Below are 56,468 nucleotides of genomic sequence, written 5' to 3' on the forward strand. Positions count from 1 at the left end.
CGCTCGCCGCGGCGCCAACTACCTTTCCGGCGGTGCGCCGCAGTTCAGCAAAACGGCCGCCGAGATTACGCGGTGTCGTCCGGGGAATCGCTTCTTGGACCGTCGGTAGGATCGTCCAGCACGCTGACGGCGATGCCGTAGGGCAGGAAGCGCACTTTGCGCTTGGGGTCGGTGTTGTTCTTGTGGGCGCGCAGCGCGTCGAGTTCGTTCGCGTACACCTGCTCAACCCGGGCACTGCCGTCGGCGTCCACCGTGTAGATGGCCCATACGCCGTCGCCCGCCTCGCCGGCGGTTTCCGGCTCGGGGCGGCTGCGGCGGGAAAGATCATCGAAGAGCAACGACCAACCTGACCGGCCGCCGGGCGAGCCGACAAACCTGCTGATCCGCTCGAACGCGTCGCGCAAGCCTTCGGTGCCCTCCCGGATCACCCGATCGAGATCCTCGGGATCGAACCCGAAGCCGCCGCCCGATCCACCTTTGTCGCTCATACTGCCCAGTCTGCGCTCAAGCCGGCCGATCCGCTACGGACCGGGCTCCGCGGGCGGGGGCGGCGGGGGTGGGGGGTTGATCGGGATCGGGATCGAGACGAACGGCAGGTGCAGATACATGGTCATGATCGGGGTCGGCGGTGCCGCGGGGGCCGGCGCGGCCGGCGGGGGCGCCGCCGGTGCCGGCGCCGGTGGGGGAGCCTGTTGCACCGGAGTCTGCACAGGTGGGGCCGCTTGCTGGGTCGGTTGCCGACGCGGCTGCGGCGCGAGGTACGCCGGGGCCTGTGCCGGCCGGGTCACCGTCTGCGGCGGTGCCTGCACCACGACCGGCGCCGGCGCCGGCGCCGGCGCGGGCGGGGCGGGCGGGGCGGCCACCTCCACCGAAGGAGTCGCCGGCGCCGCGCTGGGGACCGGCAACAACACCTGCGCCGGTAATTCCGTGGCGGGTGCCGCCTGCGCAGGCGTCTCGACCCTGTCGCGCGAATTGTTCTGCTGCGCCGCAGTCGGGCGCACGTCGGAAGCCAAAGATACGATCAGCACCCCGGCCACCACCGCGGCGACACCCGCGATAGCGCCGCCGACCAGGGCCAACGGCCTGCGCCCGGTATCAGTCAAAGATTGCACGGGGTTAGCGGCTTCATCGTCCACCGCGCTGTAGGCCAGCGACCCCTCGCCGACCCCGGCCATGGCGCAGACGTCGAGGTAACTCGGGGTGAGCGCACGGGGGTTCACCTCACCGGTGCCCGGATCCAGAGCGTAGGCCAGCGCGGACGTCGACGACGCGAACAACGGCGCATTCGCCGATGCCAGCGCGGCGCCACGGGCCAACGCCATCTCGGGTTCCTCCGGCGCGCTGACCACCAACGACGTCGCCGCCTCCAGCGCGGGCTTGATGCCAACGATGTCCACACCGCATCCGATGAGGAACACGCCCTGGGCGCGTGCACCCGGCGCGTCGAGGCCGGCGACCATCGTCACCAGTGCGGCGGTCAGGGATGCGTCCTGCACGGCCTGCCGATGCAGGTCGACGATCGAGCCGTCGGCCACCTCGACAACCGCCAGTGTCGCGTGGTCGGCTTCGACGAACAACATCGCGATGTGCTCGTAGTCCAGGGCGGAGCCCACCGTCTGCGCCAACGCGGCCGCGGCAAGTAGCGGCGACACCAGCATGACGCTGCCCACGTCGCGGGCGGCGAGTTCCAGGCGAAGCGCGGCAACCTCGGTGGGGTCCGTCCAGGTGACCCCGGTGGACGTGAGCTGGTATCCCCCCTCGGTCGCGCCCTCACGGGTACCGATCAGCGCTGCGATCACCTGATCGGTGGCCGCATCACCACCGTCATCGGCCGCGACTTCGATACTTTCTTCCTCGACGGTCGCGCCGTCGGCGCTTGTCCCCTCGATCAACACCATTCGGACTACCGAGGGCTCCATCGATACCCCAAGCACGATGTCCATAACCCCTCCAAGCCATGTGCGAGCTGGTCACGGGGTCTAGGCGACCGGCGCACTACGCGGGGGCCGCCATCGACATGATCTTCCGCCCCACTGCTGGAGCAACCGATTCAGCTGGCCTGTATGCAGTTTGCCAGCTCAAACCCTACTCGCGCACATGGAGGCAGGGAGCAATTCCTAGGAAGCTCAAATGAGGTCGCCGGTTCAGGGCCCGCCGGGTGAGGAGAAGGGGTTCTGCGGGTTCGCGTTCTGCGGCGCCTGGTTGGCCGGCGCCTGGTTGGCCGGCGCCTGGTTGGCCGGCACCTGGATCGGGATCGGAAGCGGGATCAGTGGGACGTGTAGCCACTGGGTGGTCATCTTCACCGACGGCGCGTCCGAGGTGGCCGGCGACTCCGCCGCACTCGGCGCCTCCGCCGCGCTCGGCGCCTCCGCCGGCTCGGTGGTCGACGGCGGCGCAGATGTCAGCGGAGTCGTGGTGACGGGCGGTCGTGTGGTGGTCACCGGAGCCGGGCGGGTCATCGTCGGCGTCGGGGGCGGGGGTGGCGGGGGCGGGGGCGTCTCGACGCTGGTGGGTGCCGCCGCACTCGGAGCCATCGCCTCACTCGGCGGCAGCGGGCTGGGCGCCGGCGGACCGGTCAAAATCGGGTCTGACAACGTGGCGCTGGGCGACACCCGCGGCGGTGCGACGGTGGGCACGATCGGGGCCGGACGCGGGGTGTGACGCGCTTCGACGGCGGTCAACGTGATCGCCACCCCGCCGACAGCAGTCATCGCCACCGCGGCACACACACCGATCAACACCTGCGACACCCGCATACGGCGGCGCGGCGCCTTGGGCGGGTCGATGATGTTGAGCCGCATGGAAAAGCACGGACCGTCTTCGTTGTAGGAGTCCCCCTGGAACCGGGTGGGCACCTCCGGGAATTCGGTCTGCGACCACGCCAGCTCACGGTCGGTCAAGGCGTCCTGATCGATCACCAGCACGTCCCCGGCCGGCAGATCGATCACCCCGGTAGGCGCGGCACCGGCCCCCTGGGAGACGCCGGCCATCAACCCGATCGAGGTCCTGGTCCGCAGGTCGACGAGTTCCTTGCGGGTCGCCAGCAGCAGGGCACCCTTCGCCGCTGCGGCGACCGGATCCGAGGCGGTCAGCACCGGCAACCGTGTATGGAACGAAAGTCGTTGACCGACAAGAGGAATGTTGGCGCCGCCGCCGACGGTGACGACCGCGGCAAGATCGGCGAAGCTCGAATTGTTGCGGGCCAGCATGTCGTCGAAGGCGTAGATGAAACCGGTCAACCGGTCGGCGATCAGGTCGTCGAACTTCTCGCGGGAAAACTCGATACCCGCGCTGGCACCCGAGAGCTCTACCGCCAGTTCCGTGACGGCATCGGTCGACAGCCGCTCCTTGGCCTCCCGGCACTGTTCTCGCAGCCGACTGAGTTGGCCCAGGGCGGTGGTGCTGGCCGCGTCGACGTCGCCGCGGCCGAGTTCGTCGATGACGTGTAGCAACAACGCCTGGTCGATCTGGTTACCCGAAAAATCCTCGTAACGCATTGTGGCGCTTACTGGTTCGAACTCTTCTTTGGTCTCGATCAGGGTGACGCAGGTACCGGAGCCGCCGAAGTCGACCAGCCCCACCATGCCGCCGGTGGGAACGCCCACCTCAGCGTTCACCGCCGTCAACGCCGCGATGGCGTCAGGCACCAGCCGCGGCGCCATCCCGCTGCGGACGAAACCGACGTGCGTTCGCAGGGCGTTGCGCAACGCCTGAACGGTGCCCGGTTTCCAGTGCGCGGGAACGGCGATCGCGATCTCCGATGAACTTGCGTCGGCGCCGGCGGCAACCACCATCGCATCCAGCGCCTCGACCGTCAGCAGATCGGGGTCGTGCGCGGATCCGTCCGGAGAGATCAGCGCCACGGAGTCGCCGATTCGTTCCACGAATGCACTCATCAGAGTGCCGGGCTCGGCCGAATTCTCGCCGAAAACACCAAATTTCGGGGCGCAGTGCGGATACAGGGTGAGCACGGCGCGACGGATGACCGGAGAACCTCCGCTCGCCGCCGCAACCAAGTTCATGGTCCCGATCGACAACCCCAGCGGGTCGTACATATAGCCATGCCTTCGTCGATAGGGGTCGGTAGCCAGCGTTAACCATAACCGCGGTGGTCGAATGTGGTTCAGCGGCAACCTCATTGGTATCCGGTCGATGCCGTGTCGTCACCGAAAAGGTATCGTCGCCAGCATTGACAAAGCGCTTCTGATCGCGTCCTATCCCCGCCCTGTAGCACCACGGCCGCCGCGATGTGCTGCAATGACCCGGTGAGCCTCTCCGAATACTCCGTGGCCGACATCGAAGCGATCAAGCAGGTCAAGTACCGCTACCTGCGCGCGATGGATACCAAGCACTGGGACGAATTCGCCGAGACGATGACCGAGGACATCGTCGGCGCCTACGGCTCCTCGCTGGGTAAGGAACTGCACTTCGACAACCGCAAGGACCTGGTGGAGTATCTGAGCTCAGCCATGGGCCCCGGTGTGGTCACCGAGCACCGGGTGACGCATCCGGAGATCACCGTCACCGGTGACACCGCTTCGGCCATCTGGTATCTGCAGGACCGGGTCATCGTGGCCGAGTTCAACTTCATGCTGATCGGCGCCGCCTTCTACCGCGACCAATACCGACGCACCCCGGACGGTTGGCGGATCAGCGCCACCGGCTACGACCGCACCTACGAAGCGACGATGTCGGTGGCCGACCTCAAGTTCAATGTCAGGCCTGGCCGCGCGCGGGCAGACGTCAGCGAGTAGCAACCGCTCACTTGGCGATCGCGATGACCGCCCCGGGCCGCAGCCACTTGATGATCGACACCAACGTGGCGTCGTCGATGGCAACACAGCCCTCGGTGGGCCCGCCGTCGGTGGTGTGAAAGAAGAACGCTGCACCGCCGCCGGGCACCTTGTTCTTGTTGACGCCCATCACCACCGCATGCTTGTACTGGGGGATCTGCAGGTTCTCGCTCTCAGCAGTATTGAAGGGACACTGGGCTTTCTGGCACACCTGCATGCTGTTGAAGGTGGGACTGTGATCGTCGCCGCTCCACCAGTGGTTGGGTCCGACCTGCGTATAGGGCAGTCCCCCACCGGGATTCGGCGCCGTCCCGAACGCCGAGTCCAGACTGTACACACCCATCGGAGTAGCCGGGTAGCCGCTCTTGGCCTGCGGGGCCATGCCCGCGGAGCCGACATGGGTGGGGATCCCGGTCTTCAACGGTTGCCAGCCGGCCGCGGTGCGCTGATAGATGTCCATCTTCGCGTTCGACCCACCGGTCGAAACCACCGAAACCACTTGCGTCGCATTGCCGACCGAGTTCGCAAACCACGGATTGCCGGCTGCCCCGGCAACCGGGGCGAACAGCCATGCCATGGCGAACGCACACACGGCAGCACAAAGCTGAGCTGGCAGTCGGCGCACCGTTCAATCGTCGGACCGCCCGCGGCTGAGGGTCAAGTAAAGGTTAAGACCCGGTTGGGTCACGGGGCAGTGACTCGGGCCGCAACACCCACAGTGACACCATGAAATACACGTACCCCAGCGCCCAGCCGGCGATCACGTCCGAGGGGTGGTGCACGTTGAGCGCGACTCGCGCTACGCCCACGGTGAAGATGCCGAGGGCGGCCAGCACTACGGCGGCGATCCGCGCCCGTTGGTTGTGCATCACCGGCAGCAGCAAGATCAGCAGCGCACACAGACTGCACGTCGCCTCGAGTGCGTGCCCGGACGGAAACGACGTCTCGGTCGCGTGCACCAGGGCGGTGGCCGGTCGCGGGCGCCCGGCCAGATCCTTGGCGATCAGCGTGATGAACCCGTTCAGTGGTCCGCAGACCATCAGCAGCAGGCCCATCCGCACCCGTCGTCGCACGAACGCGTACGCCATCGCTGCCAGACTCAACGACCGCAGTGGAATCGGGCCCAGCACGAAGGACACGACCACCCAGAACCGTACCCACCCCGCGTGCTTGATGCCGATGTCGTGCGCCGGGTTCAGCAGCGCCCAGTCGAGATCATGCAGCGGCTCCCAGTGCTGCCGGTGCCCCACCCACAGCACCGCGTAGAGCAGCAGGGCCGTTGCCACCAGCCAGACAGACCACGGCCGTCGAGCGGCGATTGGTGGGCCGGTCATCGGCTACATCGATACCAGCGTCGATGCATTGCCCGCCGAACCGCCCCATACTGGCGTCATGGCGGTGATTCTTCGTAGGTTGTTCGGCGTCGGCAAGTTGCCCGCGGATCTGCACGCTCAGGTGGAGGCGGAGGGCCTGATCCATCTCGCCGAGTTCGTCGCGGTCACCAGACGGTTCAGCGGTTCCATCCCGGGGCTGCGGTCCCAGGGCAGCATCGCCAGCTATGTGGGTTCACTGGCGCTTACTGAGCAGCGGGTGCTGGCGACGATGTCGGTGGTGCCCAAGCTGGCCGGGCGTGTCGTGGATGTGCGCTGGGACGAGGCCCAGGGCGGTGCGGCGACCGCAGAGATTTCCGCAACGGGATTGCAGGTCGATCTGGACACCGCCGCCGTGGACGAGAGGTTCCACGGTCATCTGTCCCTGCATTTCAAGGACACCATCGACGAGGATGTGCTGGCCCGCCTGCCGCGGCGATCGCTGGCGTTCGATGTGCCACCCGAGTACGTTTTCCGGGCGGTGGGCGTCTCTTACAGCCCATGAACGCCACGTTTCTACGATGACCGGGTGACCCACCACGGCTACACCGCGGCTGAGCGCCGCGCCGTCTACCGCGTGATCGCGGAGCGACGGGACATGCGCCGCTTCGTGCCGGGCGCCCGCGTGCCAGAGGAGGTGCTGACACGGCTACTACACGCCGCGCACGCCGCGCCCAGTGTGGGTCTGATGCAGCCCTGGCGCTTCATCCGCATCACCGACCAGAACCTTCGACGGGACATTCACGCGCTCGTCGACGCCGAGCGCGCGCTGACCGGGGCGGCTCTGGGCGCACGGGAGGCCGAATTTCTGGCACTGAAGGTCGAGGGCGTCCTGGAGTGTGCGGAGCTGTTGGTGGTGGCGCTGTGCGACGACCGGGAGCCTCATGTCTTCGGCCGGCGCACTCTGCCGCAGATGGATCTCGCCTCGGTGTCATGTGCCATCCAGAACTTGTGGTTGGCTGCGCGGTGCGAGGGTCTGGGCGTGGGCTGGGTGTCGCTGTTCGATCCGCATCGATTGGCGGCCCTGTTGGGAATGCCCGGCGGCGCCGAACCGGTCGCGATCTTGTGTGTGGGGCCGGTGCCCGATTTCCCGGACCGTCCGGCGCTGGAACTCGACGGTTGGACCTCGGCGCGGCCGTTGCCCGACTTCATCTCGGTGAACCAATGGAAGACTCTCGACAACGAAAGGACGGTGTGACCGACGGTGGGTGAGACGGGAGCGGCTGCCCAGAATGTCCTGCTTGTGCACTGGCACGATCTGGGGCGCTATCTCGGTGTCTACGGCCATCCGGACGTGTCAAGCCCGCGACTGGACCGCTTGGCCACCGAGGGTATCGTGTTCACCCGCGCGCACGCCACCGCGCCATTGTGCTCGCCCTCGCGAGGTTCGCTGTTCACCGGACGCTATCCGCAGAGCAACGGCCTGCTCGGGCTGGCCCACCACGGCTGGGAATATCGCAACGACGTCCGCACGCTGCCCCAGCTGCTGTCTGAATCGGGTTGGTATTCGGCTCTTTTCGGCATGCAACACGAGACGTCCTATCCCAGGCGGCTGGGCTTCGATGAGTTCGACGTGTCGAACTCGTACTGCGAATACGTGGTCGAGAAGGTCCGGGAATGGCTGCAGGACAGCCCCGCCGACCTGTCCGGGCAACCGTTCCTCCTGACCGCCGGGTTCTTCGAAACCCACCGGCCCTATCCACACGACCGCTACGAACCGGCCGACAGCGGCACCGTGCAGGTGCCGGACTATCTTCCCGACACCCCTGCGGTACGCGGTGACCTCGCCGACTTCTACGGTTCCATCACCACCGCGGACGCCGCAGTGGGCCAGATCCTGGACACGCTTTGCCAGACCGGACTGGACACCAGCACCTGGGTGGTGTTCTTCACCGATCACGGCCCGGCCTTCCCGCGGGCCAAGTCCACGCTGTACGACGCGGGGACCGGCATCGCACTGATCATCCGGCCCCCCACCGGTCTCGGTCTGGCGCCACGGGTCTACGACGAGTTGTTCAGCGGCGTCGACCTGTTGCCGACGTTGCTGGGTCTGCTGGGCCTTGACGTGCCGGCCGACATCGAGGGCGTCTCGCACGCAGACGCGCTGTTGGCACCAGAGGAGATCGCTCCGGTGCGCGACCACGTATACACGACGAAGACCTACCACGACTCCTTCGACCCCATCCGGGCGATCCGCACCAAGGACTACAGCTACATCGAGAACTACGTGCCACGTCCGCTGCTGGACCTGCCCTGGGACATCGAGGAAAGCCCTTCCGGACTGGCCGTAGCGCCGTTCGCCACGGCACCCCGGCCGCAACGCGAACTCTACGATCTGCGCGCTGACCCGACGGAGACCACGAATCTACTGATCGGTGACTCCACCGGAGAATCCGATGCCGTCGCGGCGGATCTCGCGGTGCGCCTGCATGATTGGCGCCAGCGTACCGGAGACGTCATCCCTTCGGAATTCGCCGGCACCCGTATCTCGTTGCGCTACACCGAAACCTATCTGCAGATCCATCGGTCGACACCGACCAGCCGCTCGGCGATCGCGGTGGACCGCGGTGTCGAAGAGGAGATCGAACCCGGCTTAACCAGCTGAGCGGCGCCCGCCCACCTGCGCCACGACGAACAACCGCCGGAACGGGAAAATGGTGGTGCCGTCGGCACGTGGCGGGTAGGCGTCGTCCAGCAGCGGGATCAGCTCCCGGCGGAACTGAGCGAAGCCGTCGTCCTCCAAGCGCTCGCGCACCGGCACCAGCGCGGTGCCGGTGATCCATTCCAGCACCGGGTGCTCGCCGGTCAGCTGGTGCAGATAGGTGGTCTCCCATGCGTCGACCCGGCAGCCGGCGTCCATCAGCAGGTCTGCGTAATGGGCGGGCGGATGCACCGCGGCGCCCACCCGAAATGGTATGTCGCGCATGATCTTTGCATAGGGTTCCCGACGCGCCAGCGCCCGGACCGCGGCATGCGACGGTGTGTCGAAGTTGCCCGGGATCTGCACGGCGATCCAGGATCCGTTGGGAAGTTGACCGACCCACTTGAGCAGCAGGTCGGAATGCTCGGGCACCCAGTGCAGGGCCGCATTGCTGACCACCACGTCGGTGTCCGGCCGGGGCTTCCAGTTGCGCAGGTCGCCGGTGACGGCGTCGATCCCGCGTTCGCGGGCCGCCGCGACCATCTCGGGTGAGCTGTCGATGGCCTCGATCACCGCTTCCGGCCAGCGCTTGGCCAGGTACCGGGTCAAGTGGCCGGGCCCGCAACCCAGATCGACCACCCGGCGTGCCCGTTCGGCACCGACCCGCGACAACAGGTCATAGAACGGACGGCTGCGATGATCGGCAAAAGCCAGGTAGACGTCGGGATCCCACATATCGGTCCTCCTGATCGGTACCGGCCATGTTCGAGGGTGTCACCAACTAAACCGTATTACCGGACGGCCTCGTAATGTGCGTCCGCGGGGTGGAAAATATTGACGAGCCTGTCGAAACTCGCGGCATTCGTCACAATCAGCGGGTTACGATCACCGTGATGTCTGAATTTTCGGACCTTTCGGACACCGATCCGATCAGTCCTCCGCTGCCGATTCCCGACGTACCCGGCGGCGACGTCGGCGTCGAGGGGCTGCCCGCCCACTCCGCGCTGTCACCGCGGCAGCGCCTGGTGGTGCAAGCCTCCGCGATCAGCGATGTCGCACTGCGCACCACCGCATCGGCCCTGCTGGCCACGACGGTGGCCCCGGTGGTGGTCGGCGCCAATCTGCGCAGGGGCGATTCCGGCAGCGAGCGCGACAAGCTGAAGTTCTATGCCGAACTCGGTGCCGAGCGTGATCCTCTCGTGTCGTTTCCGGCGCCCCCGGAGCCGCCGAAAGATGTGTCCCGCCATGCCAGTCCGCTCGCCCAGCGGGTGGCGCTGGCGACCATTGACAACATCGCCTTCCCCAGCAGCTTCCGCGCCGTCAATCCCGCCATGCGCAGGCGGTGGAGTGCGCTGACCACCAACAACGTCGTGCGAGCCCAACATTGGCGACACGACGACGGCCCGCGACCGACGCTGTGCGTAATCCACGGCTTCATGGGCTCCTCCTATCTGTTCAACGGTTTGTTCTTCTCGTTGCCGTGGTACTTCCGCTCGGGCTACGACGTGCTGTTGTACACGTTGCCGTTTCACGGCAAGCGGGCCGAAAGATGGTCGCCATTCAGCGGTTTCGGATTCTTCTCCAGCGGGCTGAGCGGGTTTGCCGAGGCGATGGCCCAGGCCGTGCACGATTTCCGCTCCGTGGTGGACTATCTGCAGAGCACCGGCGTGGAACGGATTGCGCTGACCGGTCTTTCGCTCGGCGGGTACACCTCGGCCCTGATCGCGTCGGTCGATGACCGGCTCGAAGCCGTCATTCCCAACTGTCCGGTCATCACCCCCGGCGACCTGTTCGACGAGTGGTTCCCGGCGAACACACTCATCAAGTTCGGCCGCTGGTTGACCAGTATCAGCGACGAGGAGCTGCGGGCCGCGCTGGCCTACCACGGGCCGCTGAATTACCAGCCCCTGCTGTCCCAGGATCGCCGGATGATCATCACCGGGCTGGGCGATCGGATGGCGCCGCCGGAGCATGCGGTAGCCCTGTGGGAGCACTGGGACCGGTGCGCGCTGCACTGGTTTCCCGGCAGCCACGTGCTGCATGTGAGCCAGCTGGACTACCTGCGGCGGATGACACCGTTCCTGCATCGGTTCATGTACGACTGAGGGCCTCTGACGGGCCTTGCGCAGTCGGCCAGTCCAGCCGCTCGAGCAGGCCGGCAGCAGCCTCGGCATGCCCGGCCAGGCGGCGGGTCGACAGCGGATCGAGGGCCTGCAGCGCCGGGCGCTGATTTCCCCGTTCCAGAGTCAGGCCGGCCACCGGCGCGACGCTGCCCGGCGCGGCGTCGGTCCGCAACGCGCAGGCCGCGGCAACGGTCAGACGGGCTCCCGAGCCCGCGATCTCCAGCGCCGTCCAGGTCTCGCGTGCCTGTTGCGCGCGCACCGCGGCGAGGGTTTCCGGTAGCCCGGAATCGGACCTGATGTGGTATGCCGCAACATAATCCGAGCTACCTAGCTGCACCGCGCGCCACGTTTCGCGGCCGGTCTTGTCGGACTCGAGCGCCAGAACCTCCGGAACATCCTCGGCGGCAACAGTATTGGTGTCGAAGCCGATCTCCCGCAGGTGATCGGCGAGCCGGCGGGCGGCGACCTCTGCCGTCTCGCGCAACGGGATCCGGGCCGAGCGGGCCTGCAGCGCGGCCAGGTTGTCGACGGCCGACACCGTCAGACCGATCCAGGTGTCGGTTGCCCCGGATGCGGTGTCGCGACTGGTGATTCGCACACTATCGGCCCGGATCCCGTAGCAGTTCAGGTATCGCGCGATCAGCGGCAACGGCGGTGCCCCGGTGGCCGACGACGCCGGCCCCAGCCGCAGCAGAGCGGTGGTTCGGGTGTTGGCGTCCGGCTCGGCCACCGGGCGTCCGCCCCGGCGGAGGATGGCCAGCCGCCGCTGCAGAATCGTGGTGAAGTACAGACCCCGCCACCAGCCGAACAGCAGGAGCACCGCGACGGCGGCGATGCCGAGCAGCCAGTAGGCGCGGGTCGACTGCCACGGATAGGCCATCGCGGCCGGCACCAGAGCCAGTAGCGCCAGGGTGATCCGTGCGACCCCCGGTTTCGGAATCGATCCCAGCATCGAACGGCTCACGGGGTGGGCTCCTTCCGGCGGCGCGCAACCGCCACCGTCGTTGCGGTGATGACGACAAACAATGCCAGCACACCGGCTCCGGTCAGAGCGACGTCGCGCGGCTTGGTGTCCTCGGGCGCCGGTGCCGGCGGAACGGTGACCGGCTTCACCGACGGCGCGACCGGCGCGCCACCGGCGGGGGGCAGTTGCCAGGTCAATGCCGCGACGGCGTCGACGGTGCCCGCTCCCACCACGTTGGACGGATCGCGTGGACCGTTCTGCGCGGTGGCGGTGAGTCGGCGCACCACCTCCGCGGCCGGCAGGTCCGGGTACTTGGCGCGTACCAGCGCCGCCACCCCGGAGACGTAACCGGCGGCATAGCTGGTCCCGCTGAGCGGGATCAGCTGCTGGTGATCGTCGGGCAAGCCGTTGGCCAGGCCGCCGCCGTCGGCGTTGCTCACCGAAGCGATGTTCTCGCCGGGCGCCGCGATGCCCACCCACGGACCGGCCATGGTGAACTTCGACGGCCGGCCTTCTGACGACACGGAGGCCACCGACAGCACGTAGGGCTGCCACCAGGACGGGACCGACACCGACGTGACACCACTCCAGTTGCGCGGATCGGACGGGCGGCTCAGGTCGGTGAGCGGGTTGGAGTCACACGATGCGCCGCCGGCCACCGACCCGGTCGCGCCACTGTTGCCCGCGGCGGCGACGATCACCACGTCCTTGTCCACCGCGGCATACCTCATCGCCGCGCCCAGTGCGGCCTGGTCGACGCTGCGGTCGGCCGGCAGGCAGGTGATCGCCGAGATGTTGATCACCCGCGCCCCGCGATCGGCCGCGTGCACGACGGCCCGGGCGAGCGCCTCGATGTCGACGGCGGCCCGCGCCAGCGTCGGGTCGCCGCCCGGGCTGCGCGGCGAATACTTGGCCGAGGTCACCCGCAGCGACAGCAACCTCGCGGCGGGCGCGACCCCGGAGAATCCGTCGTCTCCGGGCTGCCCGGCGACGACTCCGGCCACCAGGGTGCCGTGCCCGTCGCAGTCGGTCAGCCCGTCGGTGGACTCTACGAAGTCACCGCCGGCATCGACGTTGTTCAACCGCGGGCCCGGCCGCACCCCGGTGTCGATTATCGCCACCAGCTGGCCCTCACCGCGGGAAAATTGCCATGCCGCAGGGAGATTCAACATGGACTGGCTCGCTGTCGGGACGCCCGCGTCGCTGCCCGCAATCACTCCCGCGACACTGCACGGGCTGCGCTGCTCCATCGCCTGCACGGGTCCCGGCGTGCCGCCGGGCGGTTGCGCCGCGGCGTCCACCACCGGCGGGCTGATCGCCGCCGCAGGCGGCGACGCCATCATCGCCGGAGCCTGCAGCAGCGCCAGAAACGCTGCGCAGCAACCCACTCCAGCAGCGCGTCTCATCGATTGAGCACCCACGCGAACAGGCCGACCAGCAAGGCCATCACCGGGATCAGCGATGCATCCAGACCGGCTGCGGCGAAGCCGAGCAACCGGCGCAGTGGCAGTGAGTAGCTGTCCGGCGCGGCGATCGACGGGTTCAGCGCTACCACGATCCAGGCCACTACGAGCACCGCCAGCACCAGCACCGCGCCGAAGGCGGCGGCAAACCGTCCGGTGGCCGTATAGAACACCAGCAGCACTCCGGCCACCAGGAACGGCTGGGCCAGCAGCCAGGCCTTGCATGCGGCCGAATCCCATACCCGTGCCCGCAGCGTGGCCGCTGCCGACACCGCTACAACCACGTACCAGCCGGCGACGCCCAAGGTCTCCGGCCGCACTGCGATGGCCACCGATCCCAGAACACTGAGCAGCACGGAGGCGGCGATGAACCCGTTCTGGTGGGCGTCGCTGACGCGCACCCGGCGCGGTAGATCCTCAAGTACCCGCAAAGACGGCGCGGACGGGGTGGGATCCCCCGGTGCGGGAATGACGGGCAGCGGGAACCGCGCCCACAACGCCGACAGTTGAGGCGCTTGAATGGTGATCAACAGCGCGGCAACGATCAGCCCGCAGCCCACAACCAACAACGCCGGCCGCCACAGCAATTCCGCGCCGGCCGCCAGCGCGACGGTCAGCCCCAGCACCGCCGAAGCGGTGAAGAAACCGACCGCGCGTTCCCGTTCGGCGCTGGGAACGATCAACGAGATCAGTGACCACGCGGCGACACCGGCCGCGGCCAGCAGCACCTGCGCGGCCCCGAACCTGCCGGGCACCCCCAGCGTCAGGGCCGCCGCGATCGGCACCAGCGCGGTGACCGACAAGGCGATCCCGGTGCGCGGGGACCGGAGGCTGCTCAACAGCGCGGCGATCGCGACCACGGCCGCCAGCGCACTGACAGCGACCAGTCCGGCCATCGCGCCGGTGGCAACCCGGTGAGCGACCGCCAACCCGCTCGCCACCAGCACCACACCGATCGCGGCGGCCACCGCGCCACGCTGAATGTGCTTGCTGCCCCAAGGATTACGCCGCGACGACGAGAAGATCATCGCGGCGTCGGCGATGTCCTCCACGATGCCGGGGGCGGCGGGGCCCGTCGGCACCGGCTGCAGTGCGAGCAGGTCTCCGTCGACCACACCGACGGTGTCCAGGCTGGCATCCAGGCTGAACGGCGCTCCGCCGATCGGCGCCAGGCTCAGGTAGGCGGCGGCATCGAGTGCGCTTGCGTCACCGTGCTCACCGTTGCGGGTCGCGGGAATCAACAGACGCTGTACCGCAGGCAGGATTTCACGCAGCGGCAACTCGGCGGGCAATGCCATCTCCGTCAACCGGCTGTCCGCGAGTATGGCGACGCGGACGATCGGCATGACGGTACCGGACGTCACTGAACCCACCAAATTTGGTGGGGCCGTTGCTGAAACATCGTGCTCTCTTTCTGCTTGCTAGGCACTCTGGGTGGAGAAGTCTCGCGACAACCGGTGACCGGGGAACCAGTCCCCGTCCGGCAAGAAGGACGTGAGTCGTTCGATAGCGACGGCTGTGGCGAACGATGTGCCGGGACTGAACGTCGACACCCATTCGCCGTCGAAGGCCCGGGAGGGGCTGACCAGCACCCGTCCCGCGGTGGTGTCGACGATGCTGAGCCCGACCTCGGTGGTGGTGTATGTGCCTTCGCGATTGCATCCGGCGACGATCTCGACGTAACTGCGCGGGCCGGAGAACACCGATTCGACCACCGGACGCGCCGAAGCCGGCATGCCCAGGTATTCAAGAACTTCGGCGAGTGGCGCGCCGGACCGCAGTCGCTCATCGGCCCGGGCGCCCACCCGGGTCGGCATGCTGAACTCCTGGAATCGGGCCGGCGGCCGTTGCATCAGGCCCACGCCCAGCACCGGAACCAGCGCGCGCGGATCGTCGATGTCCATCGCGGTGAACGTCACCAGTTGGGCGCTGCGCAGCGCGACCACGGTCGCACCGGCCCGCCGCGCCACGACGCCGCGCAACATGTCGCCGGCGTCTGCTCCCGACCCGGGGCCCAGGTAACGCAGGTCGAGCCAACGCTCCGGGAAGCACACCACTTTGATCCAGTCGGCGATCGCCGGATCGACCGCCCCGTCGGAGCCCATCACACCCATGCTGGTCAGCTCATCCGTCTGACGTTCGACGAACGCACTGCGTTGCGCGGCATCGCTATAGGGCATGGTGATGGCGAGCACCCATGGGAAGTTGCCCGCCCCAACCATTTCCGCGATGAACCACGCCTGATCAACCGTCAGCTCAACGGCATTGGGCGAAGCGTTCATCTATCCGGGGGCTAGCCGCCCCACTTGGCGGCTTCGGCCGCGTCGCGGGCCATCATCGACATCGTGTTGGCTTCGTGGGTGCTGGCCATCGCCTGGTAGGCGCGCACCAGATCCTCCATCGCCTGATTCCACTGCACCTGCCAGGCTTGGTAGGTGACCCCCGTGTCACCCTGCCAGGCGTTCTGCAGGGCGGCCTGCTCGGCCGAGATGTCGGCGCCCAGGCCCTGCAACGTGCCCGCGTAACCCGACATGTCCCCGGCGTGGGCGAGCATGGCCGGGTAGTTGTACATGATTTGCGACATGACGATTCCTCTCAGAAGCTGGTGTAGGACGAGGCGGCCGCGGCGTCGGCTGCCACGTACGTGCCGGCAGCCTCGCCGAGGTTGGCCTGCGCGATGTCCAACAGCGTGTTCACCCGGGCCGCCACCTCGACGAAACGGGCGTGTGCGGCCTGAAACGCCGCGGAGGACTCACCCTGGTGAAACGCCTGCGCCGACATGGCAGCCTGCTCGGCCTGACCGATGGTGTGCCGCATCAGCCCCGCCTTGGCGGCGAACGCCGACTGCGAGGACACCAACTGCGGAATATGAGCGTCCAACAAACTCATGACTTTTCCTCTCCTGGATGTGCATCAAAACGTGTTGCCCGACAGATCATTTCGCTGACTGCGCTCCCCTTCCCCAATCAGCCACCTGCCATCCCGTAGGTAGCGGCGGCCGCAGCGTCCCCGGCGAGGTAGCTGGCGCCGGCTTCGCCGACTCCGACTCCGGCCCGCCCCAACTCCTCGACACCTTGGGCCGCGACGGCCGCGTGCTCCTGGCCCTGCGCGCTGAACGCGGCCGCGGTCTGCAGCGAAACCGGGTCCGCCGCCGGTGGCACCTCCGCGGTGATCAACGGCGCCGCACTGGCATGCGCGGCAGCCAATCTCGCCGTCAGCGCCTCCACCGCGGCGCTGGCGGCCGCGAGTCCCTCCGGAACCACTCGCAACGTCATGACTGACTTCCCTCCTGTTGCGTATCACCTAAGAGCGCGGCCGCCCCGACCATCGGATTGACCAGTTGCACGTAAGTGGGAGTGTCGCTGTCGGACAGCAGGATTCCACGACCGGCGGGTAGGCGGCCGAATCGCTGACCGCGAATCTTCCCGCTGTCCTGCGGGTTGCCCGCCAACATCAACGTGGTGGCCTGCAGATCGTTGAACCTGCGCAGCAGCGGGTTGGTCATCAGTCCGTGCGCCGATCCCGACGCACGCCCTGTCACGATCACCCGCAGCCCCAGATCGCCTGCCTGACTGAGCAATCCGATCAGCGGGGTCCAGGGGCGCTGCCCGACGTAGGGGCCACCGGTGGCCGCCGAGTCCGGAACCTGGTCGACGTCGTCGATGATCAGGTAGTGGGTGTGTCCCTGGTAGCCCCAGCTTGCCAGCTCCGCAGGCGAGAGCCCCGCGGGCGGGCGCCGTGACTCGATGATGTTGGCAAGTCCGATCATCGCCGGGGTGATGCGGTCGATGTTGGCCGTGTACTCGTTGTCCGGGAAGAGCGGCTCGTCGACCAGATGCAGCCGGCGGTCCAGCACGGTGAACGCCACCGTGTCGGGGGTGGAGTTCTCCCGCACGGTGCGAATGATGTGGCGCAACAGGGTGGTCTTGCCCGACTTGTTGTCGCCGAACACCATCAGCAGCGGGTTCTCGGCGAAGTCGTGCACCACCGGCGCCAGGTCCTGCTCGCGCTGCCCGATCACAATCTGCTCCGGGCCGCGGTACACCGCACCGACCGCTGCCGGCGCCAGATTCGTCGGCAGCAGCCGCACCGGCGGAGCCGTCTGGCCCGGGTAACGCGCGTTGATCGCCGGAATCTGGCCCAATTCCGGCTGGGCGAACAAGAAGTGCTGGGCGGCCATGGTCAGCCCGCGGCCCGGCTGGTGATGCGGGACGGCGTCGGCCGGACGGTGTAGCGCTCCCACCACGCGTACGTTGCTGTCGCGGGCGTCGTGCAACTTGAGTTCCAGGCGCAGCCCGAGACCGTCACGCATCGCCAACGGCACTTCCAGCCAGCTCGGCGTGGTGACCACGACGTGGATGCCGTAGGCGAGACCGACGTTGATCAACTCAGTTACTTTGGTCAGCAGGGGGTTTCGGGTGTTGAACTGGTCGACGTTGTCGCGGCCGAAGCCGTACAGATTGTCGATGACCAGGAAAACCTCACCGAAGCCATCGGACACAGCGGAGTCGGCGGCCGACGAGCCGTTTGCCGGCCGGTCCCGGAACGCCTCTCGCCGCTGGCGGGACAGCAGCAGCTGCTCCAGCTCGCCGAAGGTTCGGCGGATGCGTTCGGGTTCCAGCGCGGTCGCGACGCTGCCGACGTGGGCCAGCCCGTCGAGCGCCCGCAGTTGCCCGCCACCGTAGTCCAGGCAGTAGAAGGTGACCTCACGCGGCGAGTGCAGGCTGGAAGCGGACAGGATGAAGGTCTGCAGCGCGGTCGATTTCCCGGATTTGGGGCCGCCGTGGATCACCATGTTGCCGGCCGAGGACGTCGCGTCGAACACCAGCGGATCACGGCGCATCTCGAACGGCTTGTCGACCTCGCCGAGCGGCCAACGCCATTGCCGGGCCGGCACACCGGCGCGGGCCAGCGCCGCGGTCAGCGGAATCGGCTCATCCAGCGGCGGCAGCCACAGCTGAGGTGCCCGCGGCCCGTAGCCGGCCAGTTGATCGCCGATGGTCGCGATCAGCTTGCGCGGCGGTTCGATGATCTCGTCCTCGTCGGAGCCGGAGATCACGGTACCGGGATCCGGCTCCACCATTCCCGCGGAGAACAGCTTGGGCTCCGGAACCGATTCCACCACCACTTTTTTCGCAGTCTGCGGTGGTTCGTAGATGCCGTCGACGTAGGTGGACCGGAACTTGATGGGGGCCGCACCCGGCGCGGGCACCAGGAATCCGATGCCCTTGTGCTCCTTGCCCGACTCGATGTGATAGGCGTCCTCCACACCGATGATCTGCCGGGACACACTGGGGCTGGCCACCTTCAGACCGATCCGGTACGAGGTGTTCTTGTCGATGTCCTTGATCTTGCCGACATCGAGCGTCTGCGACGCGAACAAAATGTGGATCCGGAACGAGCGGCCCTTGCGCGCCACGTAGTCGAACAGCTCCGCATACTCCGGGTGGTCGGACAGCATCAGGGTGAACTCGTCGGCCACCACGAAAAGTGTGGGAATGGGCGCTAATTCGTGTCCATTCGCGATCGCGGCCTCGTACTCGGTGACCGAGTTGAATGCGCTGCCCTGCACCCTGCGGCCGGCCTCGCGCAGCAGCATCTCACGCCGGGCCACCTCGCCGCGCAGCGTGTCGGCGAACCGGTCGGCCAGCGACTTCTTCTCCGCCATGTTCGAGATCACCGCAACGACCTGCGGGAAGTTGCGGAAGCTGTCGGCACCGGCCTCGCCCTTGAAGTCGGCGTAGATGACGATCAGCCGGTCCGCGGAGTGAGTGGTCAACAGCGACAACAGAATCGACATCAGGGTCTGCGACTTGCCGGACCCCGTCATGCCGATCATCAGGCCGTGCGGACCCATCCCGCCCTCGGCCTCGTCCTTCAGGTCGAACATCAGCGGCTCACCCGTGGCCGTGACGCCGATCGGAACGCGCAGCTCGTCTTCCCGGCGGCGCGGCGCCCACAGCGCGGGCACATCGAGGCGGGAAGCATCCGAGATACCCAGCAGTGTCGTGAAATTGGCACCGCGGGTGGCCGCCGATCGCAGGCCGGTGTGAGTCGGATTGGAGTCCCAGCGCGACAACCGCCGCGCCAGGTGCGAGGCCTCATGCGCGCCGAGCCGGTCGGCGGCGTCGATGTAGGGTTGCCAGCCGCCGGTCTGCCACCGTTCGATGGCGCCGTCCACGACCCGCAGGATCGGCCGCTCGGGGTCCGAGTACTGCTCCCGGTGCGGCGCGGTGCGCGAGAAGTACACGACGGTCACGCCCGCACGTCCCACCGCGAGCGGCGAGGCGGCCAGGTCATAGTCGGGGTCGTCCACCAGAATCAGCAAGTGCCGCAACGCGTCGACCGGGCGTCCGGTGAACGCCGGACGGTCTTGCAGCGCGGGCCCGAGCAGATCGGCCAGCCGGTCGGCATCGGTGGTCAGGTAGCGGGCCGGACCGACACCGTCGATCTGGCCAGGGATGTCGACGTGCGGCAACCACTTCAGCCACGACCAGTCGTCGTCCTCCAGATCGCGGGCGGCCAGCGCCACGCCCAGCACGGTCGGGTCGTGCCACGTCACCGCCTGAGCTACCCAGGCACGCACCGCTGCCCGGGCCTGCGCGGTCTCCCCCAACACCGTGATTCGGGAGACCTTGGTCACGTCGATACCGGTTGGAACGTCGCGAACCGTGCGCTGGGTGTCCAGCAGGCTGCGTAACGCGCTGTGCGACACCGGTTCCAGATCGATCTCGTCAGCGGTGTCGTTGACCCGCAGCGTCGCGGACAGGGGGGCCGAGTGCCGGCCGGCCCGCAACACCAGAAAGTCGGGGTCGTCGGGGTCGCGCTCCCACTGACGACGGGACCCCGGCACCGCGGCCAGAGTTTCCGGCTCCGGGTGCGACCACTGCGCCGCCGCGCGCTGCCCGGCCGCCTGCGCCCTGATGTTGTCCCGCACCACCGACAGGTAACGCAGGTAGTCGGCCCGCTCGGCGTCGACCTCCTCGGTGCGCATCTTGTTGTCATTGCCGCGGTAGAGCGCGGTGGCGGCCAACAGCAACACGAACGGGAAGAACAGCGTCTGCGGGGAGATCACCTTCATGCCGGTGGCGAACAACGCCACGATCATGCCGACGATCAGGATGCCGATCAGGTACGGCATCGCGCGCCGGAACAGCGACGGCGGAATCGCCCGCTGCAGTTCCGGCGGCGCCTCGATGGTGATGGTGCCCTTACGGGCGCTAGGCGGCGTCAGCCGCCGACGGGCCTCGAAGATCAGTCTGCTCATCGGGGCTCCCCTTCGGCGGATGCCGGGTGTCCGGGCCGGCTGTCGGGCGGCAGGCCGTCATGCGCCAACAACGCATCGGCGCGCGACAGGGTCGGACCGGGTGCGAACAAGGACAGGATGGACCACGGGATGCCTACCGGGGGCGACTGCAGGCCAAGGGCCTCAACCGCTTTGCTGCGGCCGCCCGGTCCGTCGTCGGTTTCGTTGTCGATGCCGTAGCGCACCCCGGTGTCGGATACCCAGAACAACGAGCCGGTCGGCGGTGCGGCCGCCCCGCCGCCCACGGTCTGGGTGAAGTATCCGGAGCCGGGTGTGATCGCGACTTTGGCTCCGCCACCCACCAATTCGACCGTCCGCAGGCCCTCGGGCACCGGTAGCGCAGACCCCGACAGCAGGCTCAGGGAGCTGGTGGCGGCTCCGGCCGGCTTGCTCCAGAACGCGCAGGTGATCGGGTTGCTGGCCGCGTTGACCGGGGTCACCGGCTGGGCCGGGTAACGAGCGGTGTCCAGCATCCGCGAGACCGGCAGCTTCGCGACGTCGTCTGCGGCCAGTCGGGGCGGCTGCTGCAGCCCATGGGAATTGGTGTTACGCAGGATCGCCGCCAGCACCGGTGAGACGGGCTGCAGCCCGTCCGGCAGCACGGCGTAGTAGGTGACGGTGTCCGATGCGCTGCGGTCCACCGCGTAGGACACCACCACCGCACCGATCGGCGCGGGAACGGCGAAGCCGGCCGGGGCACCGGCATCGGGAATCGACGGTGCGGCCAGCGGGGGCGATTCCGGGATCGCGTTGAACAGTCCCGCCGCGACTGGCCGCGGCGCGGGCACCTCGGTACCCAGGCCCAGCGCGTTGGTGACGGCGTGGTCGGCCAGGTCGATCCGGCTGCGTTTGCCGTCCCACAGCATCCAGGTCCCGTTACCTCCGGACGGGGCGGCGTCGACCAGGATCACCTGGCTGGACTTGATCGCGGCGGCGCGGGCGCCGTCGCTGTGCGGCTGCCCGGCGATCACGGTCACGCCGGTGCTGCGGGCGCCGCGGCCGGGCTGCCCACTGATGCCGTCGCACACCGTCCAGTCGGCGTCGCGGCCGCTGCTCTGCACCATGCGCTCCGGCGCGCCGGGGATGCCGATCAGATTGCCGCGCGCAAAACGGTCCAGCTCAGCACTTTTCACGGTGGTGGGGTTGACCGGCTGCCCTGCGATGAGGCGGGCCGAGGTGAGGTTGAGCACCGGGTGCAACTGGTCGCCGACGCGCACGTACAGCGCGGCGGTGGACCGGTCGGCCAGCACGGTGTTGCTGCCCACCTGCCCGTTGGGCCGGATCAACGAGAACACGAAGCAGCCGAGCAGTCCGGTGATCAGCAGCAGCGCACCCATCAGCACGGCACGCGACTGGGTACGCAGCGGCTCGACCAGCATCCGGGTGTCGTGCAGGGCGATTCCGGAGGCAATGCGGCGCATCACGAACCGCCATCCCGTCACCTGATGGCGGGTGACGAAGCCGCGGCGGTAGTGGACCTGGTCGGGGTTTTCGTTGACCGGGGTACGCGAAGCGAAGGAACGCCGTGCCTCGTCCCGCTCGTCGTCATACTCGCCCTTGCTCATGCCGGCACCGACAGCCCTAGACCACGCAGCAGCGGGCCGACCGTGTTGCCCACGTCTTGTGCGGTGATCGTCATCAAGTCCTCGTCGGTGAATTCACCCGTACCGGCCTGTTCGGAATGATCAAGCCGGAATTCGCGCTCTTCCTCGGACCGCTCGACCACGTTGCGGACGAACCGGCCGTTGCCGGCGATGTCGAGGTTGCGGCGGGAAATACCGTTGCTGTCCGGCGACGACGTCTCGGCAAGGTGGGTGAACAGCCGCTGCATGTCTTCGAGCGCGGCCGGCTCGAAGACGCTGTCGCGTTGCTGCGCCATCAGATTCGCGATCTCGGTCAGCTCACAGGGCTGGTAGGACGGGAAGTCGATACTGCGGGTGAACCGGGACCGCAGGCCCTCGTTGGTGTCGAGGAACTTGTCCAGGTCGGCGCGATAGCCGGCGATGATGACCACCAGGCGGTCGCGGTCGTTCTCCATGCGCGCGAGCAATGTGTCGATGGCCACCAGCCCGAAGTCGTTTTTCGCCCCGGTGGCCACCAGCGCGTAAGCCTCGTCCAGGAACAGCACGCCGTCCAGGGCGCTGTCGATGATGGCGTTCGTCTTGGCCTCGGTCTCCCCGATGTGCTGGCCGATGAGGTCCGCGCGGTGGACCTCCCGGATGTTCTCCCGCTTCAGCAGACCCAACCCGCAGTAGATCTTCGCGACGACCCGGGCGATGGTGGTCTTACCCGTCCCGGGCGGGCCGGCGAACACCAGATGGTGGGTGCGCTGGGCGACGGCAAGGCCGCGCTGCTGACGCAGCACGGCCATCGCGACGGAACTTTTCAGCCGGGACACCTGATTCTTGACCTCGTCCAGACCGATGAACTCGTTCAGCTGGACCTCGGCTTCGGCCAGCAAGGCGGCCTTGCGCTCGCGGGCACCCGGGTCGACGAAGTCGGCGTCGCTGGGTTCGGTTTCGGGGTCCCACGGGTCGATTCGCGCATCGATGCGGGCCGCGGTGGTGGTGACCATCCCGAAACTCGGGTCCGACAGCGCCTGTTCGATCTGTTCGTTCTCCGGGTTGGCCGCATAGAGCTCGTGCAGCACCTCGCTCGCCGCTTCCTCGTCGACGTGCGCGCGCAGCGCGAGGGCCTTCGCCAGCGCGCCGTCGACGGCGGCGACCGCGATGGGACCCTCGGGCTCCTCCAGATAGGACAACGCCGGGGCGAACATGCCCAGCCGGGCCAGCGCAGTGCCCAGGGTGATCCGCACGGCGTGCGCGAAGGCCTCGTCGAGATCGCCGTCGTTGACGATCGGAGTCAGCAGCTTGACGACGTCCGACCAGCGCTCGGCGCGGTAGTTGATCACCACCGAGATCCAGCGGGCCTGACGCGACTTGGGCCGGCGCTCGCTGATGGCGCGAACTATCTCATCCGCGACCGCGAACTGACGTTCCGAAGCCAGCGCGGCAGCGTAGGCGAGGTGGAAGTCGTCGGAAGTGCTGGCACGGAATTGCAGATAGAGGCCGGTGTCGTAGCGGAAGCCGAGGGCTCCGGGCACGAGCTCCACCCGCCGTTGCAGCACCCCGGCTGTGGCGGCGGTCCGCGATGCCTGTTCCAGCACGTGCTTGGACGTGTCACCGGCAGCGGCGAGACCGGTCCACGCATCGCACTGCTCGTGCGCGATTCGGGTGAGTGCCGTGAAGCCTGACCGGGCCGCACTCAGGTCCGCGGGACGCTGTCGCTCGTAGACCGCGATGCCCAGAGCGCGGCAGCAGGTGGCAAACCGGCTGACGACGTCGCTGTCCACCCTGCCGTCTGCCTTCGATGCACGCGGTTGAGCCGTCAGCATGCCCGCAACATTGCCGTCACCGCGTTCCACGCCCCCGCCGTCTCCTGTAGCCAAGGTCACCATCGGCACATTCCGCCTGATATCAGCCACCCGAAGTTAGCATTCCCTAAGCTAACTGTCGAGGCGTCCCATGCCCCGCGATTCAGCACTCCCACTCCTGTCCCAATGCCGTTGACCAGCAAATCTTTCACGCCTGCAGAAAATGCGGACTCGGCCATCGAAGCTTACTGAATATGATTTTCATTAACAACTCCGGGGTCGGGTGCTTGGCGATCCGGCTCCCAGTTACGAGGGAGCACCGGCGCTCGCCTGGGTCGGGTCTCCGCCGTCGTTGTCGATGATCCCGTCGCTGTTGTCGGCTTCGTCGCTGCGTCATGGGCCCCGGCCCGCACCGCTGCCAGCAGACCGACGAGTTCGCCGGCGGCGGCGTCGTGGACCGCGATCGACCGCCAGGCCTGAGCCGCCGCCACCAGCCCGAGGGTCCCGGGCCGCTACTGAGCTGGGCCGAGTGAATCTCGGGCGGGAATGCCATCCATGGCACGAGCGGCACGGAAAGGTAGTCGTACGCGCGCCCTGAAAGTTCCAGGCACAGTCGACTTCTTTTGCAACTCACATACACGTCGACGGCTGCGCTACGGCTTGGTGGCACTCACCAGTGTGTTACGGGCGAACATCGGTGCCGCCACGGAGCCGGGCTCGGGCACCGGCCGACCCACCTCCTGCAAGTAGTCGTTCAGAGACGTGCCGATCGCCGTCCACCCGTGCTGACCGAACCATTCGGTGGCCGGTGCACAGCGTTCGTTGTACACCAGCTGGAAAAACGGCCGTTCGTCGGCGGCGGCACGCTCTTCTTCGACCTTGGCCTGGAATTCGTCCGGCGGCATCGGAGCACCGTCCTCGACGGCCACATGGCTGCCGAGGCTCGCCAGCGCGTCAATACCCGTGAACAACTGCTCCTGCGCGGCGGCCGGCAAGTAGATCAACAACCCCTCGGCGATCCAGGCGGAAAACTGGGTGGGGTCAAAGCCGTTGTCCTGCAGGGCCGATGACCAGTCGTCGCGGAGATCGACGGCAATCTCGCGCCGCTGGGCACGCGGTTGCACACCATGCTCAGCAAGCACTTGGCGCTTGAACTGCAGGACCTGCGGTTGATCCAGCTCGTAAACCGTGGTTCCGTCCGGCCACGGCAACCGGTAGGCACGCGAGTCGAGTCCCGCGGCCAGAATCACCACCTGCCGCGCCCCGGCTGCCGCGGCACGCTGAAAATACGCGTCGAAGTACTTGGTGCGGGCGGCCTGGTAATTGACGAAGTGCCGGCCGAAGTCGTCGCTGAGTAGCTCGTGGCCGGGGGCGTCGCCGTCAAGGACGTCGGCCCAGGAACCGCCGACCGCCCGACAGAACAGTTCCGCATACGGGTCGACGACCAGCGGGTCGGGTTTGTTGGCTTCCAGTGCCCGCGCGGTCGCGACGAACAACGCCGTCGATCCGACACTCGTGGTGATGTCCCAGCTGTCGCGTTCGCTCCGCACGAAACCGACCCTACGCGGGCCGACCACTTCCGGCCCGCAAGCGCGGCGCGGACGGGCACCGCTTGTGCCGCTGGCCTTTCGGGGCGCCGGGGCGCCTATGATCAAGCGCGGTCGGGATCCCAGGTGCCGGGTAGCATCGGCTCCCGCGGACCGCCGCCGAATTCGTCGTCGGCCAAGGTGGCCATCCCCGCAGCGTCGCGGCCGGCTTCTCTGCGCACGGTGCCGGTGAAGCCGAAAGCCCCGGCGCCGACGTCGGATGCCGCGGCCGCCATCGCCGGCTCACGGTCGCCGGGTGTGTTCCACTCCGGCTCGACGTCGACGTTCATGTCGGCGAACTCGTCGCCGTGGCCGCGTGCCGCCGCACGACGCCGGCGACGGTCGCGCGCCTGCTCACGCGCGGCCGCCGCTGCGGCGGCCGCCGCCGAGTCGGGCTGGGAAGCCTTTCGACTGGCACTGGCCGACGCACTCATGCCCGAGCCAAAGCCGACGCCCGGGCCACCGCCCACCAGGAACGGATAGCTGAAGCCGGCAGCGGGTCCACCGGCCGGCGGGGCGGTGCCCGAGCCGACGACCGTGGTGGTCGCGGGTGCCGACGCCGGCGCCGGGGCCGCGGGCGCGGCGGAGGCCACGATGCTGGGCGCGGATCCGGCGACGGAGACCAGGGGTGTGGCCGATGCGACCGGCGGCGAAATCGCCGCGACCGCCGCCGGAGGTATCCCGCCGAGCCCGGCGAGCCCGGCCAACCCGCTCACCGCGCCCAGATTGGCGACCGCGCCACCCATCGCAAAGGACAACAACTGCGGGGATTGCAGCACGGGCACCAGTTGAGCCAGGTGAGTAGGCCAGTCGAACTCAGCCAGTTGCACCACGTACTCCAGAGCCCCAACCGGATTGGTGAACAACTGCTGGACAAACGTTTCGAACTGTTGGCCGAATTCCAGCGACCGCGCTACCCACCATATGGGTTGTGTGGCATCGGTGATGTCGTGCATGTGGATCCCATTGAGGGTTCCCTCGAGGGGATCCCAGTCGATCTGGCCTCCGGTGAGCGTGCGCAGAACGTCTGCGACGACGTAGTCCAGTGCGGTCGGGTCCCCATGGTCGTGGTCCTCGTGGTCGTCATGCCCGTGATCGTCTTCGGTCACCACGATCTCGGGGGCCGGAGCGGTTTCCGGCGTCGACGCGACCGCTGTACCCGCCACCGCGTCGTAGGTCGCCATCGTGGTCGCCGCCTGGATCCACATCCGCACGTAGTCGGCCTCATTCACCGCTATCGGGATGGTGTTGACGCCGAAGAAGTTGGTCGCCACCAGTACCCCGTGCACCGCGTGGTTAGCGGCCAACTCGACCATGGTCGGCATTGCCGCCAGGGCAGTGGTGTAGGCGGCGGCCGCCGCTTGGTGCTGGGCGGCGGCCTCAGCGCTGCGCGCACCGACCTGGCTCAGCCACGCCAGATAGGGCTGATGTGCGGCAACATACTGCGTGGCGCTCGGACCTTCCCACGCTCCGCCTTGCACCGCGGCCAACAGCGCCAGCAACTCATCAGCCACTTGCGTGTATTCGGCGCTCAGCGCCGACCACGCCGCGCCAGCCGCCAGCAGAGGCCCCGGTCCGGGACCGCTGACGAGCAGGGTCGAATGCACCTCAGGCGGCGACGCCATCCACATCGTGGCCATCAGTACGCCCCTCCGTTCGGCAAACACCGACCTCAGAGATTACTGATTTTGATAATCGTTTTCAATACGAGAGGCTCGCTGCCCTCCGTCCGCACCGCGATGGCGGTCGTTTGACAACTTCTTGGCTAAGTCAGGGTCTAGCCCAGGCCATGCCCCCGATACTTTGAGCGTGACCCACGGCATTCTTAGTGACGAACAGATCGAGGCGCTGAGCCCCGAGCAGCGGCGCGAGCTGATCAGCAGGCTGGAAAGGCCGCTGAGCGAACTGGAAGACCCGGAGGTGCTGGCCCGGATGCGGCGCATCCGGCTCGGTCTGATCGTCTGCGGCTTGATTGTGATGATCCCGTGGATCGGCTACCTATCGGTCACGCTGCCGCAGAAGTACGTGGCCCACAACTGGCCCGCGACGTGGATCGGTTTCGACATCCTGCTGCTGGGGTTCATGGCGGCCACGGCGGTGCTGGGATTCCTGCGCCGGCAGTTGATCGTGCTTACCGGGTTCACCACCGGCGTGCTGCTGATCTGCGACGGGTGGTTTGACCTGATGACCGCCAAACCCGAGGACGCCGCGGTGTCGGTGGTCACCGCGATGCTGATCCAGGCGCCGATGGCCTATCTGCTGATCTCCGGCTCACTGCGAATTGTGCGTCTGACATGGCTGCGTCTGTGGCTGCACCCGGACATGCGGCCCTGGCAGATACCGCTGATGCCCTAGCCGGACGGTACAGGCTGGGTTCGGTCAGCTCGACCAGCAGCGATGCCAGGTGATCGGCGAGTTCGTCGGCGGTCATCTGCACGTCGCCGCTGAGCCATGCGCTCAGCGTCTGCCCGACGCCGCCGACGGCGAAATGCGCGGCCGCCTTGACGTGCTCGTTGGCCGGTGCGCGCAGCGTGTCCACGGCGTGCCGGCCGGAGAGCAACGCGAAGAGCGCGCTGGACTCGGCGCGCTTTCGCATCACCACCGCGTTGGCCAGTTGCGTGCTGAACAGCAGACGCCCGATGCGGGCGTCTCCGGCGACTGTCCGCACCACGTTGCCCATGCTGGCGCGGGGCTGCTCATCAGGAGGTACTGCGGCCACCGCTGCCTGCGTGGTGGCGGCCAGTTCGGCGATCACCCAGTCATAGACGCGCTCGACGAAGTCATCCTTATCGCTGAAGCTTTCATAGAAATACCGGGCGGAAAGCCCGGCGCGCTGACAGACGCTGCGGACTGTCAGCTCCGGCTCATCGGGCGAGCCGAGTAGATCCAGGCCCGCTTTCAACAGTTGGTTGCGGCGTGCTCCCAGCCGTTGAGCCGCCTCGATGCCGCGGTACGGCCGCGCGCTCGGGGAGGTCATGAAATCCATCTTGACATCGGCGTGCAGCAGCAGCCACTATCAGGAAACGCGCGTTATCAGATTAGGGCGCGACTGCCGGGAGTCGATGATGACTATTGAACAGACCGTGCGCCGGCGCGTTAACGCGTGGTGGTCGACCTGCTGAGTCGTGCCCAGCCCCCAACCTCCACGAATCGGTCCTATCTTCTGCCTGGCCTGCGCGCTCGAATTGTCGCGCGAGCGAGCGTCACAGGGTGGCTGAGTACGGTGGTGAGCTTGCCAGCTCGCGTATCGGGGTCCCGGGCGACACCGAGCTGGACAAACAGAGTGAGGCGGTCCCAATAGACACGCTCGCAGAGTAGGTCGGGACCGTCGAACTCGAAGATCGCTCCCGCAACCGTTGTGAAATCACCGAGGAAGGTCGGGAAGCGCTACGGGAATGGCTCGGGAAGCCCAGCAGCCCGCCACGGATCGAACTAGAGCCCCGCTTACGAATTCTGTTCGCCGACCAGGGTGATCACCAGAATGCACTGCGAGCGATCGCGGTCTTACGTATCTGGGCGCAGGATCACATAGACAGCGAAATCGAGCTCTTTCGCCAATATCAGGCGGGTGAGGCTCCGTTCCCAGATCGGCTGCACATCGCTGCGCTCGGCGCACGGTTTATCTCCGACTTTTTCCATGCCATCGCCGCATTCGCCGACTTCGCCGATGCGGAGATCAAGATGTGGCCGCTTACTGATCGACCCGGTCTCTCACGTCGCAGCAAAGAAATTCTCGACGAACTGATCAAACGTGACGATCCCGTCGATACCCCAACGGTGCGGCCGAATGCAGTGGCTGACCGGCATCGCACACCGTCCACTGCCCTCACCTTCGGACGCCCAATACGATGCGATCGGACAGGCAGGCTTACCGGTACATTGCGAAATCGGCTGATGCACAAGGATAATGGGCTTCTGCTACCATCACGGGGTCGTATCGGCCAGTAACTCGGCCCGCGACGCCGTCGCGTGGCGGTCCGCCTCGGTTCCATCGCCGCCACTCGCGGCGCGGCAACGCCGTCGTCACGCGAGGGTGGCTCACATCGGGGTGCGGGTGCGCGGCGAGCGGCACGAACCGGGCCAACCGGAGACCTAACCCGATTATCGGCTAATTAACAGGCCATATCCAGGCTATAATTCAGGCTATAATGCTGGGCATGAAACAGGTACCGCTGTCGGAGGCCAAAGACAAACTGTCGGCCCTGGTCGATGAGGCTGACACCACGCACGAGATTATTCAGATCACGCGACACGGCCGGGTGGCCGCGGTCATCATGTCCGCTGACGACTTGGAGTCTCTCAACGAGACGCTTCATGCGCTACAAACCCCCGGTCTCGCCGACGAACTAACGCAGGCCGATGTCGATTACGCAGCGGGTAATACGATCAGCGGCAACGAGATTCGTCGTCGCTACGGTCTGCGGTGACCGAACACGACGATACCTGGTCGGTCCAACTGTCACCTTCGACGGCCCGAGCTCTCGAGCGGCTACCGCACAAAGTCGCCGCTGCCATTGCCGAGTTCATCACGGTCGCGCTGCCAGCCGATCCCTACCGGGTGTCCAAGCCACTGCGCTTCCAGTTCGAAGGTTGGCGGGTGGCGCGGCGCGGCGACTACCGGGTGACCTTCCGAGTCCTCGCCGACGACAGCGTGCTCTATGTCGGACGAATCGAGCACCGCGCGCACGTGTACCGCCGATGACCCGTGGTCCAAGGACATGGGCGGCCCAGCCACTTAGCAACGGGCGAAACAGCATCGGCGCCATATGCCCACCGCGATGCCGACTCACCGCTCCGCTTGACCCTTGCCGCCAGTTCCGGCACCTACGTCGGCGCGCCGACCGGCGGGCGGCGATCGGCCGCCGTCCTGGGTACCGCCGGGGTGTCGACTTCGGTGAATTCCCTTACCCAGCAGGCAAATTCCAGCATGATGCCGTCAGGGTCCTGGAAGTAGAAGGAGCGTACGTACACGCCGGGGTGCACCGTAGCCGACACCTGCATCGGGCTCTCGTCGTGGTTGAGCACCGGACCGACCCGCACGCCCTTGTCCTTCAGCCGCTGCCGGTAGGCGTCGAATTTGTCGGCCGGTACGTGAAAGGCCAGGTGGTTCATGGTGCTCACCGCGCTGGTGATGTCCCCGAGGCCCGGCAGCGCCGTGGGCGACGAGATGCCCGGCACCCGGTCGGCCGCGTCGGCAAACCAGAAGAACGCGACGCAGTCACCGTTGCCCGCGTCGAAGAAGAAGTGCTGGCCGGCGCCACCCGGGAGGTCGAGCGACTTGATCAGCGGCATGCCGAGAATGTTGCTGTAGAAGTCCACGGTGCGTTCCATGTCCGAGCACACCAGCGCCACGTGGTTGATTCCGCCGAGGTCGAACTCGCTGTTGGTGTTGTGCGGCTTGATCATGGCGCTACTCCCCTGGTTTATGATCCGTACCTGAATCTAACATCAGATTCAGATTCCGGAGGTGCAGGTGACCGCGGCAGAACGAGCGGGTCCCCGGTTCCCCACTCACCGCGGCCGGCGAACCCAGGCCGCGATCGACGCCGCCGCCCGAACGGTGATCTCGCGCAAAGGCATTCTGGCGACGACCATCGCGGACATCACGACCGAGGCAGGCCGCTCGGCCGCCTCGTTCTACAACTACTACGACTCCAAAGAAGCCATGGTGCGCCAGTGGGCACTGCGATTCCGTGACGAGGCCAACCAGCGCGCGCTCTCGGTGACCGAACACGGCCTGTCCGAACGTGAACGCGCGCACCAGGCCGCCGCGGCCCACTGGCACACCTATCGACACCGGCTCGCGGAGATGATCAGCGTGTCGCAACTGGCGATGGTCAGCACGGACTTCGCTCAGCACTGGGACGAGATGTGTTCCATTCCAATATCTTTCATTGCGGACTAAGTCCGGCGTGCTCAGCAACGGGGCTACTGTCGCGACGACGACCCGCAGTTGCTGGCTGAGGCGATAGTCGCGATGTTCAATCAGTTCTGCTACATCCAGCTCACCCGCCGGGATCCACCGGACGATCAGGCTTGTATCCGGACGCTGGCCAACATCTACTACCGAACCATCTACGGCGAGGAGCATCGTCGGTGACCGAGATCCTCCGCGAGTTCATCGGCCTGCCCTCGCCTACCGCCGGGCGCGCCGGCGCGGGCGGCCACCCCTGCCAGGGTCTGTATCACCACGCGGCGGGACACCGGCCCAAGGTGGCGGTGATCGCCACGCATTATCAGATCGACTTCTCCGAGCATTACATCGGCGGCTACCTCGCCGCCCGCGGCATCGGATTCCTGGGCTGGAACACCCGCTTCCGCGGCTTCGAAAGCAGTTTCCTGCTCGATCACGCGCTGGTGGACATCGGCGAGGGGGTACGTTGGCTGCGCGACGTGACTGGCGTGGAAACCGTTGTGCTTCTGGGTAATTCGGGCGGCGGATCGTTGATGTCGGCCTACCAGTCGCAGGCGGAGGAGCCGAATGTAACGCCGTTGGAAGGCATGCGGCCCGCCGCCGGTATCACCGAGTTGCCGGCCGCCGACGCCTATGTCGCCACCGCCGCCCATCCCGGGCGACCCGACGTGCTCACCGCCTGGATGGACGGCGCCGTCGTCGACGAGAACGATCCTGTCGCAACCGATCCCGCGCTGGACCTATTCGACGAGATGAACGGTCCGCCGTATACACCGGAGTTCGTGCAGCGCTATCGTGCGGCACAGGTGGCACGCAATCACGCCATCACCGACTGGGCCGAAGCCGAACTCGCACGCGTTCGGGCCGCCGGCTTCTCCGATCGGCCGTTCACCGTGATGCGCACCTGGGCCGATCCGCGGATGGTCGACCCGGCCATCGAACCCACCAAGCGCCAACCCAATTCGTGTTATGCGGGCCAGCCGGTCAAGGCCAACCGTTCCGCGCACGGGATCGCCGCGGCCTGCACGCTGCGCAACTGGCTGGGTATGTGGAGCCTGCGCGTGGCACAGACGCGGGCCGAGCCGCACCTGAACCGCATCACCTGCCCGGCCCTGGTGATCAATGCCGAAGCCGATACCGGCGTCTTCCCGTCCGACGCCCGCCGCATCTTCGACGCTCTGGCCAGTAGCGACAAATCGCAGGCCGGCATCGACACCGATCACTACTTCACCACCCCCGGCGCCCGCGACCAGCAGGCCGACATGATCGCCGAGTGGATCGGGCAGCGGTGGCCGTGACCCAGAACCGCTGTCGTCAACCCACCCACTGGTTGTTAGCTTGGAAAGTGCCCGGCCGAAACGGACCTCAAATCCATGGGAAGGCGACCAATGCCGATCGCGATCACCCCCGAACATCAAGACCTGGCCGATTCGGTGCGGTCCTTCGTGGCGCGGGTAGCGCCGTCCGAAGTGCTGCACGCGGCGCTCGAAACCCCGGTGGGGAATCCGCCGCCCTACTGGCAGGCGGCCTCGGACCAGGGCCTGCAAGGCGTCCACCTGGCCGAATCCGTTGGCGGCCAGGGATTCGGCATCCTCGAGCTGGCCATCGTGCTGGCGGAGTTCGGTCACGGCGCGGTGCCCGGGCCGTTCGTCCCGTCCGCGATCGCCAGCGCGCTCATCGCCGCGCACGACCCGGAGGCCAAGGTGCTCGCCGAGCTGGCATCCGGCGCGGCCATCGGCGCCTACGCGCTGGACTCCGGCCTGACGGCCACCCGCCAGGGCGACGTGCTGGTGATTCGCGGCGAAGTCCGCGCCGTCCCGGCCGCCGCCCAGGCGGCCATCCTGGTGCTGCCGGTCGCGATAGACAGCGGTGAAGAGTGGGTGGTGCTGCGTTCGGAACAACTCGAGGTCGAGCCGGTGGGCAGCCTGGACCCGCTGCGCCCTATCGCCCACGTGCGTGCCAACGCCGTCGAGGTCGGGGATGACGTGGTGCTCGACAACCTCAGCATGGTCAAGGCCCACGCGCTGATGACGACGCTGTTGTCGGCCGAAGCAATAGGGGTGGCGCGCTGGGCCACCGATGCCGCATCGGCCTACGCCAAGATCCGCGAGCAGTTCGGCCGCCCGATCGGGCAGTTCCAGGCAATCAAGCACAAGTGCGCCGAAATGGTCGCGGACACCGAGCGCGCGACCGCCGCGGTGTGGGATGCGGCGCGGGCCCTGGACGAAGACAGCGAGCACCTGGAATTCGCCGCGGCGGTGGCGGCGACGCTGGCGCCCACCGCGGCGCAGCGCTGCACGCAGGACTGCATCCAGGTGCACGGCGGCATCGGCTTCACCTGGGAACACGACACCAACGTGTACTACCGCCGGGCCCTGATGCTGGCCGCCTGCTTCGGCCGCGCCTCGGAATACCCCCAGCGGGTGGTGGACACCGCAACCACCACCGGGACGCGCGCAGTGGACATCGACCTGGACCCCGAAACCCAGGCACTGCGGGCCGAGATCCGCGCGGAAGTGGCGGCCTTCAAGGCGATGGACCGGGAGGCACGCACCGTCGCGATCGCCGAAGCCGGCTGGGTACTCCCTCACCTTCCCAAACCGTGGGGCCGCGCGTCCAGCCCGGTCGAGCAGGTCATCATCGCCCAGGAGTTCACCGCCGGGCGGGTCAAACGGCCGCAAGTGGGCATCGCGGCATGGATCATCCCGTCCATCGTCGCGTTCGGCACCGAGGAACAGCAGCAGCGTTTCCTGCCGCCGACCTTCCGCGGCGAAATGATCTGGTGCCAGCTGTTTTCCGAGCCCGGCGCCGGATCCGACCTGGCCGGCCTGTCCACCAAGGCGACTCGGGTCGACGGCGGCTGGCGCATCACCGGCCAGAAGATCTGGACCACTGCCGCACAGTATTCGCAGTGGGGCGCGCTGCTGGCGAGAACCGACCCGAACGCTCCAAAGCATCAGGGCATCACCTACTTCCTGCTGGACATGAAGAGTGAAGGTGTGACGGTCAAGCCGCTGCGGGAGCTCACCGGGCAGGAGTTCTTCAACACCGTCTACATCGACGACGTGTTCGTGCCGGATGAATACGTGCTCGGCGAGGTGAACCGGGGCTGGGAGGTCAGCCGCAACACCCTTACCGCCGAACGGGTTTCGATCGGCGGCAGCGACCAGAACTTCCTGGCCAGCCTGCCGCAATTCGTCGACTTCGTGCGGGACGGCCATTTCGATCAGGTCGCCCGGCACCGCGCCGGCCAGTTGATCGCCGAGGGTCACGCCGCCAAGGTGCTGAACCTGCGTTCGACGCTGCTGACCCTGGCCGGCGGCGACGCGATGCCCTCAGCTGCGATCTCCAAGCTGCTGTCGATGCGCACCGGCCAGGGCTACGCCGAATTCGCGGTGTCGTCGTTCGGCGCGGACGCCGTCATCAGCGACCCGAAAACCGTGCAGGGCATGTGGGGTGAGTATCTGTTGTCCAGCCGGGCCACCACGATCTACGGCGGCACCTCGGAGGTGCAGCTCAACATCATCGCCGAGCGGCTGCTGGGGCTGCCCCGCGACCCGTAGTCCGGGGCGCACCCCCAGTGGCGCGAGCAGACACAAAATCGCGCGAATTCGGCACGAATAGCGCGATTTTCTGTCTGCTCGCGCGGCTTAGTCGCCCTTGTCTTCGACGTTCCACTCGCGCAATTCGCGCTTGAGGATCTTGCCGGTAGGGTTGCGCGGCAGCTCGTCGAGGAAGATGACCTCGCGCGGCACCTTGTAGCGCGCCAGCTCCTCTTTCACGTGCTTCTTGAGTGTGTCCTCGTCGACATCGGAGCCGTCCTTCTTGACGACGAACGCCCGCAGCCGGTGACCCCAGTCCTTGTCCTCCACCCCGATGGCGGTGGCCTCAACGACGTCGGGATGTCCGCTGAGGCAGTCCTCGACCTCGGCCGGGAACACGTTCTCGCCTCCCGAGACGATCATCTCGTCGTCGCGGCCGCTGACGTAGAGCAGGCCGTCCTCGTCGAAGTAACCTACGTCGCCCGAAGACATCAAACCGTCGATGATCTGCTTGTGACCGCCGCCGGTGTAGCCCTCGAACGGGAAGGCGTTGCCGACAAAGATCCGCCCGACCTCGCCCTGCGGCTTCTCCTTGCCGTTGTCGTCGAGGATCTTGACCTTGACGCCCTTGACCACCGGACCGACGGTGGCCGGATTCTTTTCGAGGTCTTTGGGCCCGGCGATGGTGGCGAACGCGATCTCGGTGGAGCCGTACATGTTGTAGATGACCGGGCCGAAGTCCTTGAGTGCACGCTGCGCCAACTCGGCACCCAGCTGTGAGCCGGACACGAAGATGATCTTCAGGTGCGACAGGTCGGGCTTCTTGTCCATCTTCTCGATCGCATCGAGCAGGCGGGACAGCATCACCGGCACCACGACCATGGCGGTCACCTTGTGCTTCTCCAGGTCTTCGAGGACCAGCGGTGGCTTGAACTTGCGGCGCAACACCAGCGTGGAGCCCAGGAACATCGCGATGGTGGCATGCAGGTAGCCCAGAGCGTGGAACATCGGCGCAGGCAGCGAGGTGATCTCGTTGGCCTTGAACGGCACGTGCGACAGTATCCCGCCGACCGGCGCCAGCGTGGGCGGGGTGCTGCGGTTGGCGCCCTTGGGCGTTCCAGTGGTTCCGCTGGTCAGGATGATGATCGACGCATGCTTGCTGGCCTTGGGCGCGGGTTCTTTGCTGCTGCGCTTGATCAGGTCGGCCAGCGTCTCGTCCGTGCTGCCCGAATCCTCGTCGCTGTCCGGGTTGGTGCCCAGTGCCCGCAACTTGCCCAGCTCCGGCTCAGCCTTGCTGACCGTCTTGGTGTACTCGTCGTCGTAGATGATCACCTTCGCGCCTTCGCGCTCGGCGACCTCCTTGACCTGCGGGCCCGAGAACTCGCTGTTGAGCAGGATGATGCGCGCGCCGGCCCGGGCCGCCCCGTAGTTGGCGATGACGAACCATCGGGTGTTGCGGGCCAGGATGGCCACCCCGTCCCCGCCCTTGACGCCCATCTCGATCAGGCCGTTGGCTACCGCGTGCGCGGCCTCGTCCAGCTCCTGATAGGTGAGCTCGCCCTCCTCGTCTATGACGGCCCGCGCGTCGGGATGGCGCCGGGCGTTCAGCGACGGCAACATGCCGAATTCGCCCCACTTGGCGATATCGGCTGCCATCGCCGCCGTTTTGAGGGGCGACTCGATCCTGAACGCGCCCGCTTCGAAGATCTTGCGCACGTAGTGCAGTTCGGCTGCGCCACGTTCGACGTATTGCTGAATCTTGGCAGGGATCTGCCCGGGCAGGTCGCTGAGGTTAGGCATGTTCCTCACCATATGTGACGAGGGTCGCAAAGCGATCGGTAGGTTTCGACCGAATTACCATCGAGTTCCATGACCAAACCCGTGTCGCTGGAAGTGACCGGCCGCGAGGTCACCGTCACCCATCCGGACAAGGTCGTTTTTCCTGATCAGGGCATCACCAAGCTCGACCTGGTCCGCTATTACCTGTCGGTGGCCGACGGCGCGCTGCGCGGGGTGGTTGGCCGGCCGATGATTCTCAAGCGGTTCGTCAAGGGCATCACCGAGGAGGCGGTGTTTCAGAAGCGCGCGCCCACCAAGCGGCCGGACTGGGTGGACGTCGCCACGTTGCGGTACGCCTCGGGTACCTCGGCCGACGAGGCCGTCATCCATGACGCCCCGGGCCTGGTCTGGGTGATCAATATGGGCTGCGTGGACCTCAACCCACATCCGGTGCGCGCCGACGACCTTGAGCACCCCGACGAGCTGCGGGTCGATCTGGACCCGATGCCCGGCGTCGATTGGCAGCGCATCGTCGACGTGGCGTTGGTGGCCCGGCAGGTGCTTGAGGATCACGGCCTCTCGGCGTGGCCCAAGACATCCGGCTCGCGGGGTTTTCACGTCTATGCCCGGATCGCCCCGCGCTGGCCGTTCACCAAGGTGCGCCTGGCCGCACAGACCGTTGCCCGCGAAGTCGAACGACGGGTACCCGATCTGGCCACCAGCCGCTGGTGGAAAGAAGAACGCGAGGGAGTCTTCGTCGACTTCAACCAGAACGCCAAGGACCGAACGGTCGCGTCGGCGTATTCCGTGCGCGCCACTCCGGACGCCCGGGTGTCGACACCACTGCGCTGGGACGAGGTCGCCGACTGCCGCCCCGCGGACTTCACCATCGCGACGGTGCCGGGCCGGTTCGCCGAAATCGGCGATCCGTGGGCCGGCATGGACGACGCGAGCGGCAGCCTCGACGAACTGCTGGGGCTGGCCGAGGAACTGGGTCCCCCGGAGAAGGCACCGCGCGGCGTCAAGAAGTCGGCCGACGGCAGACGACAGTCCGTGATGCCATTGATCGAGGTCGCCCGCACCAAGACCAAGGACGAGGCGATGGCCGCGCTGGACACCTGGCGGGAGCGCCATCCCGCCGCAGCCGAGCTGTTGCAGCCGGTCGACGTGCTGGTCGACGGCATGCGCGGACCCAGTTCGATCTGGTACCGGATCCGGATCAACCTGCAGCACGTGCCGACCGACCAGCGTCCGCCGCAAGAAGAGCTGATCGCCGATTACTCGCCCTGGGAGGGTTATACGCCCAAGCCCCGGCCACGTAACTGACGGTCCGGTAACACACGCGATACTCTCACGCTGTGCAGCAGGGATGGAGTCGGCGGGGATTCTTGCAGGCCGCCGGGGTTGCCGGGCTGCTTGCTGCGTGCTCCGACCACAAATCGCAGCCCGGCGGCGGATCGGTGACCGTCACCCACCTCTTCGGTCAGACCGTCGTCAAGGAACCACCCAAGCGCGTGGTGAGCGCCGGCTACACCGAACAGGACGACCTGCTGGCCGTCGGTGTGGTCCCCATCGCCGTGACCAACTGGTTCGGCGACCAGCCCTTCGCGGTGTGGCCCTGGGCGCAGCCCAAACTCGGTGCGGCGCAACCCGTTGTGCTGAGCCTGGACAACGGGATACCGGTGGACCAGATCGCCGGGCTCAAGCCGGACTTGATCGTGGCGACCAACGCCGGCCTCGACGCCGACACTTACCAGAAGCTGTCAGCTATCGCGCCGACCATCGCGCAGTCCGACGGCGACGCGTTCTTCGAGCCGTGGAAGGACCAGGCCGCCGCGATCGGCCAGGCGGTGTTCCAGGCCGATCAGATGAAGTCGTTGGTGAGCGCCGTCGACAGCAGATTCACCGACGTGGGGCAGAAAAATCCGTCCTGGAAGGGCAAGAAAGCGCTGCTGATGCAGGGCCGGCTCTGGCAGGGCACGATCGTGGCGACCGCGGCGGCGTGGCGGACCGACTTCCTCAACCAGATGGGCCTGGTGGTCGCCGACAGCATCAAGCCGTACGTCGGCGACCACCGCGCGGTGATTCCCCGCGATCGCATCAAGGATGTACTGGATTCCGCCGATGTGGTGATCTGGTCGACGGAGAGCCCCGAGGAGGAGCAGGTGCTGCTGGCGGACCCCGACGTGGCGGCGTCGCAGGCGACCGCACAGAAACGCCACATTTTTACCGGCAAGGACCTGGCCGGAGCGATCGCCTTCGCGTCGCCGCTCAGCTATCCCGTGGTCGCCGATCAGCTTCCCCCTCAACTGGCGAATATTCTGGGCTGATGCCGCTCTGAGCGTTTGCTAAGGCACCTCTGGCAGTGCTCGAAAACAGCTCGCGCCGTCGTTGATCGCGGCGCTACCTTCGAATCATGAGTGTGACGGCGATCACCGAATGCTCGAGAGGCCCCGACTTGGCTCATACCGTGCTCGATTACGGCGATCAAGCGCTGATGTTGCAATGTGACAGCACCGCAGAGGTTTTGGCCTGGACCGACGCGCTGCGGGCGGCACGGTTACCCGGCGTGGTGGACATCGTCCCGGCCTCCGTCACCGTACTGGTGCGGCTCGAAGGACCGCGCGTCCAGGGAGTCACCCGACAGCGGATCACAAAGTTGCGGGTGTCCGCGACGGACGCGAGCGCCCGCCCCCGCGATCCGGCCGACGACATCGTGATCGACGTCGTCTACGACGGTCCCGACCTGACCCACGTGGCCGATCACGCCGGCCTGAGCATCGCGCAGGTCGTGCAGGCTCACACCGGCACCCGGTGGCGAGTGGGCTTCGGCGGTTTCGCGCCCGGGTTTGCCTACCTGATCGGTGGCGACGAACGTCTTCGGGTGCCACGGCGGTCCGAGCCGCGCACATCGGTGCCGGCCGGAGCGGTGGGTCTGGCCGGTGAATTCAGTGCGGTCTACCCGCGGCAGTCACCGGGCGGCTGGCAGATCATTGGCCACACCGATGCGGTGTTGTGGGACATCGACAGGTCCGACCCGGCGTTGCTCACGCAAGGCCGGTGGGTCCGGTTCAGGGCTCTCTGACGGGGGCTTGAGATGACCACTCTGGAAATCCTGCGCACCGGTCCGCTGGCGGTCGTCCAGGACCTCGGCCGCACCGGGCTCGCCCATCTGGGCGTCGCTCCCTCCGGGGCGGCCGATCGCCGAGCACACACGCTGGCCAACCGGCTGGTAGCCAACCCGGATGATCGGGCGACGGTGGAAGTGACCTTCGGCGGGCTGACCGCGCGGGTCCGCGGGGGGGATGTCGACATCGCGGTGACCGGAGCCGACACCGATCCGACGGTAAACGGAAAGATATTCGGTACCAACAGTATTCACCACGTGCGAGACGGTCAGGTGATATCACTCGGCACGCCGCGGGCCGGCTTGCGGACGTATCTGGCGGTGCGCGGTGGCATCAGCGTCACACCGGTGCTGGGCTCGCGTAGCTATGACGTGATGTCTGCGATCGGACCGTTGCCGCTGCAGGCCGGCGATGTCCTCCCGGTCGGCGACCACACGGCCGATTACCCCGAGATCGACCAGGCGCCGGTGGCCGCCATCACCACCGACGGGGTCGAGTTGCTCGCGATACCCGGACCGCGCGACGACTGGTTCGTCGACCCCGACATCCTGGTCCACACCGACTGGGTGGCCTCCGACCGCAGCGACCGGGTGGGCATGCGCCTCGTGGGGCGCCCGCTCGCGCACCGCGACCCGAACCGGCAGCTGCCCAGCGAGGGCGCGACGCGCGGAGCAATCCAGGTGCCGTCCAACGGGTTACCCGTGATCCTGGGTCCCGACCATCCGGTCACCGGCGGTTACCCGGTGATCGCAGTGGTGATCGACGAGGACATCGACAAGGTTGCCCAGGTGCGGCCCGGACAGCACGTCCGGCTGCGCTGGGCGCGGCCGCGGCTGGCGGGATAGGGCGAACCTGGTAGAACAGGCATCGTGCACACCGCACGCCTGGTCCACACCGCCGACCTGGACAAGCACACGCGCCAGAGCATCTACCAGATGGTCACCACGGCGTTCGCCGGCGACTTCACCGACAGCGACTGGGACCACACTCTGGGCGGGATGCACGCGCTGATCTGGCGCCACGGGGCCATCATCGCGCACGCCGCGGTGGTGCAGCGCCGGCTGATCTACCGCGGCAGCGCTTTGCGCTGCGGCTACGTCGAAGGTGTTGCGGTACGGGAAGATTGGCGCGGCCAAGGGCTGGTGCGCGCACTATTGGACGGCGTCGAGCAGGTGATGCGCGGCGCGTATCAACTCGGTGCGCTCAGCTCATCGGTGCAGGCCCGCCGGTTGTATGCGGCCCGCGGCTGGCTGCCCTGGCTCGGCCCGACGTCGGTACTGGCTCCGACCGGCCCGACCCGCACACCCGACGACGACGGTTCGATCTTCGTCCTGCCGGTGAGCGTGACCCTGGACACCTCAGCGGAATTGATGTGCGACTGGCGCGACGGGGACGTCTGGTAGTCCTCACACCAGCGGCGCCGGTGCGGTGATCGGAAGTTCACACGTGCGGGTCGCTGTCCGAAGCGCCCGGGCAACAAAGGATTTCTAGCGTGAGCGGCAAGGTCGATGACGATAGGAGTCTTCATGCTCGCCCGCCGTTCGCACGAACTATCCGACTGGGATCCTGAAGATTTCGCCGCGTGGGAGGCGGGCAACAAGGACATCGCCCGACGCAACCTGATCTGGTCGGTGGCGGCCGAACACGTCGGATTCTCCATCTGGTCCATCTGGTCGGTGATGGTGCTGTTCATGCCGGCGTCGGTGTACGGATTCTCGGCCGGGGACAAGTTTCTGCTCGGCGCCACAGCGACGCTGGTCGGCGCTTGCCTGCGCTTCCCCTACACCTTCGCCACCGCAAAGTTCGGTGGCCGCAACTGGACTATGTTCTCGGCGCTGGTGTTGCTGATTCCCACCGTCGGGACCATCGCCCTGCTGGCCAATCCCGGTCTGCCGCTGTGGCCATACCTGGTGTGCGCCGCGCTGGCCGGGCTCGGCGGCGGCAATTTCGCCTCCTCGATGACGAATATCAACGCGTTCTATCCGCAACGACTCAAGGGCTGGGCGCTGGCCCTCAATGCCGGCGGCGGTAACCTCGGCGTGCCGATGATCCAGCTGGTCGGCCTGCTGGTGATCGCGACCGTCGGGGATCGCCGGCCGTACTGGGTCTGCGCGGTGTACCTGGTGCTGCTGGCCGTCGCGGGGATCGGCGCGGCTTTCTTCATGGACAACCTCAGGCAGTACCGCATCGAGCTGAGCACCATGCGCGAGATGCTCGCCGAGCCGCATACGTGGGTGATCTCAACGCTGTACATCGGTACCTTCGGATCGTTCATCGGGTTCTCCTTCGCATTCGGCCAGGTATTGCAGATCAACTACATCGCCGGCGGACAGAGCAGTGCCCAAGCCGCTCTGCACGCGGCCCAGATCGCCTTCCTGGGGCCGCTGTTGGGCTCACTGTCGCGGGTGTACGGGGGCCGGCTCGCTGACCGTATCGGTGGCGGCCGAGTAACCCTGAGCGCGTTTTGCGCGATGATTCTGGCCGCCGGAATACTGGTCAGCGTAAGCACTTTCGGCGATCATCGCAGCGGTCCGGCTCCGGCATCGATGATGACCGGCTACATCGTGGGCTTCGTGGCCCTGTTCATCGTGTCGGGCATCGGCAACGGCTCGGTGTACAAGATGATTCCGTCGATCTTCGAGGCGCGCAGCCACTCGCTTCCGTTGAGCGAGGCCGAACGCCGGCAGTGGTCGCGGTCCATGTCCGGTGCCCTGATCGGCTTCGCCGGGGCCGTCGGCGCTTTGGGCGGGGTAGGTGTCAATCTCGCACTGCGGCAGTCATATCTGAGCAGCGGCACCGCCACGTCGGCGTTCTGGGCCTTCGTCGTGTTCTACGTCGCCGCTTCGCTGCTCACGTGGACCATCTACGTGCGCCGGCCGCTGCCGGCGGCGGGCGCTGCCACACCCGCGGGTCTGGCCTACGTGTAGCGAACCCGGCTCAGGCCTTCAGGGCCTCACGCACGCTTGACCGTCGGACTGGGGTAGCCAGGTGTGCCGTCGGCCCCGTCGAGGTCTGGGGTGCTGGCCCCGTTAGCGCCCGCGGAGCCGTTATGGGTGGGCGACCCCAGGCCCAGTCCCGCCGCGCCGCCGCTACCCGCAGCGCCCCGCGCGCCACCGGCGCCACCGGCGCCCCCGTCGCCCAGCGTCCCGGCCGCGCCTTGCCTACCGAGCAATCCGCCGCGGCCGCCCGCGCCGCCCTGACCGCCGTCGCCGCCGTCGCCGCCGTCGCCGCCGTCGCCGCCGTGGCCCGCGTCGCCGCCGTGGCCACCGTTTCCGCCGAACGCCGACCCGGCGGGTGCCCCGGCCGTACCGCCCGCGGCGCCGTTCCCACCGCTGCCGCCTTCCCCGCCTGCTCCGCCCGCACCGCCGGTGCCGCCGGTGCCGCCGATGCCGCCGTTGCCGGCCAGCAGCCCGCCGGCGCCGGCGTTGCCGCCCCCACCTCCTGCGGCCCCCTGACCACCATGGCCCCCTTGGCCACCATCACCGCCGGACCCACCGTTTCCGCCGAGGGCGTTGCCACCGGAACTGTATGCGGCGTTCGTGGAGGTCGAATCGATGGAAGCGTGGCCCCCGCCGGCGCCACCCGCACCGCCGGTGGAACCGCTGCCGCCGTAACCGCCGTTGCCTCCGACGCCGCCGTTACCACCGTTGCCGACCAGCCATCCGCCGCGGCCCCCGTCGCCGCCGGCGCCGCCGGCGCTGCCGTCCCCTCCATTGAGGCCCACACCACCGTCACCGCCGTTACCACCCAACCCTGCCGTGGCACGGCCGTTGACCGTGCGGGCGTACCCGGCCTGACCGCCGTCTCCGCCACTGGCCCCGCCGGCGCCTCCCGCGCCACCGTCACCGCCGTTGCCGGCGACCGCGCTGGATCCTACCGATCCTCCGCTGCCCTGCGTGGCGTCGGCGTTCCCGCCGTTACCGCCGCTGCCGCCGCCGACGCCCGCGCCGCCGGGCTGGCCGGGCGTGCCGTTGCCGCCGCTCACGGTTCCGGTCTTGTCGACCCGGTTGCTGTGCCCGGCTGTGCCATTCAGGTTCGGATCCGTGGCCGGCGCCGGATTCACCGCGTCCGCCCCGTTGATGCCGCCTCCGCCGTGCCCGCCGTTACCCCCGGCACCCCACAGGCCGGCATCACCACCGGCGCCCCCGCGGCCGCCGGTCATCGCGACCGACGTCGCGGCTCCGCCGTTGCCACCGCTGCCACCGTCGCCGTACAACCATCCGCCCCGACCGCCGGCGCCCCCGGCCGCGCCGGCGCCACCCGTGCCACCGACGCCGCCGTTGCCGATCAGCCCGGCCGCCCCGCCGGCACCACCGGCCTGACCCTCCGCTCCTGAGCCCCCGTTGCCGCCGTTGCCCAGCAGTATCCCGCCGGTACCCCCGTTCGCGCCGGAGCCGGGGGCCCCGTCCGCGCCGTTGCCGATCAGCGGACGGCCCACCAGCGCCTCGGTGGGCGCGTTGATCACGTTCAGGAGTGACTGCAGCGGCGTCACATTGGTCGCTTCGGCGCGCGCATAGATGTTCGCATTCGAATTCAGGGCCTGCGCGATCTGGTCGTGAACCGCCGTCATTTGAGCGGACAGGCACTGGTAGGCACGGCCATGGCCGGAGAACAACGCAGCCAGCGCAATCGACACTTCGTCAGCCCCCGCCGCCGTCACCGCCGTCGTCGGACCGGCTACCGCATCGTTTGCCCAGCGCAGCGCGGAGCCGATGCCGGCCACGTCACTTGCGGCCGCCGAAAGGTATTCTGGGGCAACAACTACGAACGACATGATCGAACCCCTAGTCAAGTCCACTTTATGGGCGAGCCGGTGCCGGCCTCACTGATCACTGTCGACCCGGCACCGGTGGCGCGTCCCTCGGGTAACCGGAGGATTCGGGGGATGAAATTTATCTCCCCCTGATGGGGGAGGACAACCGGCACCGCGGCACAGCGGCGCCTGGCCAGCACGGCTGGTAAGGAATCTCGCCCGATTGGTCCGCGATTCGAGGTTTCCGGGGACCTGCCAGACAACTGGAACGCAACTTTCAGTCGATCACGACGCTTTTGAGCTGACTGCCATTTTCCCCGATGTGAACATCGAAACCGACCGCCCCGCAGGCGTATTCACTTCACGGTGCCGTCGAGGAACCCGGAAAGGTAAACCCCCGGATGGGCCGCAACCATCGCATCACGGATTGGAATCCCGAGAACATCACGGCTCGGGAAGCCGCAAACAGCAAGATCGCCCGGCGAAATCTGCGTTGCACGGTCGCCGGCGATCACGTCGCCTTCTCGATCTGGTCCCTGTGGTCGGTGATGACACTGTTCATGCCCACATCCGTGTACGGCTTCGCCGCCGGCGCCGGCCGGCTGTGATGAAGAACGCAGTTGAGGGCAATGCTGCAGCAATTGCCGGGTAACGCTCCGGAAATGTGTCGGGCATACAAAGGACATATGGCCCAGCCAACGTCTGCGCCACTCACTGGCTACCGGATCGCAGTCACCTCCGCACGTCGCGCCGAGGAACTCTGCGCACTGCTCAGTCGCCATGGTGCCGAAATCTTCGCCGCTCCCGCGATCAGCATGATCGCGCTGCCCGACGACGATGAGCTGCACCGCAACACCGCAGCATTGATCGCCGATCCGCCGGACATCGTGGTGGCCCACACCGGCATCGGGTTTCGCGGCTGGGTGGCTGCGGCCGAAGGCTGGGGACTGGCAACCGAACTCATCGAGTCGCTATCGTCAGCGCGGGTAATCTCTCGCGGTCCCAAGGCAACCGGGGCGTTGCGTGCCGCGGGTCTGCGCGAGGAGTGGTCGCCGGAATCCGAATCTTCGCACGAGGTCTTGGAATACCTGCTCGAAGGTGGAGTCGACGGAAAGCGAATCGCCGTTCAGCTGCACGGGGCGGCCGATGGGTGGGATCCGTTCCCGGAGTTCCTCGCCGGCCTGCGCGCCGCGGGCGCGCAGTTGGTGCCGATCCGGGTCTACCGCTGGAAACCAACTCCATTGGGTGGCGAGTTCGATCAGCTGGTCACCGGAATCGCACGCCGGCAATTCGACGCGGTGAGTTTCACGTCCGCACCCGCGGCGGTTGCGGTGCTCGAGCGCAGCCGCGACCTGGGCCTCGAGGACCAGGTGTTGGCGGCCTTCCGCAGCAGCGTGCACGCGATGTGTGTCGGCCCCGTGACATCGCGGCCGCTGATCCGCCAGGGCGTGCCCACATCGTCTCCGGAGCGAATGCGCCTGGGGGCGTTGGCCCGTCATATCGCCGAGGAACTGCCGCTGCTGGGTTCGTGCAGCGTGCAAGCCGCCGGCCACCTGGTCGACATCAGGGGCACCTGCGTGCTGGTGGACGGATCGGTCAAGACGATATCGGGGTCGGGCATGGCGATATTGCGCGCACTGGCACACCGTCCCGGAGATGTGGTCGGACGCGCGGAGCTGCTGCGGTTGCTGCCCGGTAACGGCGGTGACACTCATGCGGTCGACACCGCGGTGCTGCGGCTGCGAACAGCGCTGGGCGACAGGAACATCGTCGCGACGGTGGTCAAGCGCGGCTACCGGTTGGCCTTGGACGGCGAACACGACGCGGCATGAACCTGGTACTGGTAGCGCACGGCACCCGCCGGTCGGCCGGCGTGGCGATGATCGGCGACCTGGCCGCCCGGGTGAGCCGGATGCTCGACCGCAGCATCTCGGTGGCCTTCGTCGACGTGCTGGGTCCCAGCCCGAGCGAGGTCCTTTCGAACCTGTCTGCGGCGCCCGCAATCGTGTTGCCGGCGTTCCTTTCTCGCGGCTATCACGTTCGTGCCGACCTGCCCGCGCACGTCGAGGACAGCGGGCACCCTCATGTCGTCGTCACACCGGCGCTCGGACCCGGACCCGAGATCGCCAACGTAATTCACCAGAACCTGATCGAAACGGGCTGGTGTCCGGACGATTCGGTGATTCTGGCGGCCGCGGGAACCTCGGATCGCCGAGCGCGCGCCGACTTGGACCACGCAGCACTGTTGCTGTCGAGACACACCGGGTCGATGGTGGAGCTGGGTTTCGCCGCCACCGGCACCCCGACGATCGGCGACGCCGTCGCCAATGCCCGGCGCCGCGGCGCGCGCCGGGTGGTGGTGGCCTCCTACCTGCTGGCCGACGGGCTGTTCCAGGAGCGGCTCGAGGCCAGCGGTGCCGACCTGGTGACACGGCCGCTGGGCACCCATCCCGGGCTGGACCGGCTGGTAGCCGAAAGGTTCGGCGACGCCGTCGCCCAGGCGGTGAGGAGGCTTTACCAGCGGACGGCGTGACCAGCGACACTTGATGTTTGTGGGTATCCCGGGTAATCCTGGCAACATGGCCCGTAACGAAGAGCCCTCGCGAGGACTCCTCGACGATGTGGCGAAGATGCTCCGTTTGCCGTTCCGGACACCAGAGTTCATCGATCGCATCTTCACCGGGAGCGTCAACCAGGTCGGACGGCGCACGCTCTACATGCTGATCACCACGTGGGACGCCGCCGGAGGCGGGCCTTTTGCCGCGAGTGCTGTCGCCTCCACGGGTCTGTCCAAGACCGCCGAAATCGTCCAGTCGATGCTCATCGGTCCGGTGTTCAATCCGCTGCTCAAGATGCTGGGCGCCGACAAGATCGCCGTGCGGGCGTCTTTGTGCGCCTCGCAACTCGTCGGGCTGGGAATCATGCGCTACGGCCTGCGTTCCGAGCCGCTGCACTCGATGACGGTGGAGCAGCTGGTGGACGCCATCGGTCCGACGATGCAGCGCTATCTCGTCGGCAAAATAGACTAGGCAGCCATCCTCGCCGCGAAGCGCCCGACCTCGATGCGGCCGTCGGCGGTAACGCGCACCGGGTAGACCGGCACCGAAACTCGCTCGTCGTCCAGGCAGGAACCGTCGTCCAGCGCGAAAGCCTGCTTGAGGATCGGCGATTGGACGATAAAGCGGCCGGCGCGGTCGCCGACGATGCCGCGGGAAAGCACCGCCGCACCGGAGAACGGGTCGATGTTGCCGATCGCGTGCACCGACCCGTCGTTGAGCCGGAACAGCGCGGCCTGGGCACCGTCGTCGAGCAGCACGCCGACGCCGCGTCCCGGGATGAGGTGGTCGTAACGGCAGGCCGTGGTCCACGCCTGGATGTCGTTGACGATAGTCATGATTCATTCCCTCCCTAAATGTCGCTATCCGCGGACCCGCGGGATACCAATGGGCACAGGCACTTTGCGTCCGGACCGTTCGGTGAACGTGACCGTCGGATCGACGGCATCGGGGGCGTTGACAAAGGAGACGAACCGCGACAGCTTGTCCGGGTCCTCGAGCACGCCCTTCCATTCGCACTGGTAGTTCGCGACGTGACGCTCGATGGCGGCCTCGAATTCCGCTGCCAGGCCTAACGAATCGTTGCAGACGACCTCGCGCACGTGGTCCAGGCCGAGCGAGTCCACCCACGGAGCGGTGCGCTGCAAGCGGTCGGCCGTGCGAATGTAGTACATGAGGAACCGGTCGATGTAGCGAACCAGCGTGTCGGTCTCCAGGTCGCCGGCCAGCAGCTGCGCGTGCTTGGGGGTCATGCCGCCGTTGCCGCCGACGTAGAGATTCCAGCCCTTTTCGGTGGCGATGACGCCGACGTCCTTGCCGCGCGCCTCGGCACACTCCCGCGCACAGCCGGAAACGCCGAGCTTGATCTTGTGGGGCGCCCGAAGACCGCGGTACCGCAACTCGAGGTCGATGGCCAGCTGCACCGAATCCTGTTGGCCATAACGGCACCAGTCGCTGCCCACGCAGCTCTTCACGGTTCGCAGCGCCTTGCCGTAGGCGTGACCCGACTCCATTCCGGCATCGACCAGCCGCTTCCAGATCGCCGGCAACTGGTCCACCCGGGCACCGAACATGTCGATCCGCTGGCCGCCGGTGATCTTGGTGTAGAGCCCGAAATCCTGGGCGATCTGGCCGATCAGGATCAGGTGCTCGGGCTTGATGTCGCCGCCGGGCACCCGCGGCACCACCGAGTAGCTGCCGTTGCGCTGAATGTTGGCCAGGAAGTGGTCGTTGGAATCCTGCAGGGAGGCCTGCTCCCCGTCCAGAATGTGGTCCGACCCGGTGGACGCCAGGATGGAGGCGACGACGGGTTTACAGATGTCGCAACCTTGTCCGCGGCCGAAGCGCTCCAGCAGGCCGGAGAACGTGCGGATCTCGGTGGCCGAGATGATTTGGAACAGTTCCGCCCGCGACTGGCTGAAGTGCTCGCACAGCGCCTTGGACTGCTCCACGCCCTCGGCTTCCAGCAGCTGCTTGAGCAACGGCACGCAGGACCCGCACGAGGTGCCGGCCGCGGTGCACGCCTTCAGCGCCGGGACATCCGCGCACCCGTCGGCGATGGCGCACTTCAGGTCACCCTTGCTGACGTTGTTGCAGGAGCAGATCTGCGCCGAGTCCGGCAGCGCCCCAATGCCCAGCGCACCGGCGGCACCGGCCGACCCGGCCGGCGCGATGAGAGCCAATGGGTCACCGGGCAATTCACTGCCGACCATGGGACGCAGTACTCCGTACGCCGACGCGTCGCCCACCAGCACACCGCCGAGCAGCGTCCTCGCGTCATCGGAAAGCACCAGCTTGGCGTAGGTGCGGTTGACCGCGTCGTTGATCGCGACCTCGAGGCAGTTCTCGGTATCGCCCATCGCGTCGCCGAAGCTGGCGACGTCGACACCGAGCAGTTTGAGCTTGGTGGACAGGTCGGCCTCGGGAAATTCCGCGACGCCGTCGACCAGCCGGTCGGCCACCACTTCGGCGCTGGTGTACCCCGGGCCGACCAGGCCGTAGCAGCGTCCTTCGATGGCAGCGACCTCGCCGACCGCGTAGATGTCGGGATCGTTTGTGCGGCAGGCCAAGTCGGTGAGGACGCCGCCGCGCGGGGCGATGTCCAGTCCGGCCGCGCGGGCCAGCTCGTCGCGGGGCCGGATGCCGGCGGCGAAGATCACCAGGCCGGCATCGATCACCCTGCCGTTGGACAGCTTCACCAGCAGCGACTCCGAGCCGTCCGAATGCAGCACGGCGTCAATCGATTCGGTGCCTGTCCCGACGTGAATGTCGATCCCGAGGTCGCCGATCATCCGGGCCAGCAGCGCGCCGCCGGCCTCATCGATCTGCTGTGCCATCAAACGCGGCATCACCTCGACGACGTGCGTCGGCAATCCGAACTGGCGCAGCGCATTGGCGGCCTCCAGGCCCAGCAGGCCCCCGCCGACCACCACGCCCGCCGCGCCGCGACCCGCCTGCGCAGTGCGCTGGGCGCCGGCCCGGATGGCATCGAGATCGTCCAGGGTTCGGTAGACGTGACACGACGGCAGGTCGTGGCCGGTGATCGGAGGGACGAAGGCATACGAGCCGGTGGCCAGGACCAGAATGTCGTAGTCGTGAAGTTCCCCCGCGGCGGTGACCACTGTCTTTGCCGCACGGTCGATTTCGGTGACGGGGGTGTTCAGCAGCAGCTGCACCTGCGGGTCGCCCGCGTAGTCGTTACCGGGCAGTGCCAGCAGTCTGCGGTCCCAGCTTTCGGTGTAGGACGTCAGTCCGACACGGTCATAAGCGGCATCGGCCTCCTCGGCCAGCACGGTGATTCGCCAGCGGCCGTCGACGTCGCGGGCGCGCAGCGCCTCCACGAACCGGTGGCCCACCATGCCGTGGCCGACGACAACCACCCGTCGCTGCCCGGTCCGCGTGGGAGTACTTCCGGCAGAGGACATGTCACGAGACTACGAACTCGATGTTGCCGGAAATGACGCCGAATGTGACGCATTAATCACGCCGCCCTCACAGCTGGCAGTCGGCTGTGTGACGAAGTTCGCTCTGAGCGAACGCCCAGGTGGAACTTTAGCGTAGGGCACTCATGTTTAACCGAGTAGCCGACCACCAGAGCGTCGGACACAGCTAACTCACAACGAAGAGTAAGGAGTCACCCATGAGCAATCTCGCCTTGTGGTCGCGTCCGGCGTGGGACACCGATCGGTGGCTGCGGGACTTTTTCGGTCCCGCGTCAGCGGACTGGGCCAGACCTGCTACCAGCGGTTTCAACCCGGCGGCCGAGATCCTGAAAGACGGCGACGACGCGGTAGTCCGGTTGGAGCTACCGGGAGTCGACGTCGAACAGGACGTCAACGTCGAGGTCGATAAGGACCGTCTGGTCATTCACGGCGAACACCGCGACGAACACGCCAAAGAGGAGCACGGCCGCACCCTGCGGGAGATCCGCTACGGGTCGTTCCGCCGGTCGTTCCAGCTCCCGGCGCACGTCACCGGCGAGGCCATCTCGGCGTCGTACGACGCGGGGGTGTTGACCGTACGGGTCACCGGCGCCTACCAGGATCCAGCCGGATCACAGCCACAGCGCATCGCCATCACCAAATAGCGCGACCAGACGCAAAATCCCCCGACACGCCGCGCGTGCGGGGGATTTTGTTGGGGCACCTCCCGCTTGCGGGGGACCGCTCGGCATCAGCGCCAGCGGGCGAGCAATTCGTTGGCCCGTGCCGACAGCGCGTATTGGAAGAACGGGCCGAAGCTGATCCGGGCGACCCCGAGCGGGCCGAATGAAGCCGGCTCGTCCTGGTCCGGCGCCGCGATCGCGTTGACCGGCAATGGCAGCTCAGTTGTCAAGCGCCGCAACGTTTCCGGGTCATGTCTGGCGACCGGGTAAAGAACGTCGGCGCCCGCGTCGGCCGCTTCGGTGAGCCGCGCCACCGCCACCTCGACGAGGTCTGCGCGGTCGCCCTGCTGACGCAGGAAGACATCGGTGCGCGCGTTGATCACGACGTGCACCCCGGCGGCGTCGGCGGCCGCTCGCAAAGCCCCCACCAAGTCGGCGTGCTCAGCGGAGGACCGCAGCCGCCCGCCTTCGCCGTGCACGGTGTCCTCGATGTTGAGTCCGACAGCGCCGACCCCCAGCAGCCCCTCGATCAGGCGTGCCGCCGCGAGCCCGTAGCCCGACTCGACGTCCACCGAGACCGGCAGGTCGACGGCGGCGGTGATCTGTGCGACCCGGGCCAGCACGTCATCGAATGTCATGCCTTCGTTGTCGGGTTTGCCGATCGAATCGGCCAGCGGATGGCTGCCTACCGTCAGGGCCGCAAATCCGGCGGCCGCGGCCAGTCTCGCCGACCACGCGTCCCACACCGTCGGCAGCACCACGGGGTTGCCCGGTTGATGAAGCAGCAACAGCGCCCGGGCACGTTCGGCCGATTCCAGCGGCATGGGCACAAAGTCACTTTCTGCCGGCTGGACACGAAGTTGTCCGGTATCCGGCTCAGGCAGCGGATATTATCGACTGACGTATTGTGATCCGTAACACCTTCAGCCTCAGGGAGCATCGATTGTCCACCGCCACGGAACTCACCGAACTGCACGAGCTCATGCGGGGCCTGCGGCGGTGCGTCACCTCCCTGAAGTCGCGTTACGGAGACAACCCGGCGACCCGTCGCATTGTCATCGATGCCGACCGAATCCTCAGTGACGTCGAATTACTCGACAGCGACGTGGCCGAACTGGATCTCTCGCGCGCAACCGTCTACCAGTCCGGCGAGAAGATCGCCATCCCGGACACCCAGTACGACACCGACTTCTGGCGCGATGTCGACGACGAGGGTGTCGGAGGTCACAGCCGGTATTAGGCGGCGAAGCCCGGCTCAGAAGCCCGACGAAGGAGCGGGCACCCATTCTGTGTACCCTTCGAGCTACAGCCCGTTCGAAGAGGAACAACACATTAGATGAGCGCACCAACGGCGAGCCGTTCTGAGTCCGGCGTCTTCTCGGCTACCCGCGCCCGTATCGGGCAGAAAACCCTCCGCACCGACACGTGGTGGCTGCAGCCCTTGCGAATCAATCTGGGGTTTGCCGCATTCGTCATCTACGCGACGGCGCGGGCATTCCAGCAGGACGACTACTTCGTCGCGAAGTACCACTACCTGACGCCCTTCTATTCGCCCTGCGTCAGCAAGGGTTGCGTGCGTGAGGCGAGCGAGTTCTGGCCGCAGATCCTGCCGGACGTCTGGTGGCTGCCCTACGCCGCGCTGACGTTGCCATTCCTGCTGCTGTTCCGGCTGACGTGCTACTACTACCGCGGCGCCTACTATCGCACGGTGTGGCAGTCGCCCACCGCCTGCGCCGTCGCCGAGCCGCGAGTCCACTACACCGGCGAGACCAAATTCCCCCTGATCATCCAGAACACTCACCGCTACTTCTTCTACATCGCCGCCATCATCTCGGTGATCAACACCTGGGACGCGATCGTCGCGTTCCATTCCGAAGACGGTCCCGGCGGATTCGGTTTCGGCCTGGGCAATCTCGTGCTGCTCGGCAACGTCGTCATGCTGTGGACCTACACGCTGTCCTGCCACTCGTGCCGCCACGTCACCGGCGGCCGGCTCAAGCACTTCTCCAAACACCCTGTGCGGTACTGGATCTGGGAACAGATCAGCAAGATCAACACCCGGCACAAGCTGTTCGCGTGGATCACACTGGGCACGCTGATGCTGACCGACTTCTACGTCATGCTGGTCGCCCAGAACCCCGGTTTCGACCTCAGATTCATCGGCCACTGACAGCCCGTCGGCCACATTGCGAACGAAAATCGATAATTTGAGCGAGGTTTCATGGTTGAGGTCGAAAGGCACGCCTACGACGTAGTCGTGATCGGTGCCGGGGGCGCGGGTTTGCGTGCGGTCATCGAAGCGCGTGAACGCGGGCTGAAGGTCGCCGTGGTGACCAAGTCCCTGTTCGGCAAGGCCCACACGGTAATGGCCGAGGGTGGCTGCGCGGCGTCCATGGGCAACGCCAACCCGAAAGACAACTGGCAGACCCACTTCGGCGACACCATGCGGGGCGGCAAGTTCCTCAACAACTGGCGGATGGCCGAGTTGCACGCCAAGGAGGCGCCGGACCGGGTCTGGGAGCTGGAGACCTATGGCGCGCTGTTCGACCGCACCAAAGACGGCAGGATCAGCCAGCGCAACTTCGGTGGACACACCTACCCGCGGCTGGCTCACGTCGGCGACCGCACCGGCCTGGAACTGATCCGCACCATGCAGCAGAAGATCGTCTCGCTGCAGCAGGAGGACTTCGCCGAGTTCGGCGACTACGAGGCCCGGATCCGGGTGTTCGCCGAATGCACCGTCACCGAGTTACTCAAGGACGGTGACGCGATCGCCGGGGCGTTCGGCTACTGGCGCGAGAGCGGCAACTTCGTGTTGTTCGAAGCTCCCGCGGTGGTGTTGGCCACTGGCGGTATCGGCAAGTCGTTCAAGGTCACCTCCAACTCCTGGGAGTACACCGGCGACGGGCACGCGCTGGCGCTGCGCGCCGGTGCGACGTTGATCAACATGGAGTTCGTCCAGTTCCACCCGACGGGCATGGTATGGCCGCCGAGTGTGAAGGGGATCCTGGTCACCGAAGGTGTTCGGGGCGACGGCGGCGTGCTCAAGAACTCCGAGGGAACGCGGTTCATGTTCGGGTACATCCCGCCGGTGTTCAAAGGCCAGTACGCCGAGGACGAACAAGAGGCCGACCAGTGGCTCAAGGACAACGACTCCGCCCGGCGCACTCCGGACCTGCTACCCCGTGACGAGGTGGCACGGGCGATCAACTCCGAGGTCAAGGCCGGTCGCGGCACCCCGCACGGCGGGGTCTACCTCGACATCGCGTCCCGGCTGACCCCGGCGGAGATCAAACGCCGGTTGCCCTCGATGTACCACCAGTTCATGGAGCTGGCCGAAGTCGACATCACCAAGGAGCCGATGGAGGTGGGTCCCACCTGTCACTACGTGATGGGTGGTGTGGAGGTCGACGCCGACACCGGCGCGGCCAAGGTTCCCGGCCTGTTCGCGGCCGGCGAGTGCTCCGGTGGCATGCACGGCTCGAACCGGCTGGGCGGCAACTCGCTGTCCGACCTGCTGGTTTTCGGCCGGCGAGCCGGCCTGGGTGCCGCCGACTACGTACGCGCCCTGAGCAGCCGTCCGGCGGTGTCGGATCAGGCCATGGAGGACGCGGCGACGTTCGCCCTCAAGCCGTTCTCGCGACCGGCCGACGGTTCGGCGGCGGAGAACCCGTATGCCCTGCAGATGGACCTGCAGCACGTGATGAATGACCTGGTCGGCATCATCCGCAAAGAAGAAGAAATCACCCGGGCGCTAAAGCTGCTCAAGGAGCTCTGGGCGCGGTACCAGAACGTCCATGTCGAAGGCGGACGCCGGTACAACCCGGGCTGGAACCTGGCGATCGACCTGCGCAACATGCTGCTGGTCAGCGAATGCGTGGCCAGGGCGGCTCTGGAGCGTACGGAGAGCCGCGGCGGGCACACCCGCGACGACCACCCGAGCATGGATTCGGCTTGGCGTAACACGTTGCTGGTGTGCAAGGAGGCTTCGCAGGACGAGGTCGACGCCACCGGCGACCACATCACCATCACCCGCCAGGAGCAGACCCCCATGCGGCCTGACCTGCTGGAGCTCTTCAAGATCTCCGAACTGGAGAAGTACTACACCGACGAAGAGCTGGCCGAGCACCCGGAACGGAGAGCCTGATGGCGTACAACGCATGCATGCGGGTCTGGCGCGGCGACGAAAGCGGCGGCGCGCTCGAAGAGTTCACCGTCGAGGTGAACGAGGGTGAAGTGGTGCTCGACGTCATTCACCGGCTGCAACAGACCCAGACGCCGGATCTGGCGGTGCGCTGGAACTGCAAGGCCGGCAAGTGCGGATCTTGCTCGGCGGAGATCAACGGCAGGCCCCGGCTGATGTGCATGACCAGGATGTCGACCTTCGAAGAGAACGAGGTCGTCACCGTCACCCCGATCCGGACCTTCCCGGTGATCCGCGACCTGGTGACCGACGTGTCGTTCAACTACGAGAAGGCACGCGAGATCCCGTCGTTCACGCCGCCCAAGGAGCTGCAGCCCGGTGAGTACCGGATGGCCCAGGTCGACGTTCAGCGGTCGCAGGAGTTCCGCAAGTGCATCGAATGCTTCCTGTGCCAGACCGTCTGCCACGTCATCCGCGACCACGAGGAGAACAAGCAGGCATTCGCCGGTCCGCGCTACCTGATGCGCATCGCCGAGCTCGACATGCACCCGCTGGACACGGCGGATCGGCAGCAACAAGCTCAGGAAGAGCACGGGCTGGGCTACTGCAACATCACCAAGTGCTGCACCGAAGTCTGCCCCGAGCACATCAAGATCACCGACAACGCGCTGATCCCGATGAAAGAACGGGTCGCCGACCGCAAATACGACCCTGTCGTCTGGCTGGGTAACAAGCTGTTCCGGCGTTAATCGCTGCCGCACCGGGTATCCGGAGGGCATGCGAGGAACGACCAGCGACAACGAGATTCGAACGGCGATTCGGGAGTTGTCCGTCCGCGCCGAGCTGGCGCGCAAAGAGGGACGGCACGACGACGCGAGCGAGATCGAAGGGCGGATCGACGCCTACCGGAGAGAACTGAGCACACGGCC

At 67.1% G+C, this 56,468-nt stretch carries 48 protein-coding genes and 3 pseudogenes; 25 read left to right on the top strand and 26 right to left on the bottom strand.

Annotation, left to right across the window (positions count from 1 at the left end; all coding sequences use genetic code 11):
• Positions 1–65 precede the first annotated feature (65 nt).
• The 3 genes from ACX9NE_RS26210 to ACX9NE_RS26220 form a co-directional block, all read right to left on the bottom strand.
• A complete protein-coding gene (locus ACX9NE_RS26210; RefSeq protein WP_459364533.1) occupies positions 66–488 on the bottom strand; it encodes a hypothetical protein in 423 nt (140 codons plus the stop codon).
• Positions 489–521: 33 nt separating this feature from the next.
• A complete protein-coding gene (locus ACX9NE_RS26215) occupies positions 522–1,943 on the bottom strand; it encodes a DUF7159 family protein (protein ID WP_459364534.1) in 1,422 nt (473 codons plus the stop codon).
• 201 nt (positions 1,944–2,144) lie between these two features.
• The gene (locus ACX9NE_RS26220; protein ID WP_459364535.1) at positions 2,145–4,055 is read right to left on the bottom strand and encodes an Hsp70 family protein; all 1,911 of its coding nucleotides are present in this window, start codon (positions 4,053–4,055) and stop codon (positions 2,145–2,147) included.
• 192 nt (positions 4,056–4,247) lie between these two features.
• Here ACX9NE_RS26220 and ACX9NE_RS26225 point away from each other — a divergent pair, with 192 nt between their 5' ends.
• A complete protein-coding gene (locus ACX9NE_RS26225) occupies positions 4,248–4,754 on the top strand; it encodes a nuclear transport factor 2 family protein (RefSeq protein WP_459364536.1) in 507 nt (168 codons plus the stop codon).
• A gap of 7 nt (positions 4,755–4,761) precedes the next feature.
• Here ACX9NE_RS26225 and ACX9NE_RS26230 read toward each other — a convergent pair whose 3' ends face one another.
• Together ACX9NE_RS26230 and ACX9NE_RS26235 are read right to left on the bottom strand one after the other, a co-directional pair.
• Positions 4,762–5,418, bottom strand: a complete 657-nt coding sequence (locus ACX9NE_RS26230) for a L,D-transpeptidase family protein (RefSeq protein ID WP_459364537.1) — start codon at positions 5,416–5,418, stop codon at positions 4,762–4,764.
• A 43-nt stretch (positions 5,419–5,461) separates the two neighbouring features.
• Positions 5,462–6,127, bottom strand: coding sequence for a phosphatase PAP2 family protein (locus ACX9NE_RS26235; RefSeq protein WP_459364538.1), 666 nt, complete (start codon positions 6,125–6,127; stop codon positions 5,462–5,464).
• A 58-nt stretch (positions 6,128–6,185) separates the two neighbouring features.
• Between ACX9NE_RS26235 and ACX9NE_RS26240 the strand changes: the two genes are divergently transcribed.
• Genes ACX9NE_RS26240 through ACX9NE_RS26250 form a run of 3 tightly spaced genes read left to right on the top strand, consistent with a single transcriptional unit; the run spans position 6,186 to position 8,768 of the window.
• Positions 6,186–6,668 carry a hypothetical protein gene (locus tag ACX9NE_RS26240; RefSeq protein WP_459364539.1) on the top strand — a complete coding sequence of 161 codons (483 nt, stop codon included), beginning with the start codon at positions 6,186–6,188 and terminating at the stop codon, positions 6,666–6,668.
• 24 nt (positions 6,669–6,692) lie between these two features.
• A complete protein-coding gene (bluB, locus tag ACX9NE_RS26245; protein WP_459364540.1) occupies positions 6,693–7,361 on the top strand; it encodes a 5,6-dimethylbenzimidazole synthase in 669 nt (222 codons plus the stop codon).
• A 6-nt stretch (positions 7,362–7,367) separates the two neighbouring features.
• Positions 7,368–8,768 (top strand): sulfatase family protein, encoded by a 1,401-nt coding sequence (locus ACX9NE_RS26250; RefSeq protein ID WP_459364541.1) that lies wholly within the window; start codon positions 7,368–7,370, stop codon positions 8,766–8,768.
• Here the strand turns inward: ACX9NE_RS26250 and ACX9NE_RS26255 are convergent.
• Entirely contained in the window at positions 8,757–9,539 is a 783-nt protein-coding gene (locus ACX9NE_RS26255; RefSeq protein WP_459364542.1) for a trans-aconitate 2-methyltransferase, read from the bottom strand. The two genes, ACX9NE_RS26250 and ACX9NE_RS26255, sit on opposite strands and share 12 nt — an antisense overlap.
• Before the next feature lie 158 nt (positions 9,540–9,697).
• On the opposite strand from ACX9NE_RS26255, the gene ACX9NE_RS26260 reads away from it, so the two are divergent.
• Positions 9,698–10,909 (top strand): alpha/beta hydrolase family protein, encoded by a 1,212-nt coding sequence (locus ACX9NE_RS26260; protein WP_459364543.1) that lies wholly within the window; start codon positions 9,698–9,700, stop codon positions 10,907–10,909.
• Here ACX9NE_RS26260 and eccE read toward each other — a convergent pair.
• The 14 genes and pseudogenes from eccE to ACX9NE_RS26330 form a co-directional block, all read right to left on the bottom strand.
• Entirely contained in the window at positions 10,896–11,879 is a 984-nt protein-coding gene (gene eccE / locus ACX9NE_RS26265) for a type VII secretion protein EccE (RefSeq protein ID WP_459364575.1), read from the bottom strand. The genes ACX9NE_RS26260 and eccE overlap by 14 nt on opposite strands.
• A gap of 8 nt (positions 11,880–11,887) precedes the next feature.
• Positions 11,888–13,297 carry a type VII secretion-associated serine protease mycosin gene (gene mycP / locus ACX9NE_RS26270; protein ID WP_459364544.1) on the bottom strand — a complete coding sequence of 470 codons (1,410 nt, stop codon included), beginning with the start codon at positions 13,295–13,297 and terminating at the stop codon, positions 11,888–11,890.
• On the bottom strand, positions 13,294–14,700 hold the full coding sequence (eccD, locus tag ACX9NE_RS26275; protein WP_459364576.1) for a type VII secretion integral membrane protein EccD: 1,407 nt from the start codon (positions 14,698–14,700) through the stop codon (positions 13,294–13,296). The genes mycP and eccD overlap by 4 nt, the downstream gene beginning before the upstream one ends.
• 75 nt (positions 14,701–14,775) lie before the next feature.
• Positions 14,776–15,636, bottom strand: coding sequence for an ESX secretion-associated protein EspG (locus tag ACX9NE_RS26280; protein WP_459364545.1), 861 nt, complete (start codon positions 15,634–15,636; stop codon positions 14,776–14,778).
• Positions 15,637–15,647: 11 nt separating this feature from the next.
• On the bottom strand, positions 15,648–15,938 hold the full coding sequence (locus ACX9NE_RS26285) for a WXG100 family type VII secretion target (RefSeq protein ID WP_055580201.1): 291 nt from the start codon (positions 15,936–15,938) through the stop codon (positions 15,648–15,650).
• Between the two features lie 11 nt (positions 15,939–15,949).
• Positions 15,950–16,243, bottom strand: coding sequence for a type VII secretion system protein EsxG (gene esxG / locus ACX9NE_RS26290; RefSeq protein ID WP_459364546.1), 294 nt, complete (start codon positions 16,241–16,243; stop codon positions 15,950–15,952).
• Positions 16,244–16,320: 77 nt separating this feature from the next.
• Positions 16,321–16,629: a PE family protein gene (locus tag ACX9NE_RS26295; RefSeq protein WP_459364547.1), complete on the bottom strand. Its 309-nt coding sequence runs from the start codon at positions 16,627–16,629 to the stop codon at positions 16,321–16,323.
• Positions 16,626–20,621: a type VII secretion protein EccCa gene (gene eccCa, locus ACX9NE_RS26300; protein ID WP_459364548.1), complete on the bottom strand. Its 3,996-nt coding sequence runs from the start codon at positions 20,619–20,621 to the stop codon at positions 16,626–16,628. The genes ACX9NE_RS26295 and eccCa overlap by 4 nt, the downstream gene beginning before the upstream one ends.
• Entirely contained in the window at positions 20,618–22,225 is a 1,608-nt protein-coding gene (gene eccB / locus ACX9NE_RS26305) for a type VII secretion protein EccB (RefSeq protein ID WP_459364549.1), read from the bottom strand. The genes eccCa and eccB overlap by 4 nt, the downstream gene beginning before the upstream one ends.
• Complete coding sequence (eccA, locus tag ACX9NE_RS26310) at positions 22,222–24,084, bottom strand: type VII secretion AAA-ATPase EccA (RefSeq protein ID WP_459364577.1); 1,863 nt, start codon at positions 24,082–24,084, stop codon at positions 22,222–22,224. Before eccA ends, eccB begins: the two co-directional genes overlap by 4 nt.
• A 347-nt stretch (positions 24,085–24,431) precedes the next feature.
• A pseudogene (locus ACX9NE_RS26315) lies at positions 24,432–24,586 on the bottom strand (PPE domain-containing protein); the annotation flags it as partial.
• Positions 24,587–24,686: 100 nt separating this feature from the next.
• Complete coding sequence (locus ACX9NE_RS26320; RefSeq protein ID WP_459364550.1) at positions 24,687–25,583, bottom strand: class I SAM-dependent methyltransferase; 897 nt, start codon at positions 25,581–25,583, stop codon at positions 24,687–24,689.
• A 101-nt stretch (positions 25,584–25,684) separates the two neighbouring features.
• Positions 25,685–27,259: a PPE domain-containing protein gene (locus ACX9NE_RS26325; RefSeq protein WP_459364551.1), complete on the bottom strand. Its 1,575-nt coding sequence runs from the start codon at positions 27,257–27,259 to the stop codon at positions 25,685–25,687.
• Between the two features lie 581 nt (positions 27,260–27,840).
• Positions 27,841–28,605, bottom strand: coding sequence for a TetR/AcrR family transcriptional regulator (locus ACX9NE_RS26330; RefSeq protein WP_459364552.1), 765 nt, complete (start codon positions 28,603–28,605; stop codon positions 27,841–27,843).
• Between the two features lie 1,171 nt (positions 28,606–29,776).
• Between ACX9NE_RS26330 and ACX9NE_RS26335 the strand changes: the two genes are divergently transcribed.
• Entirely contained in the window at positions 29,777–30,046 is a 270-nt protein-coding gene (locus ACX9NE_RS26335; protein WP_459364553.1) for a type II toxin-antitoxin system Phd/YefM family antitoxin, read from the top strand.
• Positions 30,043–30,321: a type II toxin-antitoxin system RelE family toxin gene (locus ACX9NE_RS26340; protein ID WP_459364554.1), complete on the top strand. Its 279-nt coding sequence runs from the start codon at positions 30,043–30,045 to the stop codon at positions 30,319–30,321. The genes ACX9NE_RS26335 and ACX9NE_RS26340 overlap by 4 nt, the downstream gene beginning before the upstream one ends.
• A gap of 122 nt (positions 30,322–30,443) precedes the next feature.
• Here ACX9NE_RS26340 and ACX9NE_RS26345 read toward each other — a convergent pair whose 3' ends face one another.
• Positions 30,444–31,025: a VOC family protein gene (locus ACX9NE_RS26345; RefSeq protein WP_459364555.1), complete on the bottom strand. Its 582-nt coding sequence runs from the start codon at positions 31,023–31,025 to the stop codon at positions 30,444–30,446.
• A 67-nt stretch (positions 31,026–31,092) separates the two neighbouring features.
• Between ACX9NE_RS26345 and ACX9NE_RS26350 the strand changes: the two are divergent.
• The 3 genes and pseudogenes from ACX9NE_RS26350 (at position 31,093) to ACX9NE_RS26360 (ending at position 35,096) form a co-directional block, all read left to right on the top strand.
• Positions 31,093–31,719 (top strand): annotated as a pseudogene (locus ACX9NE_RS26350) (TetR/AcrR family transcriptional regulator).
• Positions 31,716–32,831, top strand: a complete 1,116-nt coding sequence (locus ACX9NE_RS26355) for an alpha/beta hydrolase family protein (protein WP_459364556.1) — start codon at positions 31,716–31,718, stop codon at positions 32,829–32,831. Before ACX9NE_RS26350 ends, ACX9NE_RS26355 begins: the two are co-directional and overlap by 4 nt.
• 90 nt (positions 32,832–32,921) lie before the next feature.
• A complete protein-coding gene (locus ACX9NE_RS26360; RefSeq protein WP_459364557.1) occupies positions 32,922–35,096 on the top strand; it encodes an acyl-CoA dehydrogenase in 2,175 nt (724 codons plus the stop codon).
• 87 nt (positions 35,097–35,183) lie between these two features.
• Here the strand turns inward: ACX9NE_RS26360 and fadD2 are convergent, their stop codons facing one another.
• Positions 35,184–36,875 carry a long-chain-fatty-acid--CoA ligase FadD2 gene (gene fadD2, locus ACX9NE_RS26365; RefSeq protein ID WP_459364558.1) on the bottom strand — a complete coding sequence of 564 codons (1,692 nt, stop codon included), beginning with the start codon at positions 36,873–36,875 and terminating at the stop codon, positions 35,184–35,186.
• Between the two features lie 69 nt (positions 36,876–36,944).
• Between fadD2 and ligD the strand changes: the two genes are divergently transcribed.
• The 6 genes from ligD to ACX9NE_RS26395 all read left to right on the top strand — a co-directional run bounded on the left by ligD (position 36,945) and on the right by ACX9NE_RS26395 (position 42,909).
• A complete protein-coding gene (ligD, locus tag ACX9NE_RS26370) occupies positions 36,945–38,180 on the top strand; it encodes a non-homologous end-joining DNA ligase (protein ID WP_459364559.1) in 1,236 nt (411 codons plus the stop codon).
• A 32-nt stretch (positions 38,181–38,212) separates the two neighbouring features.
• A complete protein-coding gene (locus ACX9NE_RS26375) occupies positions 38,213–39,184 on the top strand; it encodes an ABC transporter substrate-binding protein (protein ID WP_459364560.1) in 972 nt (323 codons plus the stop codon).
• 86 nt (positions 39,185–39,270) lie between these two features.
• On the top strand, positions 39,271–39,939 hold the full coding sequence (locus ACX9NE_RS26380; protein WP_459364561.1) for a 5-oxoprolinase subunit B family protein: 669 nt from the start codon (positions 39,271–39,273) through the stop codon (positions 39,937–39,939).
• 12 nt (positions 39,940–39,951) lie between these two features.
• Positions 39,952–40,827 (top strand): 5-oxoprolinase/urea amidolyase family protein, encoded by an 876-nt coding sequence (locus ACX9NE_RS26385; protein ID WP_459364562.1) that lies wholly within the window; start codon positions 39,952–39,954, stop codon positions 40,825–40,827.
• Positions 40,828–40,848: 21 nt separating this feature from the next.
• Complete coding sequence (locus tag ACX9NE_RS26390; protein WP_459364578.1) at positions 40,849–41,385, top strand: GNAT family N-acetyltransferase; 537 nt, start codon at positions 40,849–40,851, stop codon at positions 41,383–41,385.
• Between the two features lie 123 nt (positions 41,386–41,508).
• Positions 41,509–42,909: a nitrate/nitrite transporter gene (locus ACX9NE_RS26395; RefSeq protein WP_459364579.1), complete on the top strand. Its 1,401-nt coding sequence runs from the start codon at positions 41,509–41,511 to the stop codon at positions 42,907–42,909.
• Between the two features lie 26 nt (positions 42,910–42,935).
• Here the strand turns inward: ACX9NE_RS26395 and ACX9NE_RS26400 are convergent, their stop codons facing one another.
• Positions 42,936–44,756, bottom strand: coding sequence for a PE family protein (locus ACX9NE_RS26400; protein WP_459364563.1), 1,821 nt, complete (start codon positions 44,754–44,756; stop codon positions 42,936–42,938).
• Positions 44,757–45,136: 380 nt separating this feature from the next.
• Between ACX9NE_RS26400 and ACX9NE_RS26405 the strand changes: the two are divergent.
• The 4 genes and pseudogenes from ACX9NE_RS26405 to ACX9NE_RS26420 form a co-directional block, all read left to right on the top strand.
• A pseudogene (locus tag ACX9NE_RS26405) lies at positions 45,137–45,328 on the top strand (MFS transporter); the annotation flags it as partial.
• A 93-nt stretch (positions 45,329–45,421) separates the two neighbouring features.
• The gene (locus ACX9NE_RS26410) at positions 45,422–46,567 is read left to right on the top strand and encodes a uroporphyrinogen-III synthase (RefSeq protein ID WP_459364564.1); all 1,146 of its coding nucleotides are present in this window, start codon (positions 45,422–45,424) and stop codon (positions 46,565–46,567) included.
• On the top strand, positions 46,564–47,268 hold the full coding sequence (locus tag ACX9NE_RS26415; RefSeq protein WP_459364565.1) for a sirohydrochlorin chelatase: 705 nt from the start codon (positions 46,564–46,566) through the stop codon (positions 47,266–47,268). Before ACX9NE_RS26410 ends, ACX9NE_RS26415 begins: the two co-directional genes overlap by 4 nt.
• A 46-nt stretch (positions 47,269–47,314) precedes the next feature.
• Positions 47,315–47,764, top strand: coding sequence for a TetR/AcrR family transcriptional regulator (locus ACX9NE_RS26420; protein WP_459364566.1), 450 nt, complete (start codon positions 47,315–47,317; stop codon positions 47,762–47,764).
• On the opposite strand, the gene nirD is transcribed toward ACX9NE_RS26420, so the two are convergent.
• Positions 47,761–48,129: a nitrite reductase small subunit NirD gene (nirD, locus tag ACX9NE_RS26425; protein ID WP_459364567.1), complete on the bottom strand. Its 369-nt coding sequence runs from the start codon at positions 48,127–48,129 to the stop codon at positions 47,761–47,763. The two genes, ACX9NE_RS26420 and nirD, sit on opposite strands and share 4 nt — an antisense overlap.
• Before the next feature lie 24 nt (positions 48,130–48,153).
• A complete protein-coding gene (gene nirB / locus ACX9NE_RS26430; protein ID WP_459364568.1) occupies positions 48,154–50,715 on the bottom strand; it encodes a nitrite reductase large subunit NirB in 2,562 nt (853 codons plus the stop codon).
• A gap of 215 nt (positions 50,716–50,930) precedes the next feature.
• Between nirB and ACX9NE_RS26435 the strand changes: the two genes are divergently transcribed.
• Complete coding sequence (locus tag ACX9NE_RS26435) at positions 50,931–51,377, top strand: Hsp20/alpha crystallin family protein (RefSeq protein ID WP_459364569.1); 447 nt, start codon at positions 50,931–50,933, stop codon at positions 51,375–51,377.
• An 86-nt stretch (positions 51,378–51,463) separates the two neighbouring features.
• Here ACX9NE_RS26435 and ACX9NE_RS26440 read toward each other — a convergent pair whose 3' ends face one another.
• Positions 51,464–52,219 carry an isocitrate lyase/PEP mutase family protein gene (locus ACX9NE_RS26440; RefSeq protein ID WP_459364570.1) on the bottom strand — a complete coding sequence of 252 codons (756 nt, stop codon included), beginning with the start codon at positions 52,217–52,219 and terminating at the stop codon, positions 51,464–51,466.
• Between the two features lie 119 nt (positions 52,220–52,338).
• Here ACX9NE_RS26440 and ACX9NE_RS26445 point away from each other — a divergent pair, with 119 nt between their 5' ends.
• The 4 genes from ACX9NE_RS26445 to ACX9NE_RS26460 all read left to right on the top strand — a co-directional run bounded on the left by ACX9NE_RS26445 (position 52,339) and on the right by ACX9NE_RS26460 (position 56,288).
• Complete coding sequence (locus ACX9NE_RS26445; protein WP_459364571.1) at positions 52,339–52,635, top strand: hypothetical protein; 297 nt, start codon at positions 52,339–52,341, stop codon at positions 52,633–52,635.
• Positions 52,636–52,731: 96 nt separating this feature from the next.
• Positions 52,732–53,565 carry a hypothetical protein gene (locus ACX9NE_RS26450; protein WP_459364572.1) on the top strand — a complete coding sequence of 278 codons (834 nt, stop codon included), beginning with the start codon at positions 52,732–52,734 and terminating at the stop codon, positions 53,563–53,565.
• Positions 53,566–53,616: 51 nt separating this feature from the next.
• Positions 53,617–55,542 carry a fumarate reductase/succinate dehydrogenase flavoprotein subunit gene (locus ACX9NE_RS26455; protein ID WP_459364573.1) on the top strand — a complete coding sequence of 642 codons (1,926 nt, stop codon included), beginning with the start codon at positions 53,617–53,619 and terminating at the stop codon, positions 55,540–55,542.
• Positions 55,542–56,288, top strand: a complete 747-nt coding sequence (locus tag ACX9NE_RS26460; protein ID WP_459364574.1) for a succinate dehydrogenase/fumarate reductase iron-sulfur subunit — start codon at positions 55,542–55,544, stop codon at positions 56,286–56,288. The genes ACX9NE_RS26455 and ACX9NE_RS26460 overlap by 1 nt, the downstream gene beginning before the upstream one ends.
• Positions 56,289–56,468 lie beyond the last annotated feature (180 nt).

Source organism: Mycobacterium sp. ML4 (assembly GCF_054515735.1).

What these genes read in the sequence shown, in the direction of transcription:
- ACX9NE_RS26210 (WP_459364533.1), bottom strand. Translation starts at nt 488, where the DNA reads ATGAGCGACAAAGGTGGATCGGGCGGCGGCTTCGGGTTCGATCCCGAG.
- ACX9NE_RS26215 (WP_459364534.1), bottom strand. Translation starts at nt 1,943, where the DNA reads ATGGACATCGTGCTTGGGGTATCGATGGAGCCCTCGGTAGTCCGAATG.
- ACX9NE_RS26220 (WP_459364535.1), bottom strand. Translation starts at nt 4,055, where the DNA reads ATGTACGACCCGCTGGGGTTGTCGATCGGGACCATGAACTTGGTTGCG.
- ACX9NE_RS26225 (WP_459364536.1), top strand. Translation starts at nt 4,248, where the DNA reads ATGTGCTGCAATGACCCGGTGAGCCTCTCCGAATACTCCGTGGCCGAC.
- ACX9NE_RS26235 (WP_459364538.1), bottom strand. Translation starts at nt 6,127, where the DNA reads ATGACCGGCCCACCAATCGCCGCTCGACGGCCGTGGTCTGTCTGGCTG.
- ACX9NE_RS26240 (WP_459364539.1), top strand. Translation starts at nt 6,186, where the DNA reads ATGGCGGTGATTCTTCGTAGGTTGTTCGGCGTCGGCAAGTTGCCCGCG.
- ACX9NE_RS26255 (WP_459364542.1), bottom strand. Translation starts at nt 9,539, where the DNA reads ATGTGGGATCCCGACGTCTACCTGGCTTTTGCCGATCATCGCAGCCGT.
- ACX9NE_RS26260 (WP_459364543.1), top strand. Translation starts at nt 9,698, where the DNA reads ATGTCTGAATTTTCGGACCTTTCGGACACCGATCCGATCAGTCCTCCG.
- eccE (WP_459364575.1), bottom strand. Translation starts at nt 11,879, where the DNA reads ATGCTGGGATCGATTCCGAAACCGGGGGTCGCACGGATCACCCTGGCG.
- mycP (WP_459364544.1), bottom strand. Translation starts at nt 13,297, where the DNA reads ATGAGACGCGCTGCTGGAGTGGGTTGCTGCGCAGCGTTTCTGGCGCTG.
- eccD (WP_459364576.1), bottom strand. Translation starts at nt 14,700, where the DNA reads ATGCCGATCGTCCGCGTCGCCATACTCGCGGACAGCCGGTTGACGGAG.
- ACX9NE_RS26280 (WP_459364545.1), bottom strand. Translation starts at nt 15,636, where the DNA reads ATGAACGCTTCGCCCAATGCCGTTGAGCTGACGGTTGATCAGGCGTGG.
- ACX9NE_RS26285 (WP_055580201.1), bottom strand. Translation starts at nt 15,938, where the DNA reads ATGTCGCAAATCATGTACAACTACCCGGCCATGCTCGCCCACGCCGGG.
- esxG (WP_459364546.1), bottom strand. Translation starts at nt 16,243, where the DNA reads ATGAGTTTGTTGGACGCTCATATTCCGCAGTTGGTGTCCTCGCAGTCG.
- ACX9NE_RS26295 (WP_459364547.1), bottom strand. Translation starts at nt 16,629, where the DNA reads ATGACGTTGCGAGTGGTTCCGGAGGGACTCGCGGCCGCCAGCGCCGCG.
- eccCa (WP_459364548.1), bottom strand. Translation starts at nt 20,621, where the DNA reads ATGAGCAGACTGATCTTCGAGGCCCGTCGGCGGCTGACGCCGCCTAGC.
- eccB (WP_459364549.1), bottom strand. Translation starts at nt 22,225, where the DNA reads ATGAGCAAGGGCGAGTATGACGACGAGCGGGACGAGGCACGGCGTTCC.
- ACX9NE_RS26325 (WP_459364551.1), bottom strand. Translation starts at nt 27,259, where the DNA reads ATGGCCACGATGTGGATGGCGTCGCCGCCTGAGGTGCATTCGACCCTG.
- ACX9NE_RS26330 (WP_459364552.1), bottom strand. Translation starts at nt 28,605, where the DNA reads ATGGATTTCATGACCTCCCCGAGCGCGCGGCCGTACCGCGGCATCGAG.
- ACX9NE_RS26335 (WP_459364553.1), top strand. Translation starts at nt 29,777, where the DNA reads ATGAAACAGGTACCGCTGTCGGAGGCCAAAGACAAACTGTCGGCCCTG.
- ACX9NE_RS26345 (WP_459364555.1), bottom strand. Translation starts at nt 31,025, where the DNA reads ATGATCAAGCCGCACAACACCAACAGCGAGTTCGACCTCGGCGGAATC.
- ACX9NE_RS26360 (WP_459364557.1), top strand. Translation starts at nt 32,922, where the DNA reads ATGCCGATCGCGATCACCCCCGAACATCAAGACCTGGCCGATTCGGTG.
- fadD2 (WP_459364558.1), bottom strand. Translation starts at nt 36,875, where the DNA reads ATGCCTAACCTCAGCGACCTGCCCGGGCAGATCCCTGCCAAGATTCAG.
- ligD (WP_459364559.1), top strand. Translation starts at nt 36,945, where the DNA reads ATGACCAAACCCGTGTCGCTGGAAGTGACCGGCCGCGAGGTCACCGTC.
- ACX9NE_RS26380 (WP_459364561.1), top strand. Translation starts at nt 39,271, where the DNA reads ATGAGTGTGACGGCGATCACCGAATGCTCGAGAGGCCCCGACTTGGCT.
- ACX9NE_RS26385 (WP_459364562.1), top strand. Translation starts at nt 39,952, where the DNA reads ATGACCACTCTGGAAATCCTGCGCACCGGTCCGCTGGCGGTCGTCCAG.
- ACX9NE_RS26395 (WP_459364579.1), top strand. Translation starts at nt 41,509, where the DNA reads ATGCTCGCCCGCCGTTCGCACGAACTATCCGACTGGGATCCTGAAGAT.
- ACX9NE_RS26400 (WP_459364563.1), bottom strand. Translation starts at nt 44,756, where the DNA reads ATGTCGTTCGTAGTTGTTGCCCCAGAATACCTTTCGGCGGCCGCAAGT.
- ACX9NE_RS26410 (WP_459364564.1), top strand. Translation starts at nt 45,422, where the DNA reads ATGGCCCAGCCAACGTCTGCGCCACTCACTGGCTACCGGATCGCAGTC.
- ACX9NE_RS26415 (WP_459364565.1), top strand. Translation starts at nt 46,564, where the DNA reads ATGAACCTGGTACTGGTAGCGCACGGCACCCGCCGGTCGGCCGGCGTG.
- ACX9NE_RS26420 (WP_459364566.1), top strand. Translation starts at nt 47,315, where the DNA reads ATGGCCCGTAACGAAGAGCCCTCGCGAGGACTCCTCGACGATGTGGCG.
- nirD (WP_459364567.1), bottom strand. Translation starts at nt 48,129, where the DNA reads ATGACTATCGTCAACGACATCCAGGCGTGGACCACGGCCTGCCGTTAC.
- nirB (WP_459364568.1), bottom strand. Translation starts at nt 50,715, where the DNA reads ATGTCCTCTGCCGGAAGTACTCCCACGCGGACCGGGCAGCGACGGGTG.
- ACX9NE_RS26435 (WP_459364569.1), top strand. Translation starts at nt 50,931, where the DNA reads ATGAGCAATCTCGCCTTGTGGTCGCGTCCGGCGTGGGACACCGATCGG.
- ACX9NE_RS26440 (WP_459364570.1), bottom strand. Translation starts at nt 52,219, where the DNA reads ATGCCGCTGGAATCGGCCGAACGTGCCCGGGCGCTGTTGCTGCTTCAT.
- ACX9NE_RS26450 (WP_459364572.1), top strand. Translation starts at nt 52,732, where the DNA reads ATGAGCGCACCAACGGCGAGCCGTTCTGAGTCCGGCGTCTTCTCGGCT.
- ACX9NE_RS26455 (WP_459364573.1), top strand. Translation starts at nt 53,617, where the DNA reads ATGGTTGAGGTCGAAAGGCACGCCTACGACGTAGTCGTGATCGGTGCC.
- ACX9NE_RS26460 (WP_459364574.1), top strand. Translation starts at nt 55,542, where the DNA reads ATGGCGTACAACGCATGCATGCGGGTCTGGCGCGGCGACGAAAGCGGC.